This window comes from Streptomyces sp. NPDC033270 (assembly GCF_055576575.1).
Genome location: NZ_JBVIRA010000026.1, coordinates 90,343 through 146,048 on the forward strand (window position 1 = coordinate 90,343; position 55,706 = coordinate 146,048).

The window sequence follows — 55,706 nt, forward strand, 5'->3', positions numbered from 1 at the left end:
TCCGGGGTGAGGGTGGCGACCAGGACGGCGGCGAGGGTGGCCACGACCGCCATCGCCCAGAAGACCGAGCCGAAGCCGTGGTGGTCGGCGAGGTAGCCGCCGGCGAGCGAGTCGACACCGGCGATGCCGCCGTTGACCGCGGTGATCACGCCGAGCAGGGTGCCGTACCGCTTCGGCTCCGGCACCTCCACCCGCAGCATGATCAGGCACAGCGGGACGACCGGACCGCACACGCCCTGGATGACCCGGCCCGCGAACAGCATCGGCACGCTGGTCGCCAGCGCGGCGATCACACAGCCGACGACCATCAGGCCGAGCATGCCGGCCAGCACCCGGCGGCGGCCGATGACATCGCCCAGCCTCGGCAGGAACAGGGAGAACAGGGCCGCCGAGGTGAAGAACGCGGTCTGGGTGAGGCCGATCTCGGCGGAGCTGGCGCCGAGGGTGTCCTCGATGTTCTTCAGCGCGGGGCTGAGCATGCTGGCGTTGAGCTGGAAGGCGAAGCACGCCGCGAGCAGGGCGGTGAGCAGGACGCCGGTGCGGACGCCCGATCCGGTGCCGCCCGCCGGTATGAGCGGGCGCTGGTTGGTGGAGACGCTCATGCCGTCACGTCGCCGATCCGCTCGAGCGCGTCCACGACGAGGTTCCAGAACCGCTCGTGGTCGAGGGCCACCGCGACCTGGGTGGTGCAGTCGGCCGGCGCGGGCGCACGGAAGTCCGCCACGGTCATGCCGAGGGTCAGCGTCCCCTGCAGTTCGATGTCCACCGGAGCCTTGCGCACCGTCATGACGTCCGGGTCGATGACGTACGCCACCGCGCACGGGTCGTGCACCGGCGGGTGGTCGAAGCCCTGGTTCTCCCGGTAGGCCTCACGGAAGAACTCCAGCAGCTCCAGTACGAAGGTGGCCGGCTTGGTGCCGACGGCGGCGATCTTCTGCTCGACCTCGGGAGTGGCCAGCGCCTGGTGCGTGAGGTCCAGGCCGACCATCGTGACCAGCCACTTCTCGTTGAAGACGATATGGGCGGCCTCAGGGTCGATCTTTATGTTGAACTCGGCGACCGCGCTCCAGTTGCCCTCGTGGTAGCCGCCGCCCATCAGCACGACCTCGCGCACCCGCTCCGCGATCCGCGGTTCCTTGCGCACGGCCAGGGCGATGTTGGTCAGGCCCGCGGTCGGCACGAGGGTGATCTCACCGGGCTCGTGGGACATCACCGTGTCGATGATCAGGTCCACCGCGTGCCGGCGGTCCAGCTCGATGGTGGGCTCGGGCAGCTCCGGGCCGTCGAGACCGGTCTCGCCGTGGATGTCCGGTGCGATCTCGATGTCCCGTACGAGCGGGCGCGGGCAACCGGCCGCGAAGGGGACGCCGGTGATCCCGGCGATCCGCGCCACGGACAGGGCGTTGCGGGTCACCTTCTCCAGCGTCTGGTTCCCGACCACGGTCGTCACGGCGACCAGCTCCACGTCGGGGTTTCCATGCGCCAGGAGCATGGCGACCGCGTCGTCATGGCCCGGGTCGCAGTCGAGGATGATCTTTCTGGCCAACGGAAGAGCCCCTTTGCTCTGCGGAACGGTGGTGCGGGGGTGCGGGGGTGCGGGGTGAAGTCTCTGGGAGCGCCGCAGGGGGCTGCTGCCGCTGGAAAACGTTCTCCGAGAATTTGGCTCATTCCGCTGCCTGGTGTCAACGGAATGTGAGCCATCCGACCGGGTTCGCGCGCATTGATCCGCCCTGGTGGCACGGTGTGTGAGCGGTGATAACGTTTGCCGCCCCCTTCCGGTACGGTGGCCGCCCTCATGCCGGTACGGCTCGACCCGAAGGGCACACCACCGTGGCCGAAGTCACCTTGAAGGACGTCGCGCTGGCGTCGGGCTGCTCCATCGCCACGGTGTCCCGCGTGCTGGCCGGCACCCGCCCGGTCGGCGCCGAGACCGCCCGCACCGTCCGCGAGGCGGCCGAGCGGCTGGGCTACCGCCCCAACCACGTGGCCAGGGCCCTGCGCAGCCGCTCCACCGGAACCGTCGGCCTCGTCCTGCCGCAGATCACCAACCCCTTCTTCCCCACCCTCGTCCGGGAGCTGGAGCACGCCCTGCACGCCGAGGGGCGGGCCGTGCTCCTCGCCGACTGCGACGACGACCCGGAGACCGAGGCGGCCCGGATCGCCGCCCTGCTGAGCCGGCGGGTCGACGCCCTGCTGCTGATACCGGTCGACGAGCGGCGCAGCCGGGAGGCGGTGGCCGCCGCGGCCGCCCAGGTCCCGCTGGTGCTGCTGGACCGTGGCTGCGGCCCCGGCGTCGCCGACTCCGTCGCCGTCGACAACGCGGCCGGCATGGCTCTCGTCCTGGAGCATCTGGCCGCCACCGGGCGCCGTCGCCCGTGCTTCATCGGTGCGGCCGGAACCGCGTCGGCGGCCGTCGAGCGCCGTGCGGCGTACGAGGCGGGCGCCGCGGCCCTGGACCCGGAGGCGCCCGGGCGCAGCGCGCTCGGCGACTTCTCGGTGGAGTGGGGCCGGGCCGCCGTCGACCACCTCTGGCCGTCCCGGCCGGACGCCGTGATCTGCGCCAACGACCTCATCGCGGCCGGGGCGTCGCAGCGGCTGCGGCAGCTGGGCGCGGACGTGCCGGGCGAGGTCGCCGTCACCGGCTTCGACGACATCCCGCTCGCCGGCCTCGCCGACCCCGCGCTGACCACCGTCCGCCAGCCGGTCGGCGAACTGGCCGCCGAGGCCGCCCGGTTGCTGGCCCGTCGGCCGGCCGGGGGAGCCCCGGGCCCGCGGCGTACGGTCCGGCTCGCCCCCGAGCTCGTCGTCCGTGCCTCCAGTGCGCCGGGCCCGCAACCTCTTGACCGTACGCGGTCAGCGAGTAAAGTCTAGACCAATCACCCTCACCCTCGCGCCCTTCACCCCCCTCGCGAAAGGGTTGACATGGACAGGAAAAGAAGGCTGGCCCTCGCCATCGGTGCGGGAATCGCCCCGCTGCTCGTCGTCACCATGCCGGCGAGCCCGGCAAGCGCACACGGATATGTCTCCTCACCCCCCAGCAGGCAGGCGCAGTGCGCCGCCGGCACCATCGAATGCGGGCCGATCAAATGGGAGCCGCAGAGCGTCGAAGGCCCCAAGGGGCTGACCAGTTGCAGCGGCGGCAACAGCCAGTTCGCCGATCTCGACGATGACTCCAAGGGCTGGAAGGTCACCCCGATCGGCAGCTCCCAGACCTTTCGCTGGAAGTTGACGGCACGTCACTCCACCAGCACCTGGCAGTACTTCGTCGGCGGGAACAAGGTCGCGGAGTTCAACGACGGCGGTGCCCGGCCGCCCGAGACCGTCACCCACACCGTCAACTTCGGCGGCATCACCGGCAAGCAGAAGATCCTCGCGGTCTGGAACATCGCGGACACCGCGAACGCCTTCTACGCCTGCATCGACGTCACCATCGGCGGCTGAGGGAGCCCCTCCCCTCTCGGGCGCACCCCGTGACGTCCCCACCCCCTCGTCGTCCGAGGCATCCCCCGAGCCGGTCCGTGCGGTGAGCGGCAGTCAACGGGCGACGAGGGCGGCGGGCACACCCGTTACGATCGGCCCATTCATGGCCGATGTGGGTGGCCGCTGCCGGGAGGAAGAGATGGGCCTGTTCCGCCGAGGACCGAAGCGGGATTCCCGCGACCTGGCACGCGACGGGGAGTTCAGCTTCTTCTCCGAGCGTGAAGGCGGCGTCTTCAGATCACAGGTCCGGCAGGCGTTCGCGGAACAAGGCCTCGAAGTCACCGCGTACGCAGGCCTGGTCACCGACTCCGCGGGCCGCCAGTTCGGCCTCGGCAACCTCGCCGCGGTGTGCCATCGCGACCGGCGCGGCGAGCGGAGCTGGCCCGCGCTGATCCGGGATCACGTCGGAAAGGTGCTGCGGACGATGGACGGTCCGCAGCCGCTGGAGATCCTCAGCGAGGAGGAGATCCGGGCCTGCCTCTACCCCCGGGTCGTCGCCCAGGAGACGCTGCCGGCCTCGGACTCCTTCCGCTACGGCCGGGAGCCGGCGCCGGGGCTGCGCGAGGTGCTCGCCCTGGACCTGCCCGAGGCGGTGCAGATGCTGAGCGAGGACTCGCTGACCGACCTCGGGGACGTGGCCGAGCTGCGTATCCGGGCGATGAACAATCTGCGGGCGCTGCCCGTCGAGGGGCATGAGACGGTGCGGCGTGGCGACGGCTCGGCGTTCGAGGTGCTGCTCGGCGACTCCTTCTTCACCGCGAGCCGGGTCCTGGTGCTCGACGAGCTGGTGCAGCGGATCATGGGCACCGGGCTCACCGCGGACGGCGCGCTGGTCGCCATGCCCTTCCGGCACCAGCTGGCGTTCCACCGCATCCACGACGCCCAGGTCATCCCGGCGTTGCAGGCCATGGCGCAGTTCGCGGCGGCCGGTCACGAGGACGCGGCGGGCGCGATCAGCCCCAAGGTGTTCTGGTGGCGCCGGGGCGTGATGACGCCGCTGAGTGAGCCGGACGGCGACGGGCTGCGGATCGTGGTGAGCGGGGACTTCCAGGAGCTGCTGGACCGGCTGGTGCAGGACGAGGCCTGACCGTCGCAGGGGAGGCCCGACCGCCGTACGAGGCCCCCGACCACGGCCGGGCCACGGCCGCCGCGCACACTCCGTACAAGATTTTCTCGCCGAATCCCCACCATGGGGGAACCGATGCCGCCCGCTGCCCGTTTGTCTAAGTGAGGCCCCACGCTCTCCCCCGTGCGTGGGGCCTCACCACTGCCCTGCGGCCGCCGCGTCAGTCCCCGAGCCGGGCCCGCTCCTCGTCGCTGAAGAGCCGCGAGCGGATCAGGAAGCGGACGCCCTCGGGCGCCTCCAGAGAGAAGCCGCTGCCCCGCCCCGGTACGACGTCCACGGTCAGATGCGTGTGCCGCCAGCGCTCGAACTGGTCCGCCGACATCCAGAACCCCACCGGCTCCGGCACCCCCGCCACGCTCAGCCGGGCCAGCAGCACATCCGACGATCCCGTACGGAACTCCCCGGCGGGATAGCACATGGGCGCGCTGCCGTCGCAGCACCCACCGGACTGGTGGAACATCAGCGGGCCGTGCTGATCGCGCAGCAGCCGCAGCAGTTCGCCCGCCGCCGCGCTGAGCGCGATGCGCGAGGCGCCCTCGGCCACCCCGGCCCTGGGAGCGGCCGCCTCCCACCCGTCGCCGCCGCCCATCAGAACCGGCCCGGCGTCGTGCCCAAGCAGCTGACCTGCGGGTTCCTCGTCTCACAGCGGTACATGTGCCTCTCCTGTCCTGACCGGCCGGATCATGACCACCGGGCTGTCGATGCGCCCCGGCCAGTTAACCCCCGGCAAGGTTGCGAGGTGGTTGCACGCCACCCGCACGCCACCCGCACCGGCGCGCCGGGGCCGTGCGGGCGGGTGAGCCGTGTCTCACCCGGGCGGTGCCCCTTGTCTATGCAACGAGTTGCATAGAAGGATCGGGGTATGGCGCTCGACCACGCGATCCTCGTCTCCCTGCTGGAGAAGCCGGGCTCGGGCTATGAGCTGTCCCGGCGGTTCGAGCGGTCCATCGGCTACTTCTGGACCGCCACCCATCAGCAGATCTACCGCGTCCTGAAGCGGATGGAGAGCGACGGGTGGATCGATGTCCGCGAGGTGCCCCAGCAGGGCCGGCCGGACAAGAAGGAGTACTCCGTCGCGGCCCCGGGCCGGGCCGCCCTCTCCCAGTGGCTGCACGAGCCGATCGAGCCCGAGAGCGTCCGGCACGAGCTCGCGGTGAAGATCCGCGGCGCGGCCTTCGACGACCCGGCCGCGCTGATCCGCGAGGTCGAGCGGCACCACCAGGCGCACACCGACCGCCTCGCGCACTATCTCGCGGGGGAGCGGCGCGACTTCACCGGCCCCGAGGCCCCCCGACCGCTCGACGACGGACAGGAGCTCCAGCACGTCGTGCTGCGCGGCGGCATCGCCTACGAGCGGATGACGCTCGTCTGGCTCGACGACGTCCTCGCCACCCTCCGCCGGCTCGGCCCCGAACGCTGAACCGGCGCCCCCGTCCCACCCGACTTCCCAGCCACCGTTTCCCAGCCTCACCTCCCGAGCCGGAAAGGCGAACACCCATGGCCGACCCGCTGCTGTTCAACCCGCGCACCTACGACCCGGCGCACTTCGACCCCGAGACCCGCAGGCTGCTGCGCGCCACCGTCGACTGGTTCGAGGAGCGCGGCAAGCGCAAGCTGATCGAGGACTACCGCTCGCGCGCCTGGCTGGCGGACTTCCTCGCGTTCTCCGCCAAGGAAGGGCTGTTCGCGACGTTCCTCACGCCCGCCTCCGCCGCCGACGGACAGCAGGACAAGCGCTGGGACACCGCCCGGATCGCCGCCCTCAACGAGATCTTCGGCTTCTACGGGCTCGACTACTGGTACGCCTGGCAGGTCACCATCCTCGGCCTCGGCCCGGTCTGGCAGAGCGAGAACGCCGCCGCCCGCAGCCGAGCGGCCGAACTCCTCGACCAGGGCGAGGTGTTCGCCTTCGGCCTGTCGGAGAAGACCCACGGCGCCGACATCTACTCCACCGACATGCTGCTGGAGCCCGACGGCGACGGCGGTTTCCTGGCCACCGGCTCCAAGTACTACATAGGCAACGGCAACGCCGCCGGGCTCGTCTCCGTCTTCGGCCGCCGCACCGACGTCGAGGGCCCGGACGGCTATGTCTTCTTCGCCGCCGACAGCCGCCACCCGGCCTACGACCTGGTGAAGAACGTCGTCGACTCCTCGAAGTACGTCAGCGAGTTCCGCCTGGAGGGCTACCCGGTCCGGCCGGACGACATCCTGCACACCGGCCGCGCGGCCTTCGACGCCGCCCTCAACACCGTCAACGTCGGCAAGTTCAACCTCTGCACCGCCTCGATCGGCATCTGCGAGCACGCGATGTACGAGGCCGTCACCCACGCGCACCAGCGCATTCTCTACGGCCGCCCGGTCACCGCCTTCCCGCACGTGCGCCGCGAGCTGACCGACGCCTATGTCCGCCTCGTCGGGATGAAGCTCTTCAGCGACCGCGCCGTGGACTACTTCCGCTCGGCAGGGCCCGACGACCGCCGCTACCTGCTCTTCAACCCCATGACGAAGATGAAGGTGACCACGGAGGGCGAGAAGGTCATCGACCTGATGTGGGACGTGATCGCCGCCAAGGGCTTCGAGAAGGACACCTACTTCGCCCAGGCCGCCACCGAGATCCGCGGTCTGCCCAAGCTGGAGGGCACGGTCCACGTCAACCTCGCCCTGATCCTGAAGTTCATGGGCAACCACCTGCTCAACCCGGCCGAGTACGCGCCCGTCGGGACCCGCCTGGACGCGGCCGACGACGCGTTCCTCTTCCAGCAGGGGCCGGCCCGGGGGCTGGGCGCCATCCGCTTCCACGACTGGCGCGCCGCCTACGACGCCTACGCCGAGGTGCCCAACGTCGCCCGCTTCCGGGAACAGGCCGACGCCCTGTGCGAGTTCGTCACCACCGCCGCCCCCGACGAGGAGCAGAGCCGCGACCTCGATCTGCTGCTCGCCGTCGGCCAGCTGTTCGCGCTGGTCGTGCACGGCCAGCTGATCCTGGAGCAGGCCCGCCTGACCGGCCTGCCGCAGGACGTGCTCGACGAGCTGTTCGCCGTCCTCGTACGGGACTTCTCCGCGCACGCCGTCGAGCTGCACGGCAAGGACTCCGCCACCGCCGAACAGCAGAGCTGGGCACTGGGCGCGGTCCGCCGCCCGGTCGTCGACGACGCCCGCTCGCAGCGCGTCTGGGAGCGCGTCGAGGCGCTGGCCGGGGCGTACGAGATGGCGCCGTAGCCGCCCACTGAGGTCGCCGCGCGGCGGCGGCACGGAAGGGGGGCCGGATCGGCCGAGCACTTCGGCGACCCGGCCCCCGGAACCGATCGGAACGGACTTCGGTACCCACCCCGAACCGACCGGAACAGCTCCCGGAACCGATCAGAACAGACCCTGTGTCAGCGCGACCGAGTCCGGAACGGCGACCTCCTCCGGCGCGCTCAGGGGCATGATGCCCAGGATCTGCTGGGTGACGTAGTGGGCGGACATCATGGCGCCCTCCTGCCATCCGGGCAGCGGCGAGATCTGGTCACCGGTGACGAAGAACGTGTCGGTGCCCTCGGGCTGCAGCAGTTGCCGGTACGCCTTCTTGTGCGTCGCCTCGTGCGGTTTCCAGGCCGCCCAACCGCCCAGCTGGTAGGGCACCTTGTGCCAGGCGATGGAGACGCCCTGCTCGTCGGGGACGAGCTTGGTGTCCTCGAATTCCGGATGCAGCTGGATGGCGCCCTGGCGGGCCAGCTCCAGACGTTTGTCCGGTGAGTGCTTGCCGAGGGTTTCGGCGGCCTTCCCGAAGTTGTAGGCGCCGGTCAGGGTTCCCTTGTCCGAGAAGTAGTCGTTGGACGGGTACCACAGCTGGGTGATGTTATGACCGGTCCAGCTGATGCCGCCGTAGATCCCCTCGCTGTCGTCGCAGTTGTCGAGGTCTCCTTCCCAGAAGCGGCGGTTCGCCTGCCAGCCGACCTTGCAGGTCTTCTCGAACTCCACAAGCTTGATCGCCTTCATGAAGGGATCCGAGAAGCGGGTCAGCTTGATCTTGCGGAGCACCGGGATCGGGATGTTGCTGACGCAGTAGCGGGCGCTGTCGTGGAACTCGCCCTCGCCCTTGCGGTAGGTGAGCTCGACCCCGAGCCCGCGCGGCTCGATCTCGATCTCCCGGACCTCGGCGCCGAGCACGATCTTCGCGCCGGCCCGTTTGGCCTCCCGCGCCAGCGCCTTGACGATGTGGTCCATGCCGCCGACCGGCTGGAACATCGTGGCCTGCCACAGATAGTCGACGGGCTGGTAGAAACGGGCCTTCCAGAAGCCCGAGTGCACCAGGTCCTCGAACGACAGCGGAGGCGCCGGTTTGGGCCACTCCTCGATGCCGGGCTCGTCCAGGTAGCCGGAGCGGGTGGAGCCGCGGTACTTGCCGTTCGTGTCGAGCGCGCCGAACACCCGCAGCAGGTCCCGCAGTTCGCCGGTGAAGGCGTCGGTGCTCACCAGCGTCTCGGCGAGCTTCGCCGCGAGGTGGCCGCGGGTGTCGTTGGCCACCCGCCGGTTGGGCCAGGTCACCTCGGCACCCGGCGGGCGGACGCGGTTCGCCGTGGTCTCCATGACGTACGGCTCCAGCTCCACACCGAAGTCCCGGCAGTACTTGAGCACCCGGCGGTGGTGGTACGGGATGCGGCCGGGCCCGAGGTTGAGGTACAGGCCCTCGTCGAACGCGCAGGTGTGCGTGTGGGTGACGTTGTCCTTCTCGTCGAGCTCATAGAGCTCGTCGCCGCGTCGCGCGGTGCGGTTGCGCCCGCCGACGCGGTTCTGCGCTTCCAGGACGGTGACCTGATAGCCGAGCATGCTCAGCTCGTAGGCGGCGGTCAGCCCCGCGACACCGGCGCCCAGGATCAGCACCTTCTCGCCCTCGCCGGGGCAACCGGCGGGCCGTACGGTCCCCGTCCAGCCGGTGGCCTCCGGTCCGGACAGACCGCTCATGGCGTGCCGGAGCGCCCTCGCGGAGTCGTCGACGGCGGTGCCCGCCGCGCCCCGTCGCTGTGTGTTCGGGTCGGTCATGCCGCGCTCCCTTCCGACGGTGCGCCGCCGGACGGCGGACAGTTCTCGACGATCTTGTACCTGAGCGCCTCGGGATAGTCCCGGCGCGCGAACTGCACCCGTACGACGACCGGGCCCTGGTTGATGGCGTCGGTGGGCTCGGCGATCTGCCGCAGCAGGGTTTCGAGCTGGTCGTGCGTACGGACGGCGAAGCCGTGCATGGGGTGCTTGGTCGAGCCGAAGACGTCCGCGAGCTTCTCGTACTGCCACGGGTGCAGCTCGTTGTAGAAGTCGGCGCCGTCGGACGACGGGGTCGGTGTCTCCTCCTTGTAGAAGCAGGGGTGGACGAGCATCTGCTCGATGCCGTAGAAGCCCTCGTTGTCCAGGACGAACACCACCGGCCGCAGCCCGTGCCGCACGTGGGTGGACATCTCCTGGCAGGTCTCCTGGAACGAGCCGTCGCCGACGAAGACCAGCGGCCGCTTCCCCGCTTGCTGCCGGCCGAGCGCCACCCCGGTGGCCGCACCGACCGAGTAGCCGATGGACAGCCAGCTGTTCTGCGCCACGTACGAGGCGCGCTCCGCCATCCGCAGATTCATCGAGCCGATCAGCGCGAACGCGGCGTCCGACACGACGGTGAACGGATTGCCGAGCTCGCCCGGAGGCTCGCTGGTCTGCGACTCCAGGAAGGCGTTGATATGCCGGAAGAAGCTGTCGTACGTCACGCTCTCCGGGTACACCCCGCCGATCTGGGAGTCCAGGAAGGCGGCGGTGCTCGCGGGGACGTCGAGACCGTCCTTGCGCGCGAGGGCGAAGGGGTCGGTCTCGAACGCGCCGGTGCCGAAGTCGAGGACCAGGCGCCGGCGCAGCGCGGGGATGAACTCGGCGAGCTGCACATCGGGGAAGTACGAGGCGCCGACATGCACCCCCTCATGGGCGGCGACCGCCCAGTCGTCCCCGATCGACCGCTTGCCGCCGAGGTTCTTCGAGGTCGCCCAGGTGCCCAGCCCGATGCGACAGCCCGCGTTGTGGAACATCTCGGCCACGTCCGGATTGCTGGCCTTGCCGTTGTAGACGCCGGAGAAACCCGGGGTGTACTCCGAGACCACGGACTTGGCGCCGACGGTGGTGCAGAACGGGATGCGGGTCTCGTGTACCAGCTCCTCGAACTCGTCGGACAACCGGAAGCGGTCGATCTCCTCGCCTGCCCACAGGATCGGGGGCTTGTCGTGGCGCCGGATCAGGTCCACGCATGCCGTGACCGCCCGGTCGAGCATCTGCGCGTTCTGCGCGGTGACCGGCCGCCGCTGCCGCGTCAGACGGCCGCGCGGCGCGGCACACCGCGCCTCCCAGACGTCGTCCATGACCTCCAGGTAGACCGGTCTGCGGTGCGTGAGGCAGGCGGTGATCGCGCCGTCGATCTGGGTGGGGGCCAGGCCCGGGTGGGAGATGGCCTGGGCGTCCACCGTCACCTGGCGGTAGACGTCCAGGTTGCTGTCCGGGCGCTGGGACATGTGCGAGGTGAGCAGGCCGATCGCCCGGTGGTTGAGCCACTGCTCGTAGGTGGGCGCGGCGTTGATCGCGATCAGCGGCACATACTCGGCGAAGCCGCCGCCGATCGCGTTGAGCAGGTTGAACGCGCCCACGCTGTAGGTGACCGCCACCGCGCCGATGCCCTGCTCGCCGAGCGAGATCTCGGCATCGGCGACCTTCACCCGCGCATAGGCGTCCGCGGCCTGTCCCGCGCCGCCCTCGGTGGGGGTGCCCACCCAGCGCACCTTGGTCTTGGCGTGCAGGGTCGACAGGAACGGGCCCAGGTGGTTGCCCGGGACACCGAACAGATGGGTGATGCCGAGCTGTTCCAGCCTGATGGCCAGGTACTCGGCCACCGTGCAGGTCTGGGACGTGGTCATGGCGTCAGCACCTCCTCGCGCGACCGGTCCGCAGCCGCGGCGGACCGGCGCTCGCGCGGCGCCGCGGCCACCCCGGCGACGACCTCCTCGGCCGCGTTGACCTCGTTGACGGCGATGGCGGCGCGCACCGCCGACTCCACCGCACCCTCGATCCAGGCGTGCTTGAGCGACACATGCTCACCGGCGAAGTGCACCGGCCCCTCGGCCCGTACCGCGTCGAGGTGGAAGCTGGTCATCTGGTGCGGGGTGTAGACGGCGGCCTCACCACAGGCGTACGGGTCGCGCAGCCAGCTCTGGGTCTGGCCGGCGCCGGTGTAGAAGACCTCGATACGGCGACCGTGCACGGACTGGAGATTCCGCAGGGCGTAGCCGTAGCGCTCGTGGTCCTCGAAGGAGTCCCAGCGGGCGGCGTCGTCCGACCAGGAGTAGCCGGCCAGCACCACGCCTCCGGGACTCCCGGGGACGGGGTGGGAGGGGTAGTACATGAAGCGGTTGGGGTTGTCGGTGGTGGAACCGCCGCCGTAGGCGTTGGTGGCCGGCCGTACGCCGCCGCGCAGCGAGGAGTTCTGGTGGTACTCCACCTGCTTGGCGCTGATCCGCTTCTCGTCGACGCTCGGATGCGCGCCGAGCAGCCCGGTGGGCAGATCGCGCAGGCTCCTCGGCACCGCCACCGCGGCCTCGGCGTCGTCCTCGCCCCACCGCTGGTAGTACTCGTACAGACCGGGCGCGATGGCGTCCAGCTCCCGCTTCCAGTCCGCCTCGGTGAACTCCCACCAGCGGCGCGAGAACTCCAGCAGCACCTTGGTGGCCTGGTCGTAGTGCGTCTCGACGATGGCGCGGCGCTTCTTGTACGAGAAGGGCGGCGAGACGGTGGTGAACCGCAGGCTGGAGAAGGGGACGGTGACGATCGCCAGGTCGCCGGTCCAGGTCTGCACCTCTCCGTACGGGTCGCCCTCGGGCACGGTCTGGATGGCGACGGCGGGGCCGCCCGGCCCGGTGAGCCCGCCCTGATGGCCGTTGCGGCCCGCGTCGTAGTACTCCAGCCGGACCATCCGCTGGCCCATCACGATCTCGTCCCGCAGATCCTTGGCGAGCGCCTCGGGAAGCTTCCGGCTGCCGCCCTCGATCTCCCAGTACGTGGCGGTGGGGTCGATGTCGCTGCGGCCCAGGAAGCTGTGGAAGAACGCCAGGTGCAGCCGCGACGTCATGTTCTCGATCGTCCCGATCGCCTCGATGGCCTCGTCGCTGAACCCGGCGTACTCGCGCAGGAAGCGGCCCATCGAATAGCCGTCGAAGTCGCGGATGACCGAGGCCCAGCCGTCCAGCCACTCCTTGAAGGGCTTGTTGACCCGTGTGCCGTCGCCCTGCCGTACGGAGTAGTAGTCGCGCACCGGCTCCAGGGCCTGGTTGACCATGTCGGCGACGGTCAGCCGCGATTCGCAGCCGTTGAGGTGGAAGCCCTCGTTGATCTGGGACGGGTCCTTGGCGTACTGGGCGCGGCGGGCCTGGGAGCGGTTGGTGCGGATCCAGGTGTGGTGGCGCTTGTCCGGCTCCCGGAACTCGGGACTGGGCGCGCCGTTCGTCCAGAGCTTGCCGTCCTTGAACGACTTGTAGACCACCGGCGGCACGGGCGCGGCCTGATTGCCCGTCGAGGGATCGATGTCGACGTTGAAGAACAGCCGCCGCTTCAGCCCCAGCCGGTCGACCAGCGCCAGGGTCAGCGGGTGGAAGCTGGGCAGCCGCATCGCCCCGGCCTCCGCGTACTGCGCGGGGTCGGTGAAGGGCGCCGGCCGGCCCTTCTTGGTGTGGAAGGTCTTGATCCGGCCGCCGACCCGGTTGGCGTTCGCCTCCAGGATCGTCACCTCGTGCCCGGCGCGGGTCAGCAGGTCGCCGGCGACCAGGCCGGCGATGCCGGCGCCGACGATCAGGATCCGTCTGGGTGCGACGGGGCGTTCGAGCCCCTTGTCGATGAGGACGTCGAGGTAGCGCAGTTTGAGGTCCTCGTTGGCCGGATCGGGGCCGACCAGCAGGAGTTCTCGGGCCAGCTGCTGGTAGGTCTTGTCGTTGGCGCGATCGACGCCGGTGCGCTCGTCGCGGAGGTCCTGGCGGTTCTTGGACATGGCGGCTCAGGCTTTCTCGTGCAGGGACTGGTTCGCGGCGAGCCGCCGCAAAGTGGAGAGGGAGGGCGTGAAGGCGTATACGGCACCGGTGGTCTGTACGAAGCGGTCCATCGACACGGTGCCTTCCTGGCCGTCGGCCAGCACGATGTGGGCGTCCGGGCTGCCGGAAGCGCCCTGCTTGAGGGTGCCGGTCACCTTGTCGATGCCGTTGGGCGCGCCCTCCGTGCCGGGGACAAAACCGGGATTGTTCGACCAGGCACGCTGGACGAACTCGAATTGCCGCTCCAGCGAGGTGCCGTAGCACACGAACATCAGACCGCGGTCCGTCGTGTCATGGCCTCCCGTGTACGCGGGACCGTAGGGAATGCCGCGGCGCATGATGCGGTGTCGCTGGGTGGTCTCGAAGTGACGGGGATGGGTTCTGCGGATATGCGCGGCGCACGGGGTGTGTTTCCCCGCCCCGTCGTTCTCGTAGGTGAAATCGTTGCCGCCCGGACCGACCCCGGTCACCGGGTTTTGGCCCTGTGCGAGGGGCGTACCGTCCTTCTTGCGGCCGACCAGGCACGCGCCCAGCAGATCCGGCGAAACGGCGTGCGGTTGGAATTTACCCGCCTCGCGCACCACGGCCTCGTTCCAGCCGGCGACGTCCTGCCGCAGCCGGCGCACCACCTGAAGGGAACCGTTGTCCATCCACGAAGGCGCCTCGGGCGGGCTTCCGCTCTCGCTCTTGTGCCCGAAGACGAACTCCCCGGGCTCGACCAAGGTGGCTCCCGGGCGGTTCTCCCGGAAACCGGGATGGTCCCGGTCCTCGCGATGGAATTCCTTGACGCCCGGCTGGGAGATGCCGTCCTTGTACCCGAAGTGCTCGTGCCCGCGCAGATCGCCGGTCAGGGTGCGGCCGTCGTCCTGATGGACCAGCGTCACACCGTGCGCCGAGTCCGCGGCGGCGATGTTGGCGAGCTTGTCGTCGAGCGCGGCCTCGGTGTCCGCGGCCACGATCAGTACGGCATGCACATCTGAGCCGTCCGCACCGAAATGCCAGTTCTCGGGGGCGCTCGTACCGTGGTCGCCCAGGTCCGCCGCCCGTGCGGCCGCGCCCTTCACGAAGGAACCGAAGGGCGCCAGGTCCTGCTTCACCCTTTCCGGTTCGCGCACGACCCGCAGCAGGCCGGGGAACGTTAACGACACCCCGACCCAGGTGGCGGTGAGGGACGGGTCCTGGCCCCATGCCCGGCGGGAGAGGGAGAACTCCTCGTTGAAATCCTCGACCGCGGCGGTCACCGCGACCGTGTTCAACATGACGGACAGCCAGCCGCGGCCGCCCGCGCCGTCGTCGTCCGGGAAGCGCATATAACGAAAAGCCGTGTAGTCCTTGTTGAACGCGGCCAGGATATTGCCCTGGATTTCCCTGGACCGGCGCAACGGTGGTTCCGGGAGCTGCTCGATATCAGGCGGGGCCGTGGGGCGCGCTGAAATAGTGGTCACTGCTCTCCTCTGGAAAATTGGGTGCCCAGGGCGCGCGGGAGGGGATTCGCGCGCACACGCATCCGGCTCCCGGCACCCTTGACGGCGAAAGGGATGCGGAAGAAGCACAAGGGCACACCAAAGCCAGCCGGTGCACGGCTTGTGGCGCCAGCCCAGCACCGAATCGACCACCCCGCAGAAGCACCGACGCCAACCGGAGCACAGGACCACCCGTCCCGGTGACCGGCCGCGACCGGAGGTGCGACGGGCGCGGTGGTGCGACGGGGAGGCCCCGGACCGCACTCGGCACCGCCCCGGACCACACTCGGCACCGCCCCGGACCACACTCGGCGGCGGCAGGTCCAGCGGTCCATCCCGGCATTCATCGAGACATGTCCGGAGTGCGAGCGCCGCCGGCAGCGAATCTCCACGGAAGCATCACAACCTCTACGTGCGGTCTTCTGTGGGCGCCGTTAGCGTTACTGGCCGCTCGATCCCGCGTGCGAACGTGAAAACAGATCGCCGGCGTTCCTGGCGACGCAGCACAGAAAGCTCGCAGATGGACTACTGCTCGTCGTGCCGTCGAATCCTCAATGGGGCTCTCGTATGCCCGGGATGCGGTGATTACGCCCCCGACATAGCCCCGACCACCCACCGCGACGGCTCGGTCGCCGCCGGCGCAACGACGTGGGAAGCCTGGGAGGCATGGCAGGCCGAGGTGGCCGCGGTTCCCGGGTCCGGTGCCGGTGGGCTCGACTCCGGTGCCGCGCCGGTCGTGCGTGACGTGTCCGAGGAGGCCGCGCGGGCGGATGCCCCGGATGCCGGCCCGGAGAGCGGCCCCGCGCCCGCCGCCACCGGTCAGGGCCGGGCGGCCCGGCGCCGGCAGCTCGCACGCTGGAAGAAGCACAAGCGCCGCGCCGTGGCGGCGACGGCGTTCGCCCTCGCCGGCGGCGCCCTGACCGTGGCTCTGCTGCCGGACAAGTCGTCCAACGGCCAGACGCACGCGTCCGCGGTGCCCGACCCGGAGAGCGCCGCCAAGTCCCACCCCTTGGCCACCGACGGGTCGGAGCAGCCGGACGACCGGGCCTCGCGGCACCCCGGCGCGCGTCCGCCCCTCACCTCCAGCCGGCACCAGGACACCACCGCCGCCACGCCCGCGCCCGCCGCGACGCACCGGAAGCCGGACGGCGGATTCGCCCCCCAGCCCTCCACGCCTACGAGTGCGGCGCCGCACAGCGCGCCCGCGCCGTCCGCGAGCACACCCGCCGACAACTCGGGCAACGCGGCCAACGGCGGCAACAGCGGTGCCGCCGCGCCGGCGGCCAAGCCCGCATCCGGCGAGCAATCCGACGCCGGCTCCCCGTCCACGAACGAGGAGCCGGCGACCACACCGACGGCCGAGCCGACCTCGCCGTCGGCCGACCCGTCGTCGCCGTCACATGTGTGCCTGCTCGGCGTCGTGTGCGTCGGCTGACGCCCACTGCGCCGCCCGCGCGCGCCGCTGTCCGCTCGCGCTGAGCGCTGCCGAAGCACACCGCCCCGGCCCCGGCGCCGCCCGGCTCCCCGGGCCGCCGGGGCGGGTCATCGCGCGCAGTACACCTCGCGCTCCGGACGCTGCCCCGTCGAGAGGAACGCGGTGACCTTGCGGTCGCCGCAGGCGTTGCCGTTGCCGAGGTAGACACCGTGGCCGCCGTGGTCGACGGTGATCAGACGGGCCCGGTCGCCGAGGGCTCGCCGCATCTTCAGGGCGCCGAAGTACGGGGTGGAGGGGTCCCGGAGGTTCTGGATCATCAGGATGTTGGACGGGCCCTCGGCGGTGATCCGGGTGGGCCGCTCCGCGGGTGCGTCCTTCCAGAAGGCGCAGGGCGAGACGTTGGCCGGCATCCCGGCCGTGAGCGGATGCCGGACGCGGTCGACGGCCACCGCGCGCCGGTACCCGGATATCGAGCCCGGCCAGCGCACGTCGTTGCAGATGACCGCGACCGTGACCGCGGCGTCCTGGTCCCGCAGGGGCTGGGCGAGGGCGACGGGCAGGACCGGCTTCTCGGCCGGGTTCCGGGCCGCCTGGACGAGCCGGGCCAGCGGGGCGAAGGAGGCGTCGTCGTACAGGGCGCTCTGGAGCGCCTGCCGCAGTCGGTTGCCGGTCAGCGGCACACCCGCCGTCGTCGACTCCTTCGGCGCACGGTCCAACTCCGCCGCCAGCGCGAGGAACAACGGCCGTATGTCCTCGGCCCGTCGGGCCAGCCGCAGACCTTCGACCTCCCGGGCCGGAGCCGATGCCCAGGCCGCGAAGTCGGGGAAGCGGTCGTCGGCGCCCGCCGCCATGTTCGCCAGCCAGCCCCGCTCGACCCGCGAGGGATCGGGGTCGCCGCTGCTGCCCAGTACCCAACGGTCGGTGCGGTGGGGGTACTTCTGCGCGTAGACGGCGCCCACGTAGGTCCCGTACGAGGCGGTCCAGGCCGACAGCTTCTCCTCGCCCAGCGCCCGGCGGAAGCGGTCGATGTCACGCACCTCGTTCGCGGTGGAGAAACTGCGCAGCACGGCGCCCCCGTGACGCCCACACGCGGCGGCGATCCGCCGCGACCGCGCGACGTTCTCCTGGATCCCGCCGTCCCGCCGCGGCCAGGACCGCAGGTGCACCAGCTGCCGGTCGTCCGCGTCGAGCCTGCAGCTCGCGGTCGTGCTGGCGCCCACCCCGCGCGGATCGAGGCTGACGATGTCGTACCGGCCCGCCGTCTCCTTCCGCAGCGCGTCCCCCTTCTGCCGCAGCCACCGCACCCCGGAGCTGCCCGGTCCTCCGGGGATCATCAGCAGCGTCCCGCGCCTCGCCGCCGGCCGATCACTGCGCAGGCGGGACACGGCCACGGTCAGCCGCGGCCCCTTGGGGTCGCGGTAGTCGAGCGGCACCGGCAACTCGGCGCACTCCTGCCCCGCGGGCCCGCCGGGCTGGGCACAGGACCGCCAGACGAGGCCGGGCGCGGCGCCGGCAGCGTCGGCTCGCGCCTTCGGGGGAGCGGCAGCGGTCAGCGTCATCGCGGCGGCCGTGGCGAAGAGGGTGAGGAGCAGCGGCAGTGGACGAAGGAAGCGAAAGGCGCGTCCGCGGGGACAAGTCGTCATGAGCCAAGGGTTGTTGATCGGCCCTTGCCTTGCCCATGCGGCAGGCCCGACGGCAGTGGTGGGGTTAGCCCCCGCACTCGCTGCCCTGCGGGTCGGCGAGGGCCGTTTCCACGACACGTCGGGCCGGCCGACGTCTCCTACGGCGGCCGCGCGAACGGCAGCTCCGGCCGCGGAGCCAGGGCCTGTCCGATGGGTCATGGCCGGGTCCCATGGGTCATGGCCGGGTCCCATCGGACACCCCCTAGCCGTGCAGCCAGATCCGCAGCGGACCGACCGGCTCGAAGCCATGACGCACGGCGGCCGCCAGGTCGTCGCCGTGCTCATAGCCGACCGCCGGCAGGGCGGGGAACAGCCGGTGCACCGCGTCCAGTACGCCGGGCCAAGCCGCGTCGGGGCCGCCGTCCCGCGCGAAGAGGTTGGAGACTCCGACCACCTCGTCGCTGCGGCTCGCCACCGCTCCGGCTACCACCCGGCCACGGGCGGACCGCCCGGCGAGCACGAACGTGGCCGGGTCGTCGAGCAGTTCGGGCCGGAAGAGGTCTGCGTAGCCGCGCCCGTCGTCCCAGGCGAGCGCCCAGGCGCGCAGCGTGTTCGGGGTGCCCGCCACGTCCCAGGCGAGATCCGACGGGACGGCGGGCGGACCGGCCGGGCGATGGATCCACTGTGCCTCGAACAGCACCTGGAAGGCGGCCTCCGCCAGGTCGAGGTCGGCGAAGCTGTCCTTGACGGAGGCGCCGGGCACGGCGGTGTCGATACGGGCCACCAGCGCCGCCGGGTCGGCGCCCGGCACCAGCGTCACCGCGTCGGGGTAGTACAGCGGCGTGCGGGCCGGGGCGGCCCAAGCCTGTGCCTCGAACGCACCGACCACACCGTGAGATCGGCTCATCGCTGCGCACCACTCGGCGTTATTGCGGGCGGCGGCACGGACCAGGAGCTGTTGCGGCGTCGTCACGAGTGCGGATTATGGCCCGTCCCGGCTCGACTGTCGAACGGCTTTCCGGGCGCCGCGCCGTCAGTAGTACTGGACCAGGCAGAATTCGTGCTCTTCGGGATCGGCCATCACGACGACCACGCCCTCGTCGTAATCGTGCCGTTCGCCGGTGAACCGGCCGCCGAGAGCGATGACTTGGGCGATGCCCTGATCGATGTCGTCGACCGCGACGTCGAGGTGCAGCCGTACTTTGCCGTGCTTCGGCTCGGGCACAGGCTGAAAGACGAGGCGGGGCTGCGTGTCACCTGGCTGACCGAGGTAGACCCAGCCGGCCCGGGACGGCCCCTGAGGGCGGTCCAGCAGTGCGCTCCAGAATCCCGCCACTCGTTCCACATCGACGCAGTCGATCGTCACTCCGACCCAGCGGTTCACCATGCCGTCAACACTCCTGACTCCTGTGTGGTCGCGGGGATGCCGGCCTCAAAAACCGCCCCGCCGGGTCACCATGGTGACCCGGCGCGGGCAGCTGGAGGCGTTCGCCCCTACCTCTACCTCAGGAACCTGGCGACGGTTGCCCCGAAGCGTTCGGCGTCGTCGAGCCACGGATGGTGTCCGGCCCCGGGCTGGACGATGAGTTCGGCATGCGGGAACAGCCCGGCGAACTCGGCCACCGTGGCAGGCGGGGCGCCCGGATCGACCTCCCCGGCCAGCAGGAGGACCGGCGAGTCGAGACGGGCGAGCGCGGTGCGGGTGGCGTCCGGGTCGAAGGCGCCTTCGGCGCCGAAGGCGGCTACCACCTCGGTGTTCATCCGTTCGTCCGCCGCAGCCTGATGGGCCTGCGCCGCCTCGTCCCAACGGCCGTGGGAGAACGGGGCGATGGCCTGCCACCTGTCGTCGGTGGCGCGGCCCGCCACGATCGCCTCCAGGGCCGCGAAGGCCGCCGGGAACCACGGTTCGTCCCGGCGCAGCCGCGCGGTTTCGAGCCGGAGCGCGCCGCTGATCGGAATGCCGACGGCCCGGACGCTCGGGGTGATCAGCGCGAGCCTCTCGACGCGTTCCGGATGGCGGCTCGCATACAGAACGGCCAGATTCGCGCCGGCGCAGTGCGCGAGCAGGTCCATCCGGTCCAGCCCGAGGTGCTCGCGCAGGGCCTCCACGTCCGCGACGAGCCGGTCGCAGCGGTAGGAGGCGGCATCGTCCGGGATCGCCGACCGGCCGGTGCCCCGGAGGTCCAGCCGGATCAACCGACGGTGTGCGGCGAGGCCACCGAGGTCGCCGAGGTATGCGGAGTCCGTCGGTCCTCCGGGCAGGCAGACCAGGGGACGGCCGTTGCCGTGGAGGTGGTAGGCGAGTTCGGTTCCGTCGTACGCGGAGAAGGCGGGCACGCCGGTGATGTCGTCGAGGGGAAAGAGACGTGGCGAGACGCCGTTCGAGGTCGTCTTCGAGGTGAAACGCATAGGTGTGGGCCTTTCGGGATGCCTGCGGGCGCTCCCGGGGCCACCTACGTCAGATGAACCGCACAGCCATGTGGGAGGAGAGCACCCAGCCTGATACAGCGTTAACGGGTCTCACCTCCTCGGTCGATCATGTGAACGACGACGGTATCAGGTCATTGCCCCGCACTCCGTCACCGGTGCACCCTGAAAGTCCTGTGAAGACAGACATGTTGCCCGTTCCCGAGGCCGAGATCTACTACGAAGTGCGCGGATCGGGCCCGCCGCTGCTGCTCGTCAACGGTGGTGACGCGGACGCGGCCATGTTCGCGCCGCTGGCCGGCCTCCTAGCGGACGACTACACCGTCGTCACCTTCGACCTGCGCGGCAACTCCCGCAGCCGCCTCACCGGCCCGCCCCGGGCACGGCGGATCGAGGAGCACGGCCATGACGCCCACCTCCTGCTCGGCGCGGTCGCCGGTGAGGAGCCGGCGTATGTCTTCGGCACCCGCTCAAGACGCTGCTGCACCGTACGACGCGGGCCCTGGCGGAGCGGGTCGGCACCGGGGTCGTGGGGTTCCCCGGCGGACATGTGGGCTTCCTGTCACACCCGGCGGACTTCGCCGCGGCGCTGCGCGAGGCCTTCGGAGCCATCGGGACCATCGGGACCATCGGAGCCATTGAAGCCATCGGGGGAATGAGCGCAGGCTCCGCGCGCACACCCCACCACGCCCGCCACACCCCACCACGCCCGGCCACACCTCACCACGCCCCGCCACATCGCATCGCACCGCATCGCTCCAACTAGTGGCGCCGGCCCTCGCCGTGTGGCCGAGAACAGATGGATCGCGGCCCCCTCACCGAACACCCGATCCCTATGCTGGCGGCATGATCGATGTACCGCTTTCAGCGTTGGAAGTCGCCATGGTCCAAACCGGGACCCGAGCCGAGAAGACCCTGCGCGACACCACCGCCTTCGCGCAGGGAATGGAGCGGCTGGGCTACCACCGGGTCTGGTACGCCGAGCACCACCACTCGCCCGCCATCGGCGCTTTTCCGCCAGTCGTGCTGACCGCGCACTCCGCCGCCTCGACCTCGGCCATCCGCCTCGGCTCGGGCGGCGTACTGGCACCCAACCACGCCCCCCTCGCGCTGGCCGAGCAGTTCGGAACGCTGGCCGCCCTGCACCAGGGCCGCATCGACCTGGGTATCGGCCGTGGCCCGGGCACCTTCGACGAGACCACCGCACGGGCCCTGCGCCGCGGAGCCGGACCGACCACGGACGCGGAGTACCACGACGACGTGGCCGCGATCCTGTCCTTCCTGGTCGACGAAGTCGCACTGGACCCGCTGCCCGAGCCCTGGCTGCTGGCCTCCAGCACCGCGGGCGCCGCTCTCGCGGCGAGCCTCGGCCTGCCGATCGCCCTCGCACACCACATCCGTCCGGACAACACCCCAGCGGCGCTGGAGCGTTACCGTGCCGACTTCATCCCGTCCCGTTGGTGCGAGCGACCTCGGGTCCTGCTGTGTGTCGAGACGGTGTGCGCCGAGACGGAGGAAGAGGCCGCATGGCGGGGCGGACCGATGAACGTGGTCAAGGCCGGCCTCCTCAAGGGCCTCAGCGAGACGCCCTTCCCCACGCCCGAGGACGCGGCCGCCCACCCCTTCACGCCGGAGGAGCTGCGGGCACTGGCCGCCTTCCGCGCACAGCAGGCCGTCGGGACACCCGAGACCGTCGTGACCCGGCTCGCGGAGCTGGCCGGTGCGACCGGAGCGGACGAACTGATGCTGACCACCCCCGTCTACGACCTCGACGACCGCATCCGCTCCTACGAACTCATCAAGAAGCACACCGACGTCACGCCGGCGCCGTAGGAACGCTGTTCGCCGCCGCTACTTGGGAGCCAGCGCGAAGCGGAGCCCGGTGTGGTCGATGGTGCGGGGCAGCGGGGCCGGTGGGACGAGGGGGCGCCGGGGGAGCAGCAGCAGAGCCCTGTGGTCGCGCAGGAGGGCGGCGAGGAACGTCGCGGCGGTAAAGAGGACGAGGTCCTGCCCCGGGCACTGCGCAGGGCCGCGGCTGAAGGGAGCCAGCGCCCAGTTGTCCTGGTTGCGGCCGTCGAGCCAGGCGTCGGGCTCGAACTGGTCGGCGTACGGCAGGTGCCGGGTGTCACGGTGGAAGAAGGAGCTGTAGAAGACGACACCGGTGTCGGCCGGGGTGGTGGTGCCGTTGTGCCACGTGGTCTCCGCGGTGGTGTCGCGGAGGATGGCCAGCGAGGTGGGCCACAGCCGCAGCGACTCCAGGACGCAGGCACGCAGCAGGGGCAGTGCGTCGGCGGTGGCCGGCCGGTCGGGTTCGATGCCGTCGATCTCGGTGTGCACGCGGTCGGCGTGTTCGGGGTGGCCGGCAAGGAGGGCGAGGGCGCTGAACGTGGCGATGGCGGCGGCATCGTAGGCGAAGAGCCAGTGCGGGATCTGCCCTGCGGGTTCGGCCCCTTCGGTGCACGGGGCGGCGGCGACCAGGGCGGCCAGGCTGTCGGGCTCGGCACGGTCCACATACCCGCGCACGCCGGCGAGGAACGCCTCGCGGGTCCGCTCCTTCGGCCTGCGCAGACTGAGCCAGTTGGCGTCGGCGCGCAGTGCGTCCAGCAGTTCGGTGATGCGGTGGTCGTCGCGGGCGGCGTCCCCGAGCACGACACGGCGGATGACGCGCCAGAAGGCCGCGGAGAAGTCGTCCCAGTCCAGGGGCCGGCCCGAACCGCGGTGGAGGTCGAGCAGGGCCTGGGCCTCTGCACGGACACGGGGGGTGAGGGCCGGGAAGAGCCGGTGCGCGGGGGCGCCCCAGTCGAGGACGGCCTCGTTGAACGCACGGCGCTCGGGGCGGACTTCGCCGGCGGAGATCAGCACTCCGTCGGGTTCGAAGTGACGCAGACCGCGGGCCTTCTCCCGGGCGGCGGGGGTGAGGGTGGCGGGGGTGGCGGTGAACATGTGGCGGGCGTCTTCAGGGGAGAGCAGCAGCAGTACCCGCCGCCCGGGGACGGCGACCGAGACCGGGCCCGCGCCGTGCCGTCGGCGCAGGCGCGCCAGGGTGCGATGGGCGCTGCGGTTGGTGTCGAATCTGGCGGCGAGGCGGACCATGCGGGGGCGGCGCAGGATCGCCCCCTGGGCCAGGGTGGGGATCAGGACGGTGACGCCCAGCAGAACCGTCTCCAGGGCCGACGCTCGTGCGGGTGACCGCTGTTGCATATCGCTGTCCCTCTCATGCTCGCGGTACGGGCAGTGCGGGAGGTCCGGGAGTGCCGGACCGCTGGGCGGGCAGGTCGTCGGCCCCGGCCGTGGGGCAGTTCGTGGCCGACCCCTGGTCGCTGGTCATACCGAGGCGCAGATGGAGCAGGGTGGTGAGCCCGTCGATGGTGCGGTTGCTGCGCAGCAGCTCCATCGGGGGGATGTCGATGTCGAACTGGTGGCGCAGGGACGTCAGGAGTTCGGCGGCCATGAGGGAGTCGAGCCCGTACGCGTCCAGCCTGCGGTGCGGATCGAGGGCGTCCGGGTCCATCTGCATGACCCTGGCCAGCAGCTCGGTGATGGTGTCCTGGAGCGCGGCGCGGGCCTCTTCGGGAGGGAGCGTGGCCAGCGTGGCGAGGATCTCCTCGCGGGATCTGCTGCCCTGCTCGCTGTACGAGGGCAGCAGCAGGCTGTGGCGCGGGGCGTTGAGGCCGGGGAGGAGACCGCGAGCACGGCCCCAGTTGTAGCGGCACACTCCGGCCACCGGGGTGTTGCGGGTGAGCAGATCGTCGACGGCGGCGAACGCGTCGCGGAGCCGGAGGGGCTCCAGGCCGACGGCGGAGAGCTGGGCGCTCAGGTCGTTGCGGATGACGTATCCGGTCTCGCCGAGCGCTCCCCAGGCGATGGCCTGGGCCGGAAGTCCGGCCGCGCGCCGCTGCCGTACCAGGGCCTCGACGAAGAGGTTGCCCGCGACGTAGGGGGCCTGGTGCAGATTGCCGATGTACGCGGCGTCCGAGGAGACCAGGAGGAACAGGTCCAGCCGCCGGTCGCGGGTGAGCCGGTCCAGCACCAGTGCGCCGCCCGCCTTGGGCGCCAGTACGGCGGCGAAGCGTTCTTCGGACAGCTCGCTCAGGGGCGCGTCGTCGAGGTGCATGGCGCAGTGCACCACGCCGCGCAGCGGATGCCCGCCGGCGTCGATGTGGTCGAGCAGGGCACGCATGCTCGCCAGGTCCGTGCAGTCGGTCGTCCGCGCGGCCACGTGGACGCCGCGGCGGGTCAGCGCGTCGAGCAGCGCGGGGGCCTCGGGAGCGGCCGCCCCGCGCCGGCTGACCAGGACGAGGTGGCGGGCCCCGCGGTCGGCCAGCCAGTGCGCGGTGGCGGCCCCGAAGCCGCTGAGCCCGCCGGTGACGAGGTAGGTACCCTGCGGATCCAGGGCGGGCCGGGCGGGGCCGGCTTCGACGGTCACGGGTTCGTCGAGGGGATCGAAGGCGACCACGACCTTGCCGATATGGCGGGAGTGCTGCATCAGCTCGAACGCCTCGCGCACCCGGGCCGCCGGGTACACGGTGTGCGGCAGCGGCCGGTAGGTGCCGTCGCGCACTCGCTCGCCGACCTCTTCGACCAACCGGAGTGCCTCGTCGGGCTGGTGCATCAGGGCGAGCAGGTCGACGCCGAAGAAGGCGAGGTTGTTGCGGAACGGGGCGAGGGAGAGCGGCTTGTTCTCGTGGATGTCGCGCTTGCCGAGTTCGATGAACCGGCCGCCGGGACGCAGCAGTTCGAGGCTGCGGGCGATGGCCTCGCCGGCGAGGGAGTTGATGACGACCTCCACGCCTCGTCCACCGGTGAGGCGTCGGACCGCTTCCGCGAAGTCGAGGCTGCGGGAGTCCAGCGCGTGCTCGGCGCCGAGGACGCGCAGGAGATCGCGTTTGGTCTCGTTGCCCGCGGTGGCGATGACGCGGGCACCGCGCATGCGGGCGAATTGGAGTGCGGCCAGCCCGACCCCGCCGGCCCCGCCGTGGATGAGGACCGTCTCCCCCTCCCGGAGCCGGGCCAGGTGCTCCAGGCTGTAGTGCACGGTGGAGAAGGCCACCGGAAGGGTCGCCGCGGCCTCGAAGCTCATGCCGTCGGGGATGAGCTGCAGCCCCTGGGCGGGAGTGGTCACGTGGGAGGCGAGCGCCGCGGGTGCGAGGCCGAAGACCCGGTCGCCGACGGCTGTCGTGCCGACGCCGGGCCCCACGGCGGTGACCACGCCGGCGCACTCCATGCCGAGTGCCGTGAACGGGGTCCCGTCGCCGCACTCGGATGGCAGTAGTCCGGTCACGGACATGATGTCCCGGTAGTTCAGCGCGGCCGCCCGTACGGCCACCGTCACCTCCCCGGCGCCTGGTTCCCGGTGCTCGGCCGCCTTCCAGCCGAGGGTGTAGGAGAGCCCGGGGCTGCGGACGTCCAGGGCGTACGGGGTCGACGTGGGCGCGGTCACGTCGGGCAGCGGCATCTCGCGGGGGACGAAACGCCCTCCGCGGGCGAGGAGGATCTCGTCCTCGTCGCAGGGCGCGAGCAGTTCGCGGGTCAGCCGGCGGGCGTCGTCGGTCGAGTCGCCGGACCGGTCGAGACTGATACGCCGAACGCTCAGATCCGGACACTCGTTGGCCAGTGTGCGGGCGACACCCCAGGCCGCGGCGTCGACGGGTGACTGGGCGCGTTCGGGAGCGGGGAGGGCGCCGCTGGGCCGGGTCACCAGCCACAGCGAGTTGCGGCCGCGCGGGGCACGGGCTTCCTGGGCCTGTGCCACGTCATGCAGCAGAGTCGCCCGTCGGGCGGTGTGCTCGCTGAGTTCCCCTACGCCGGAGGGTGCGCGATCGGCCAGGATCAGGACCAGGTGGCGCTCCTCGGCCGTCTCACCGGTGCCGCGGTTCCACACCGCCCGTACGTCCTCGTCGGCCCGGACGAGCCGGACCGCATGCCGTCCACCGGAGGTGAGGAGTGCGGCCGCGGCGTCGGCGAGCGGCTCCTCCGCGGGCGTTTCGGTGACGAGGACGAACGCTGCGCTCTCCGGACGGGCGGGAGGTGCGGGCGCCGGCTCACGGGGCCTTCGGGGAGCGGTGGCCAGCATGACGGAGGCGGAGTTGAGCTCCGACTCGCAGTCGCCCCCGGTCTGGGCGATCTCGGTGAAGCCGCACCGCTCCAGCAGCGGCGGCCACTCCTGCCGGGGCAGCAGGGCGGAGCGCGGGCGCAGCTCACGGTCGGTGTGGTGGTGCCAGAGGCCGTCCACGGCCCCGTACCAGGGTGCCAGCTCCTCAGGGCTGTGGTTCTCGATGCTCAGGAGACGGCCACCGGGGGCCAGGAGAGCGGCGATCCAGCGCAGGGTGGCGGTGAGATCCTTGCAGGTGTGCAGGGCGTTGGAGGCCACCACGAGGTCGAAGTCGCCCTCGGCCAGGCCCTGCTCCGCCGGATCCATGTCGAGATCGAATGTGCGGTACCGCACGAAGTCATCACGCGCGAAGCGCTGTTGGGCGCGCGGGAGGAAGAACGCGGACACGTCCGTGTACAGGTACGTGGTGCGGTCGGGCGGCAGGACGGGCAGCAAGGCGCCGGCCAGGCCGCCGGTGCCGGCGCCGACCTCGAGGACGCGCAGCGGGCGGTCCGCCGGCCAGCGTCGCGCCAGGTCGCCGGCCAGCGCCTGCGCGATGCGGTGGTGGAAGCGGCAGTAGGGCGCGGTGTCGAAGAACAGCTCCAGGGCGTGTCCCGCCCCCTCACTGGTCAATGTCTCCATCGGGTCGCGTTCCCCACGGAGCAGCGGCATGATCCGCAGCCCGTTGCGTACCACCAGCGCCGCCTCGTTGACGGAGGCGGGGAACTCCGACAGTCCTGCGCCGAGCAGGTCCAAGGACTGCCGTTCCGTGGAGGTGAGCACCCAGCGGCCGGGCGCCGCGCGAGTGACGAAACCGAGCCGCTCCAGGACGGGCAGCTCCATCTCCAGCAGCGGAATGTGCTTCGCCAGCATTCCCGCCGCGGTCAGCTCCGCCGGTGTGAAGGAGCCGGAAGGATCGGGCAGGAGGCGCTCCAGGGCGGCCGCGAGACATGCCGCGAAGTACGTCTGGGTCCCTTCCATCGTCTCGGCGAACCTCAACGATTGCCAGGACCGGCGCAGTTCCGCGATCCGCTCCTCGCAGGCGGCGACGATCAGCCGGGAGTCGGGAAGCGGGTCCGGCGCGGCCGGGACGCCGGGATGTGGTGCGGCGCGGAGCACGGTGTGATGCCGGGTCACGGGTGCGTGCACGGGGTTGGCGAGGCGGCGGAGGCGGCAGCCCTTCAGCTCGACGGTGACCGTGCCGTCCTGGTCGGTGACGGTGATGTCCCAGCACGCCTCGGCCGGGTCGCAGGACCGCTCGCGTACGTGGACAAGCCCCTCGGCAGCGGGCGTACGCCAGACGTGAACGGCTTCGAAGGCCGAGGGCAGGTAGGCGTCGCCGTGGGCTGCGAGCCCCTCCAGCAGCGGTGAACCGGCCTGCAGGGCGCCGTCGAGCACCGCGGGGTGTGCGGTGAACTGCCGCTGCGGGCCGGTGTGTCGGTAGGCGGCCAGCACTTCGCCCGCCCCCACGTGCAGCTCGGTCAGGACCTGGAACGCCGGTCCGTAGGCCAGCCCCCGCTCCGCGAGCACCGCGTACTGGTCGGCGGCGGCCATGCGGCGCGTGCAGCGGGCCAGGATGCCGGCCGGATCCAGGGGCCCGGGGGCGCTGCCGATGCGCTGCCGGACCCGTGCGCGCACATGCGGCCGCGGATCGACGGCGTCCTCGTCGGTGCTGGTGATGGTCGCCACTTTGTCGTCCGGGTTCAGCGCGAGCTGGGTGTGGACGCTGGAGGCGTCGGCCCAGGGGAGGGTCAGCGGGCTGCTGATGTCCATCCGGTCCACCGACACCGCCGTCCCCAGCGCCCGCTCGCCCGCCGCCAGGAGCATCTCCAGATAGGCGGCGGCGGGTACGACGACGGACCCCGCCAGCTGGTGATCGGCCATCCATGGCACCAGTGCCGGTTCGACGGCGCCGTGCCACACTGGGTGCGGGCCGGGCATCCGCTCACCCAGCAGGGGGTGCTCCACCTGGCCGTTGCCGCTGCTGCGCACCCATTCGTGCGGAGTGCCGTTCCAGTGGCGCTCGCGCTGCCAGGGGTAGGCGGGAAGGTCCACCACCCGGCCCGGACGCGGGAAGTACGCCGTCCAGTCGATGCCGGCGCCGGCGGCCATGGTCGCCTCGACCGCCGTGCGCAGCGCCTGGCCGCCGTCCGTCGCGCGGCGCAGCGTGGGCACGACTGCCGAGGTCCCCGCGCGTCTGCGACCGCCGGCCCGGCGCAGGTAGGGCCGTAGGACCGGGTGCGGGCCCAGCTCCAGCAGGATGTCCGCGGCGTGGTCCAAGACGGCCTCGACCGTGGGGCCAAACCGCACCGGCTCGCGCACGTTCCGCCACCAGTAGGCGGCGTCCAGCTCGGTTCCGTCGATCGGCCGTCCCGTCACCGTGGAGAACATCGGCACGTGGGTCGGGGAGGGCGCCAGGCCCGCGAGGGCCCGCAGCAGCGGCTCGCGGAGAGGGTCCATGGCCGCGCTGTGGAAGGCGTAGTCCAGTTCCAGCATCGTGCAGACGGTGCCCCGGGCGCTCATCTCGGCTGCCAGGTACCGAAGTGGTGTCTCGGGACCCGAGATCGTGACGTCCCGGTCGGAGTTGACGGCCGCGACCACCAACTCCGGTTGACCGGACAGAATCTCAGCGGCCTTTTCCTGCGGCAGGGCGAGGGCCGCCATCCGGCCGCTCCCGGCGGTCGGCGCCTGGGCGCGGGACCGCTCCGCGATGACCCGCGCCGCCTGCCGAAGGCTCAGCGCCCCGGCCACGTGGGCGGCGGCCACCTCGCCCACACTGTGTCCGAGCACGGCCGACGGGGTGACGCCGCGCTCACGCAGCACGGCCGCCAGGGCGACCTGCACGGCGAACAGCAGCGGCTGGGCGACCTCGGTCGCCACCAACTCGGCCTCCGTGACCGTGCCCAGCTTCTTCGCCACCGACCAGCCCAGATGCGGCAGCAGCGCCGCGTCCACCACCGCGAGTGCGGTGGAGAAGGGCCCGTCACCGTCCAGGAGGCCGGTGCCCATGCCCGCCCACTGCGACCCGTTGCCGGAGAAGACGAACGCCACCCGGCCGTGCTCCGTCGCCTCGCCGACCGCCCCGCCGCTCTCCCCACGTGCCTCCTCGCTCTCCTCTCCCGGTCCTCCCTCTCCCGGGAAGAGCGCCGCCAGCCGGTCGGCCGCCTCCCTCGGCCCGTCCGCGATCACCACGGCCCGGTGCCGGTGCGCGCCCCGCCGCATGGTCGCGGTGTAGGCGAGGTCGTAGAACCGATCCGGCTCGGTCCGCGCGAGCCGTTCGGCCATACGGGCCACCGCCGCGCGGAGCGCCTGCGGGGTACGCGCCGACACCAGTACCGGAAACGCCGTGTCCGTGGCGGGTGCCGCCGCTCCCGCCGCATCCGGTACGACCGGCTCGGCGCCGACGATGACATGGGCGTTGGCGCCGCCGAAGCCGAAGGAGCTGACGCCCACGACGGGGCGCGAGGCGTCCGGCAGGGGAAGGGCCTTGGCCACCGGCGCCAGGTTCAGTCCGGCGAAATCGATGTCGGGGTTGGCCGGCTGGGAGTGCAGCGAAGCCGGAGCGGTGCGGTGACGCAACACCAGGAGCGCCTTGAGCAGCCCGGCGATGCCGGAGGCGGGCTCCAGGTGGCCCAGGTTCGTCTTCACCGACCCGATCGGCAACGCCCTCGCCCGCCGGGTCGCCAGCGCACGGCCGATGGCACGGCACTCGGCCGGGTCCCCGACCAGGGTGCCGGTGCCGTGCGCCTCCAGGTACACCAGCTCGTCGGGGAGCACGCCCGCCTGCTCGTACACCTCGCGCAACAGGTTCTCCTGCGCCCCGGGGTTGGGCAGCGAGACTCCTGCCGTACGGCCGTCACTGTTCGAGCCGCTGCCGAGGATCACCCCGAGCACCCGGTCACCCTCGGCCCGCGCGTCCGCCAGCCTCTTGAGAACGACCAGTCCGCCGCCCTCGGCCCGTACGAAGCCATCCGCCTCGGCGGAGAAGGCCGCGCATCTGCCCCGCTGCGAGAGCATGGACGCCTGCGAGAAACCCACGTAGTGATACGGGCTGAGCAGCACGTTCGCACCCGCGGCGAGCGCGCTGCGACTGGTGCCGTCCCACAGTGTGCGGCATGCGCGGTCCAGTGCCACCAGCGAGGACGAGCAGGCCGTGTCGATCGCCATACTGGGGCCGCGCAGGTCCAGGTAGTGCGAGAGACGGTTCGCCGCCAGCGAGGACGAGGCTCCTGCCATGGTGTAGGCGTTCACCGAGCGCGGCCTCGCGAACTGCAGCGCACCGTAGGAGGCGTCGCAGATCCCGACGTAGACCGCCGTGTCCGAACCGGCCAGCACGCGCGGGGCGATCGCGGCGTCGTCCAGCGCCTCCGCCGCCAGCTCCAGCAGCAGCCGGTGCTGGGGGTCCATCTGGGCCGCCTCTCTCGGTGTGATGCCGAAGTACTCGGCATCGAAAGAGGCGATGTCGGAGAGGAAACCGCCCGCGGCGGTATAGCTCTTGCCCGTGCGCGGCATGCTCGTATCGATGAAGCGGGTGGCGTCGAACCGTTCGGCGGGCGCTTCACCGACCAGGTCCCGGCCCGCCTCCAGCGCCTGCCACAACCCGTCCAGGTCGCCGATGTCACCGGGCAATCGGCAGGCGGCTCCCACGATGGCGATCGGCTGGTACCGGCCAGGGGGGTTGCTGACGCTCATACGCCCTCCTCACGTGGTGCCGGGGTCGACGGAGCGGGCATGCCGGCAATGCTCCAAGAAGTCCAGGCGCGGCACGAGGGCGCAGAACTCCGCACCGGCCGCGCCGGCCCCGGCTTCGTGAAGCCGCGTCAACGCACTGAACAGGCCTTTCCGTTGGGTCGGCGCGGTGGCTGGACGGCGAGAGCCGGCAGCAAGTTCACCGTTGTGGGGGACCACTGTTTATGCAATTATCTGCCGTTTTGGCGGGCCCCTGATGCTGCCCGGCGGTCAGGCCGGCAGGTGGTGCGCATGGGAGAGGCGGCGTGCCGTGGCCAGGAGGGCGTGGATCTGGGGGCCGGACTGGTCGATGTCGGTCACCGGGGTCTTGAACGGCAGCCGGACGTCGTGGTGGGTGTCGGGGTATTCGAGGCGCAGGGTCACGCCGTAGCGGTCCATCGCCACCGGGAGGGCGCGCAGCATGCCGCTGCCTGGGCGAGGGCGGACGAGGCGCAGCAGCAGGGGGACGAGTTCGCCGTGGTCGTCCATGAGGTGGGTCAGCATGCGCGCTTCGCTGGTCGCGATCGGGTCGAGTGCGGTCACCTCCAGGGAGTGGAGGTCGACGTAGGTGCGCCCCTGGGCGTCTTCGAGGACCGCCTGGCCGAACTCCATGCAGGTGCTCTCGGCGGCCCGCGCGCTGTACGGGGCGGCCAGCAGCCCGGTCACCGTGACACGGGCGCGCACCCGGTCGCGTACGGGAGTGGGAGCGATGTCGGTGAGCTCCAACCGGACCGGGATGCGCGTCGCCGTCTGGGCGTCGGGGTCCTCGCACGGCGCGTGCAGATGGAAGTGGCCCATCGCGCCCGCGCCGTCGAGACGGCGCACTTCGGTGTGCAGCCCGTCGCTCACCACGGTCATCGAATGGGCGGCGGCCAGGACCGACCGGACGCGCTCGGCGGCGGTCGGTGCGGCGGCGCGGGTGGGGAAGAGGCGCATCCGGGTGCTCCAGACGAGGGTAGGGAGTCGTAACCACTGACGGCTACTTAGGTAAGCCTAATCTAACCTGGCCTAACCCTGAATCTCCCGTTCCCCCCGGCAGAGCCGTGATCACGGTGCGCCCCCGGGCGCGCTGCCTGACGCCAGGAACCGACCTGATTTCGCGGCCAGTTGGCGCCGCAGATACTCCGCCGCGTCGTCGGGTCGCATCCGCGCGAGGGCGACCAGACCGGTAATGACCACGTCCGCGACCTCGGCGTGCACGTCCTGCCAGGTGTGGCTGTCGCCCTTGCGGGGATTGGTGCCGCGCACACCGATGACGGCCTGCGAGGCCTCGCCCGTCTCCTCGGCGATCTTCAGCACCTGCAGCGTCCACTGCTGCGCGTGATCCAGCCCGCGCTCGTCGTCATGCGCGGTGAAGCGACGGGCCAGGTGCCCAATGGTGTCCCAGACGTATCCGTCCAGGGTGGCGTGCCCTTCCGAGGGCGGCGGTGCCGGCTTCGGCAACGTGGCCGTCCGCTGTTTTTGGCCGCCGGCGGCGCTGCCGTCGATCGGGTAGCTGTGCACCGGTGACAGGCCGGGCAGAACACCCGGCCACACCGCTTCCAGCGCCTGGGCGGACGGCACGAAGACCGGCCCGAGGGCGGCGAGGGAGTGCGGGTCGTGCCACTCCCAACGCTGGAACCGGTGCGGTTCGGGCAGGGCGGGCGTGCCCGACCACGCGGTGACACGGACCACCGCGGACAGGCGCCTGACGTCCTCCCGGTCGTCGTGGAGGATCGTCAGTAGGCGCGCGTCACCCGGCTCGGCCGTCAGCCCGGTCTCCTCCGCCAGCTCCCGCACGGCCGTTGCGGTGACGTGCTCTCCCGGCTCCACGCGCCCACCGGGAAGCTCCCACATCCCACTGGTGGACCGGCCCAGCAGCACCCGCCCCGAGTTGTCGGTGACCACCACGCACGCGCCGAGGACCGCCTGCGGCCTGGGGCGCCCCTTCTCCACCGCGCTGAAGGACGCCTTCGGGGCGCCCGCCGTGTGATCAGTCATGACCATCCCATCTCGGTGTAGTGACGGCCTTCCCGGATCGCCTCGATGGCCGCACGGGTGTAGGGCACGATCGGCTCCGGAAGCGCCTCCGGACGCCACCAACTCCAGTCCAGGCATCTGTCGGGCTCGCGGATCGACGGCACGCCCGCCCAGCGCCGGGCGCGGAAGATCATCTGCATGCGCGGCCGGGTCCCGGGCGTATCGACGAGGTGGACCGCGTGCGCATACTCGACGTCGCCCGGGTAGATCGCCAGGCCCGCTTCTTCCCGGGCTTCGCGGACGAGGCAGGCGACGGCGGATTCTTGCTCGCAGTGACCGGCCAGGAAGTGCCATGTGGAGCCCGCGTAGGCGGAGTCGGGGTGGCGCAGCCCGAGCAGCACCTCGCCTTTGCTGTTCTCCAGGTAGAGGTGGACGCCGATGACATGGGGCACGGCTCGTCCACCCGGGGCCGGAGCGAGCCCGGGTGGGTGGGGAGGCCGGTGGGTGGCGGGATGTCTCTCGGCGTGGCGGCGGATCAGACTGCGGGTCGACGGGGCCATCCGCAGGCGCGGCATGACCTCTGGCCGAAACCAGTGCAGCATGACGCCCTCGGTCAGCGGCAGCGTCGCCGGGTCGCCGGCCCACCGGCCTGTGAAGATCTGGATCGGTACGACGGTGCCGTCGCTGCTGTGGGCTTCCTCCATGGCGAAGGGGGCAAGGCCGATGTCGAGGCCGGCCTCTTCCCGCAGTTCTCGGCGCACCGTCTCTGCCAGTGACCGGTCGCCTGGTTCACGGCAGCCGCCGAGCAGGGACCAGCACCCCGGCTCCCAGATCCCGGGACGCTCGTCCCGCAGGTGCAGCAGGTATGCGCCGGCCCCGTCGTGGATCAGTGCCGACGCGTTCGCCCGCCCATGCTCCGGCGGCGAGGCGGAGTCGACTGGTGAGTTGTCCTCTTTCACGGGTGCGCCGTCCTGGAGTCGGTGGTGGGGAGGCACGGTCCGCAGGCTCGATATTCGAACGCGGCGGGTCCTTCCATGCGGACGGTCAAGGGGTTCAGGGTTCCTCCCGGGGGAGCGAGGAGTACAGGTGCTCTAAGAACGGCCCGGATCGCGACCCGTAACGGGTGCGTCGGAGGCAGATCGTGAACGCCTGTTCTGATCGCCGTGGAGGGTGCTGCGCTTGGCGCTTGGGGCCGGGTTTCGAACAGCTCCGATTGCCCCGAGCCGCGGCTACGGCGTGAGCGCCACCGTTCGCGGCAGCAGCCGGGCGAAGGGCCACTGCGGCCGGTGGCAGAAGTGCTCGCCGCGCGCCTCGACCTCCCGGGCGGCCGAGGCGCTGATGCGCCGCGCCTCGTCATGGGCGCCCGCGGTGTGCAGGGCGTCGGCGGGTCAGTTCCGTGCGCCGGCCATCAGCGTACGGAACCAGTCGAGCGTGGCGTCGAGCGTCGCCTCCAGCGGCGTCGGACGGAGGCCGAAGGACCGCTCGAACGCCGAGGAGTCCACGATCTGCGGCTCGGTGTGCTGGTAGAACATCTCCGCGTACTCGCCCATGAAGGTCGCATCGAACGGTCCGAAGGGGCGCGGCTCGGTGAGCACCACCCGCCGCAGCGGGCGGTCCACCCGCTCCTCGATCATCGAGTGGATCTCGCGGGTGGTACGGGCGGGCGCGGTGGGCAGATGCCACACCCGGCCGTCGCCTTCCGGGTCTTCGCCGAGGGCGGCCAGTCCCGTCGCCACATCCTGGATGGCCGTGTAGCTGTGCGGGAGGTCGACGTCGCCGAGCGCGAGGACCTCGCCGCCGGTCAGTGCGGGCGGGAACACCGCGCCGCCGAGCGTCGAGTTGAGCACGCCGGGTCCGACGAAGTCGGCCGACCGGCCGAGGACGACACGGGCCCGCCCCGCACGGTGAGCGGCGAGATAGGCCTCGTCCAGCTGTGCGCGCATCACCCCCTTGCGGCTCGTCGCCCGCCAGGGAGTGTCCTCCGTCATCACCTCACCGTGCGTCGGGCCGTACGGATACAGCGTGTCCAGGACGACCAGCCGTGCCCCGGTGGCCTCGACGGCGTTCAGTACCGCCTGCTGGACCCGGGGCATGACCTCGGTCTGCTGGTGATAGGCGACGTTCACGCAGTGGTACACGACATCGGCGCCCTCTACGGCGGCCAGCGCCCCGTCGCGCGTGCTCACATCGGCGGCGCGGCGCCGCACGCCGCCGGGGGCGCCGTCCGGCGCCGAGCGGCTGACCAGCCGTACGTCCTTGCCCTGGCGGGCGAGCTCGGCGGCGAGCGTGGTGCCGGCCGGGCCGGCGCCCAGAACGGCATGGAGACGGCGTGCTGCGACAGACATGGCGATTCCTTCTCTCCGGGATGGCGGTGGATCGGATGGATCGGATCAGCGGCGGGCGAGGGCGGTGGAGCGGAAGCCCTGCGCCTTTCGCTTCACCACCTCACTTCTGTTAGAGACCATAACTCTTGCGAACGTCCATCGCAATTGAAGTGATGGTTACGATGAGCGAGGGCCGCTCACACATGTCGTCCCGCTGCCCCGCAACGCAGGAGGAGACATGGCCGCCGAGGTACGAAGCCCCCGGGCGCGCTACCGCGAGCAGAACCGTGCGGAGATCAAGGCGGCCGCGCTGCAGCAGCTCGCCGAGGGCGGCGTCCAGGCCGTCGCGCTCACCCGGATCGCCAAGGACATGGGACTGTCCGGGCCGGCCCTCTACCGCTACTTCGCGGGCCGGGACGATCTACTGGGCGAGCTGATCCGGGACGCCTACGACGACGTGGCGCGGGCCATCGCGCAGGCCGTCGGCGACTCCGCAGGGGACGCGCGGTCCACCCTGCACGCCCTCGCCGGCGCCTACCGGAGCTGGGCCGTCGCGCAGCCGCACCGCTATCTCCTGATCCAGGGGACGCCGCTCCCCGGTTACGCGGCTCCGTCCGACACGCTGCAGCGCGCCCGGGCCGTCCTGGGGCCGTTTCTGAAGGTGTTCGCCGCGGGTGTGCCCGCCGAGGCGCTACGGCCGGTCGTCGCCGAGACGGACGCGTGGGTGCGCAAGGACGACGGCGTCGCGGACTGGGTGGCGCAGCACACCGGGCTGCCGCCGCACGACAAGGCGGCGGGCACCGCCCTCGCCGGTACGGTGCTGGCCTGGTCGCAGCTGCACGGCACGGTCGGCCTGGAGGTATCCGGCCACTACGCCGGGATGGGGCACCACGCGTCGACCTTGCTCACCGCGCAGATCGACACCCTGGCCGACTCCTTCGGGCTCTAGGCGTATTGATCACGAGCGTTGCCTCGGGCAGGCTCGTGTGCATGGTTTCGGTGGTGCAGAACGTGGCGATCGACTGTGCGGATGCCTATGAGCTGGCCCGATTCTGGAGCGAGGTGCTCGGTTGCCCGCTGCACCCGGAGGACAAACCGGGTGCCCCGGAGACCGAGGTGATGCTGCCGGAGGGTCCGCTGCTGTACTTCAACCAGGTGCCGGAACCGAAGACGGTCAAGAACAGGATCCACCTGTGCCTGCGCCCGAAGACCTCGCGCGAGGAGGAGGTCGACAGGCTGCTCGGCCTCGGTGCCACCCTGGTCACCGACCGCCGGGAGAGCGACGGCGCGGGCTGGGCCGTCCTCGCCGACCCTGAGGGCAACGAATTCTGTGTGCTCCGCAGCGAGGCCGACCGGGCTGCGATGTCGCCTTGAGGCATTGGCTCAAAGGCCGTGCCCCGCAGCGCAGTCACAGCCACTTGTCGATGGCGGACGGCCCGGTCGTAAGGCCGGGAGGGAGCCAGGCCGGGAGACCATGCCTCACAGAGACGCAAGGACGCGGCGGCGCAGCCCGGTGGTGCCGGGTGCCTCGCGGGCCTCCCGCTGCCGGGGGTGCGGGACGTCCAGGACCTCGCCGGACGTGAGCAGGGCGATCCGGTCGCCGAGGTAGAGGGCCTCGTCCACGTCATGGGTGACGAAGACGACGGTCGCGCCGGTGCCGCGCAGGATCTCCACGAGCAGGTCCTGCATCCCGGCGCGGGTGTGCGGGTCGAGCGCGCCGAACGGCTCGTCCATGAGGACCGCACGGGGCCGCCCGGCCAGCGCGCGGGCCAGCTGGACGCGCTGCCGCTGCCCGCCGGAGAGCTGGTGCGGCAGCTTGCCGGCGTGCCCGGCGAGGCCGACCCGCCGCAGCCAGTCGTCGGCGACCCGCCGCCGCTCGGCCCTGGCCACCCGGCGGATGGCCAGCGGCAGTTCGACGTTGGCGCGGACGCTCCGCCACGGCATCAGGGCGTCCTCCTGGAAGACCAGCGCCCGGTCGGCGGCGGGCCCGGCGATTGACGCCCCGTCCTGGGTGACCCGGCCGCCCAGCGGGGGCAGCAGCCCGGCGAGGGTGCGCAGCAGCGTGGACTTGCCGCAGCCGGACGGGCCGAGCACGGCCACGACTTCGCCCGGCGCGATCCGCAGCCGCACGGTGCCCGGCAGGGCCTGATCCGCCCGATGGCCGAGCAGTACGTCGTCCAGGGCGAGTTCGGCGCCCTGCCGGACGGGAGCGGTGCTCGTGGGACTCGCGGGACTCATGGGACGGGCTCCTTGTCGAGGGCCGGAGCGGGGGACGGGGCGGCCGGGGGAGCGGCGCGCAGGGCGCGGCGTGCCGCACGGGACGGGGCGCGCTCGGCCGGGCGCGGCAGCCAGGAGGTGGCGCGGCGGCCGAGGAACTCCACCGCGGTGGAGGTCAGCCAGCCCAGGGCGCCGATGGTGGCCATGCCGACGAAGACGCCCGGATAGTCGACGACCGTGTAGTCCTGCCAGGTGCGGTAGCCGACTCCGTACTCGCCGGAGATCATCTCTGCGGAGATCACACAGATCCACGCGACGCCGATGCCCACCGAGAGCCCGCCGAAAATGCCCGGCAGCGCGCCGGGCAGCACCACCGAGAACAGCACCCGCAGCCGGCCGCCGCCCATGGTGAGCACGGCCTCCTCCCATACGGGCGTGAGCGCGCGCACCGCGTGCCGGGTCGACACCAGGACCGGGAAGAACGCCGCGGTGAAGGTGATGAACACGATGCCCTGCTCGTTGGTGGGCAGCAGCAGGATCGCGACCGGGACCAGGGCGATCGCCGGGACCGGCCGCGCCACTTCCACCAGCGGGCCGAGCAGGTCGGCGGCCCACCGCGACCGGGCGATCGCCGTGCCCGCCGCCACCCCGAGGGCCGCGGCCAGCAGGAAGCCGAGCACGATGCGGCGCAGGCTGTGGCCGAGGTCCTGCCAGTACGTGCCGGTGGCGAGCCGGTCGCCGAAGGCGGATGCCACCTCGCCGACCGTGGGGAACTGGCCGAACCGCAGCCAGAGTTCGACGTCCAGGGAGGTCAGCAGCTGCCAGAGGCCGAGGGCCGCGGCGAGCGAGGCGGCCCGGACCACCCAGCGGCCCACGCTCATGACGCCCGCCCCACGGCGTCCGCGTAGCTGACGACCCGGGCCCCGGCGTGCCGCTCGATGTACGTCTTCGCATGGGCCGGGGTGACAAAGGCGCGCAGGTCGGAGCCGTCCGCGACCCACACCGCCCGGTCGGCGAACCAAAGGGTGCCGGTCAGCGCGTCCGGCACGTACGCGGCCCGCACCTGGGCGCCCTTCGTGGCCTTCAGCAGCTGCTTCGGGCTGTCGAAGGTACGGGTGGTGGACCGGCCCTTCAGCCACAGCTCGGCCTTGGCGGCGCCCGCCTTGGGCCAGGAGGCGGCGCGCGCGGCCCGCCGCAGCGGTGCCGGGTCGACGAAGGAGTCCACGTCGACGTCGCCCACCAGCCTGGCCGCCTTCAGGATCGGGACGTCCTTCTTCAGCGCGCTGATCAACTCCGGGCGCAGCGCCGGGTCGAAGGTGGCGATGCCGTGGGCGCCGTTGTAGAGGTAGACCACCTCGGCGGGGAGCCCGGTCTCCTTGGCCACCGACTCGGCGGCGGCCACCGGGCGGGTGCGCAGATAGTCGGTGGCCCGTCGCTGTGCCTGGAGGAAGTCGTCCAGGACCCCGGTGCGTTCCTTGGCGAACTTCTCCCGGACGGTGACGCCGTGGAAGGTCGGCAGATTCAGGTCGGCCCCGTCGTACAGGGCCTTCGCCTTGCCCTGGTAGGCCAACTGGCCCGGCCAGGCCACGAACTGGGACAGTGCGTCGACGCTGCCCCCGGCCAGGGCGGACGCGCCCACGCTGGGCTGCTGGTTCAGCTTTTCGATGCCCCGCTCCGGGTCGATCCCGGCCTGCTTCAGGGCTCGGACCAGGGTGCCGTCGGCGGCCGAGCCGACGCTGGTGGAGACCTTCTTGCCGCGCAGGTCGGCCAGCGAACGCAGCGGCGAACCGGGCGCGGTGACCACGGTGTTGAGGCCGCCGCGCAGGTTGTAGCCGGTGACCGAGACGAGCCGCGTCGGCTGCCCCAACTGCCGGCCGCGGGCCGCGTTGATCAGCAGCGGGAAGTCCCCCATCGACCCGATGTCGATCTTCCCGGCGGTCATCTGGGAGGTGATCGGGGCGCCCGTCGCGTAGTCCTGCCACTTCACCTTGTAGCTGATGCCGTCCCTCTTGCCGCGGGCCGCGAGCTCGTCCTCGAAGTAGCCGAGGGAGCGCAGCAGCGTTCCGGCGGTGACGGTGTTGAGGGTCTTCGACTGGTATCCGACGGTCACGGTGACGGTCTTGGAGTCCTGGGCCCCGGCCGCGCCACCGCACGCCGTGGCCAGCGGCAGCAGGGCGAGCGGCAGGAGCCGGGCGAGCGGCAGAAGCCGGGGGGTCGGGACAACAGGCATGACTGTCTCCAGAGAGGGCGGTAGCGGGAAGTCGCGGGAGGAAACGGGGAGGTGGGGCAGGCGGAGCGGGTCAGACGGAGCGGTGCAGCACGCCGCTCATGGTGATGCGGTCGCCGCGGAAGCGGATGAACTCCAGGTCCACGGGCCGCCCGTCGGGCAGATGCGTCAGCCGCTCCAGCATCAGTACGGCACTCCCGCGCGGAGCCTGCAGCACCGCGGCGGAGTGCGCGTCGGCGTTCACCGCTTCGAGAGTGATCTCGGCATGCCCCAGTGGGCCGCCGGTCAGCGTCTCCAGGAGCCGGAACACGTCCGTGGACTCCAGGTCGCAGCCGAGCAGTTCACCACCCACGTCCATGGGCAGATAGGACAGGTCCAGGGAGAGCGGCAGTCCGTTGAGGCGGCGCAGCCGCTCGATACAGAGCACGTCGGTGTGGTCGGGCAGGCCGAGCCGGTGCGCCACCGGGCCGGGGGCGCTGACCGGTCCGACGGTGCGGACCTCGTTGGTGACCCGGCCGTGCTCGTGCAGGGTCTCGGCCAGGCCCTGCAGCCGGTCGAGGCCGTGTGCGTACTTCTCGCAGACCACGACGGTGCCGACGCCGGCCTTCCGCTCCACGAGCTGCTCGCCGCGCAGCAGGTCGAGGGCCAGCCGGACGGTGTTGCGGCTGGCCCCGTAGTCGGCGGCGATGACGTGCTCCAGGGGGAGGACGCCGCGCGGGAAACCGCCCGCCAGGATCTGATGGCGCAGCAGGTCGGCGAGTTGCCGGGCCCGGTCGGCACGCAGCCGCCGACGGCGCGCGGCGGCGACCGGAAGCGAGGCGGGGATGCGTTCTGCTGGCATGGCAGGAAACGTACCGGCGCGGCGGCTCCGATGGTGTTGCGGAAGTATTGCGCCACCTCGCGGCCTCGACCGCACCGCTCTGACCTGCGACATCGACAGCCAACGGCGAAGATCCGCCACCCCGGTGCCCACAACGTGGACAGCCCTTTGCGCACCGCGCCACCTACGCAGGACCGCCCGGACGTACAGAAACCGGCTGCACGCGCTCGGAGCGAGGGTCCCGACCTCTCTCAGGTCGGGACCCTCGCTCTTGCGCCGGGCGCCGGCTCACGCCGGCACCGTCGCTCCTACCAGGCGACCGGCAGGCGCTCGGGGATGCGCTTCATGAAGCGGGTGCGCCAGACGAGCTGGTCGACGGGGACGGCCAGGTGCAGGCCGGGCATACGGGTGGTGAGGGCCTCGATCGCGATCTCGATGTGCTTCTTCCCGAGCGGTACGGCGGGGCAGTAGTGCCCGCCGTAGCCGAACGAGAGGTGAGCGGCCGCGTTGGGCCGGTCGATGTCGATGGTGTGCGGGTCGGGAAACACGCTCGCGTCGGTGTTGGCGGCCTCGACCAGGACGAGGACCAGCTCGCCCTTCTTGATCTCTGTGTCGCCGAGCCGCAGGTCGTCCATGGCCAGGCGGGGCAGTCCGTCGGCGATGGACAGGTTCACGCGCAGCAGCTCGTCCACGGCGGCCGGTATCTTGCCGGGCTCCGCGCACAGCTGCTTCCACGCCTCGGGGTTCTGCAGGAGCGTGAACACGGCCATGGTCAGGGCGCCCATGGTGGAGATGACTCCGGCGCCGAACATGGTGACGCCGACGGTGGCGAGCATCTCGTCGGTGAGGTGCGCATAGTCGGGGTCACCGCGCAGGGCGGCGAGTTCGGCCATGAGCCCGTCGGTGGCGGGGTCGTTGAGCCGCCCGGTCATATAGGCGATGTCCCGGTCCCAGTTCAGGCGCGCCCCGGTGATGGGGCAGGCCGAGTTCATGAACGCGATGTCGAGACTGGACGCCAGCAGCGGTGCGTCGTCACGGGGGATGCCGAGGATGTGGCAGTGGAGGTGCTCGGCGTAGGGGTTGGCGAACTGTCCGCGCAGGTCGACCGGCGGGCCGTAGTCGAGGATGCCGTCGACCAGGTGGGCGGCGTGGTCGGTCATCCACTCCGGCAGGCCACCGGCCCTGGGATTGATCGCCTTGAGTACGGCCTTGCGGAGACCGGCGCCGGTGATGTTGCCCATGTTGTTGACCACCTCGGGCGGGATGGTCAGCGCGTACTGCCGGGGGACGCCGGGGGCGGAGGTGTCCTTGAGGCTGAAGCGGGGGTCTTCGAGCACCTGTCTGCACAGCTCGTAGGAGGAGACGAGCCATGCCTCGTCCCCGGCGATGGTGCGTACCCGGGTGACCGGGGTGGCGCGGAGCCGCTCGATCTCCGGGGGGAGGCGGTCGCCGCGGGGGGAGAACGGGAAGTCGATCAGGGTCGGGGCGGTCGTCACTGCTGGTCTCCTTCGGTGAGAGTGCCGGCGGGGGTGATCACGGCGTGGCCCTGGTTGCGTGTGGCGCGCAGGCCGTGCCCGCGGGAGTACAGGAGATCGGCCATCGGCAATGCCTGGTGGTAGCAGTTGAGCGACGAGGGGACGCCCATGATCGCGGGGGTGTCGATGAACAGCGGCGCTTCGGCGCAGATGTAGTCGAGGCAGACCTGACGCTGACGGTCGGTGGGCCGCTGTCCGTCGAGGACCTTGGTGGTGAGGAACTGGACCACGAGCTGATCGCAGACCTCGCGGAACGCCGGGTCGGTGGACAGCCGATCGTCGAGGCCCTTGCGTATGACCCGATAGGCGGGGATATCCAGCAGTGCGGACATGGGGCGGCCGCGGAGCCTGCTGCCGTCCGGGTCGAGCGCGGCAACGGCGGCGGTCACCTTGGCCCGTACACCGCGCAGGTTCTTCACGGCCTTGCGCTGGGCGTCGACAGCCGGATATCCGAGTGCTTCGTACATGTCGGCGACATGCAGATCCGTATAGATGAGATCGACCTGACGAAAGTTCTCCACTCCCCAGGTGGCGAGGCTGAGGATGCGCTGATGGGTGAAGTAGGAGTTCCCCGGAGAGATGCCGATGACAGCGTGATCACCTTCGTCGGTGATGACCTGGCAGTGCGGGGTGTACGGACGGACGTGAAAAATCTCGGTCGCTGTCGTCAAGAGACGATGTCCCTACGTGCCGCTAGTCCCTGGGAACCCCGTGTTCCCGGTGTGGCGGCGACAGCGGAAACCTACCTGACTGTCGGTTCCGGATGGTGTCGAACCAGGAAGTAACTCCCAGATCAGGCCACCTGGTTGCATTCATATCGCGTTCACAAGCGGGCCCGGTGATCGCGAACGAGCCCGTCGCGAAGCCGCTCAGGCCGAATTCCCGGGGGCCGGGGAAGGCGCGCCGTCCCCCGCCTGCCCGCGCCGGACACTTTGTCCCCCGACCGTCGAACCCGGCCGTCGAACCAGGCAGCCGACCTCCGACGGCACGCGTTCGGCCTTCGCCGTCAGCCCACTCGCTCCTCCACCAACTGCTCCTCGATCAGGTCCACGGCCCGACGGGTGCCGCCCTCGGTGCGCACCTCGGCCCACAGCCATGCCGAGCGGGCGGCGACCTGTGGATCGCCGATGAGTTCCATCAGGGCCGTACGCAGCGCCGCCGCCGTGACGTCCGCGGTGTCGATCCGACGGGCGACACCCAGTTCGACGAGCCGGTCGGCGTAGAGGCACTGATCGGCCCCGCGTGGTACCGCGATCATCGGCACACCGGCGTACAGGCCCTCACCGCAGCTGCCCATGCCGGTGTGCGTCACCCATGCGTCCACCTGCTCGAGGAGCGTCGACGGCGGCACGCACGGCAGCACTTCGAAGTTGGGGGGAATCCGTTCCTCCAGCCGGCCCGGGTCGCTGCCGTTGTCGATCCGCAACACCACATGCCAGCCCGGAAGGTCGGCGAAGGCCGCCACACACTGCTGGTAGATCTCGCGCTGCCCGAGGTGCGCCGAGCCGCCGAGCGACACCAGCAGCACCTTCTTCGCACCGGCCGGCCGCATCCAGCCGCCCGGCTTCTCGCCGGTGCCGCAGCACGGGCCGACGAACGTCACCGCCTTGGTGTCGACCCGGTCCGCATGCGGCTGCATGGCGCGCGGGATCAAGGCCAGCGTCCGCCGCGTCAGGCCGGTGAACTCCGCCACGTTCGTGGTCGCCGCACCGCACCGGGCCAGCCAGGCGGCGAACCGCGCTCGGTGGGCGGAGCCTCCGGGCAGCCCGGCGAACGCCGCATCCATCTCCTCCTGGGCACCCTCCCAGGCCACATGCGTCGGTGACAGCTGGACGAGGCCGCGGCCCTGCGCCTCGGCCAGCACGCGGCCCGCGTACGCGCCGACGTCGTAGAGGTAGAGGTCGGCGGGGGTGTCGTCGTACGCGGCGTGCAGCTGCGGCAGTACGGCCATCGCCTCGTCGAGGAAGAGGGCGGCGGCGGCGATGGGGTCCTGCGGCCACTCGCCGTCGGCGACCGGAAGAGTGGAGGTCAAGCGGACCAGCTCGGCACCGGTGGGGGCGATCAGCTCGGCGACGTGGTCGGCGTTGGCGTACGTCACGCGATGGCCGCGGGCCACCAGCTCACGGATGATCTCCAGGCTGGGCAGCACATGGCCGACCAGAGGCGTGCCGATCATAGCGATATGAGAGGAAGGGGGCATATCGGGAAACTTCCTTGGATAGGGGTCTACGCCAGGCAAACGCCAAGAGGTGCGACTGGGCAACGCGGCAGTGCGCAATAAGGCAACGCGGCGCGCAGTGCCCGGGCCACCGGACGGCATGTCCCCCAGGTTTCCGAGGAGTCTTCACATATGAGTCGATCGACAGACGAAGGGAATCGGTGCAGGCGCGGTGGAGAAGCCTGGTGTTCCGCGCACGAACGACGCGCGGAACACCAGGCTCTCCCGACTCAGTTCCTGCTGATGGCCGAGGCCCTGGTCACCGGCCGCTCCGGGCCGGCACCCGGCCGCAGTCGCCGCCGGCGCACTTGCTCAGCCATTCGGCGAAGTCGGCGTCGTACTTGGTGCCGATGGTGTCGCGGAGCAGGCTGTGGGCCGCGTCGTACTCGCCTGCGCGATAGTGGCCGAGCAGGGTCGCCACGTCGTCGGGGTGCGACTGGAGCATGTAGCGGACGCCCAGATAGCCCCACTGGTAGATGCGGGTGGTGTCGGCGTTGTCGTAAGTGGTCCCGAAGAGCTGGCTGAGCTTGTAGGTGTTCTTGCCCGCCTCCTCGATCGCCCTGTCGTAGGTGACGCCGCGGTACGAGTAGGAGACGTACTCGGCGAATCCCTCGACCCACATCACGGTCGGGGTGGTCTGCCCGGCCGCGAAGTCGCCGTACATGTCGAAGCGGCCGTCGAGGTAGTGGGTGTACTCGTGGTTGAGGTTCCAGATCTGGAAGGCGCCGTCCTGGGCCGGCTGCTCGTAGGCGATGAAGCGCGGCTGATTGCCCTCGGCGGCCGGATCGCCTTCCAGGTACATGCCGCCGTTGTTGGTGTCGATGCCGAAGACGACACCGGCGTAGGTCTTGTAGTCGGTGCTGGAGTTGAAGGCGACGATCTCGATACTGGTGTTCTTGTCGTCCTTGACCGGGCCGTTGTCCTTCACGATGCCGTGGAAGACCGGGTCCTGCTTGAGGATGCTGTCGCAGGTGGCCGAGAGCTCGGACGCGGTCAGCTCCTGCGCGAGGATCTTCGCGCTCGGACCGCAGGTGTGCTTGACCGTCAGCACGGCGTCGCGCACGCGGTTCTGCAGGTCACAGGTGTCGTACTCGGCGCAGTTCGCCTTGTCGAACTCGTCGGTCATCTCGGCGAGACCGACCCAGAGCGGGGCGGTGCGCCCGGTGATCTCGCTGCGGCCGAGCAGCTCCTTGACCAACGGCTTGACGGTGTCCTTGAGGTCGGCGTCCTGCAGAAAGCGGCCGAGTTCGCGTCCGGCGTTGCTGGCCAGGTAGGCCTTGTCGGTGCCGAGCAGATCGTCGTGGGCGACGGCGAAGTCACGCAGTCCGGTGAGGACGCTGGGGTCGGCCTTCACGGCGTCCACGAACTCCGGCAGCTGATGGCCGCGGAACAGCACGGTGTAGGTGTTGTTGACCGCCGCGAGCATCCAGTAGAACTCGTCGTAGGACGCGTTGTAGTCCTTCTGCAGGCGCTTGACGACGTTGAGGTAGCGGGCGTTCTCCGCGGAGCTGTCGATCAGGGTGACCGTCTCCGCCAGGGTTTCGCCGTTGGCCTCGGAGACGTCGAAGGCGTGGGACGAGCCGAAGAAGCCGTCCAGGGCGGCCTGAATGGCGCTCTTCAGCGTCGGGCCGTATTCGCCGACGTTCTCCGGCTGGTTGTACTGGATGTAGTAGCCGGCACGCAGGTACAGCACCACCTGGGCTGCGGAAGTGCTGTTGTCCCCGGGGTAGTTGGCCGCGACGTCCTTGAGGGCGTTCGCCACCGTGACCATCTGTTCCTCGCGGAAGAGGGCCTTGGAGTCCTCACCGGTCACGCTGAACAGCGTGTTGATGCAGGCGGTCTCCGACTGCTTGATCTGCTCGACCAGGGCGGCGCCGGTCTTCGAGGTGAAGTCGCTGACGTTGCAGTCCGCCGCGGCCTTCGCCGCAGAGCGGGCCTTCTTGCGCTCCGCGGCGTTCTGGGCAGCGGGGAGCGGAGGGCGTTGCGCGAAGTGTGCGGTGTCCGTGGCCGATCGCGCGGGGGCGGCGGCGTGTCCGGGCGCGAGATCGGTGGCGAGCACGGTGGCGGAGGCGGGCTGCGGGGCGACAGCCGACCTCGGTGCGGGCTTGGGCGCCTTGACGCCGGCCGGTGCCGCCCCGCCGTTGGGGGCAAGCATGGTGAGCCCCAGGCCGGCGGCGGCCACGGTGGGTATCAGCAGGCGGACGAGCTTGTTGAGGGTGGGGGGTCTACGCATGGCGATGGCCTCCAGGCCAGTCGGCAGCCGTGCGAGGGGCACGGCGGTGGGGGGTACGGACCGTGATGGCACGGGAAGTTGCGCACTCTCGCGGAGCTGTCATGCCCGCCGAAAGTGTGACGGTACAATTTCACAGTTCACATGGCAGTGAAAGAGGGCTGCGCGTAACGGATGAAACTGATGGTCCGTCAGTAATGCGCTCCGCCAGCCGACTTGAGGTCTCCGGACGGAGGCACGCGGCAGCCGAGCAGCGGCGGCCCGCCCACGCCGTCCCTGTTCAGACCAAGGACCAGGACCGGCTGGAGCTGGAGGTCATGCGCGACCACGCGGCGCGACACGCCGCGCAGTGGCTATCTGCCCTCCGAAACGAAAGGCAGAGGTCGATGGAACGGCGCGTGGACGGACGCTCGGGTGCACGGTGAGCGGCGACGCTCACCATGGGCAACCGGTCATTGTGGTCGTTCCGTCAAAGGAGCTTCCCTGGCGCCGCCCGGAAATGGGCGACCTCGCCGTCGCGCAGCGCGAGGTGGGAGCCGGTGAACCGGGAGCGCATGCGGCGGTCATGGGTGACGATCACCAGGGCGCCTTGGTAGTGCGCCAGGGCCTGTTCCAGTTCCTCGACGAGGGCAGGGGACAGGTGGTTGGTCGGCTCGTCGAGCAGCAGCAGATCCGTCGGCTCGCTGACGAGCCGGGCCAGTTCGATGCGGCGCCGCTGTCCGTACGACAGGCTCCCCACCCGTAGCCGCAGCTCTGCCGGGCCGAACAGGCCGAGTGAGAGCAGCGCCTGCGTGTGTTCGTCCACCGAGCCCACGCGTCCCTGGGCGAATGCCTGCAGCACGGACAGCTCCGGGGCCCAGGGTGTCCCCTCCTGTCGCAGGTGCCCGACGCGGCCGGGTACGCGTACCGAGCCGCCATCCGGCCGGAGCTCCCCTGCCAGCACCCGCAGCAGTGTGCTCTTGCCCGCCCCGTTGGGGCCGGTCACCAGCAGCCGTTGGGTGGCGCCCAGGTGCAGTGCCGGCAGGTGCAGCCGATCCCCGACCCGCAGGTCGCAGACTTCCGCCGCCGTCCGGCGCGGTTGCTCCCGCCCCACTGGTGGTACCTGACGCACTTCGCCCGGGGTCTCCTCGGGCCCCGCCGAGGTGGCGATGCGGGCGGTGAAGACGAGCGGGGCGGGGGGCGGTGCGACGGGGTCGTCGGTCAGCCGTTCAAGACGTGCCTTGGCGTTGCGGATACGGCTCATTGCGCCGTGCCCGCGGCTGCGCGACCGGAAGGCGCCATGGCCGAAGACGGCGAAGGGCAGCTTGCGCGGCATGTCGTACAACCGCGAGGCGTTGGATTCCACCAGCCTCCGGTTGCGGACCAGTTCGGTGCGCCACTCCTCGTACTCCCGCAGCCGGCGCCGGCGCTCGGCTTCCTTGGCCGCCAGGTAGCCGTCGTAGCCGTCGCCGTACCGCGAGACCGTACCGGAGCCGACTTCCAGGACGGTGGTGGTGAGCCCTTCGAGGAACACCCGGTCATGGGTGACCGCGACCACGGTGCCGCGGTGCGCGCGCAGGTGCGCCTCCAGCCAGCTCACGGCCTGGTCGTCCAGGTCGTTGGTCGGCTCGTCCAGCAGGAGCAGCTCCGGCCGCGAGGCGAGCGTGGCGGCCAGCGCCAGACGGGACCGTTCGCCGCCGGAGAGGGTGCCCAGCCGCCTGTCGCGCGCCAGGCCAGGCAGTCCCAGGCCGTGCAGGGCGCTGTCCACCCGGGCCTCGGCCGCGTATCCGCCGCGTGCCTCGTAGCGCTCGACCAGCTCCGCGTATGCCTCCAAGGCGGTGTCGAGTTCGGCTCCCGCGGCCCGGCGGCCCAGGTCGGCCTCGGCCCGGCGCATCCGCGCTTCGAGGTCACGCAGGTCGGCCAGGGCGAGCTCGACGGCGTCCTGGACGGTGGCTCGGGGCGGCAGCTCCAGCGTCTGCGCGAGGTAGCCGGTGCCGCGGGCTGTGTGTACGGTCAACTCACCGTTGTCGGCGTCGAGTTGACCGGCCATGAGCTTCAGAAGAGTGGATTTCCCCGACCCGTTGTCGCCGACGACACCGACCCTCTCGCCCGGTTTGACGGAGAAGGAGACCGCGTCGAGGACGAGACGGTCCGCGTAGCGCTTGGTGACGTCGCGGAACGCCAACTGCGCGGTCCGCGCAGTAGCAGCAGTAGTAGCGGCGGCGGTAGCGCTGGTGGAGGCGGACGACGATGCGGAGGAAGAGGTGTGCATGGAGATGCTCCCTGCTCCCGGCGGCTGGGCCGACCGGGTCGGATGAGGGCGATGGCATGTCCGCGTGCCGGCGGGCCCGTACGGCGCAGCCCGGCAAACGGAGTCGGGTGCCGACGGGTGCGGCTAAGGCACGCGCGGGAAGGGTGGCGGTGACGGCGGAGCTCAGCTCGACGCGGGCACTCGCTTGGCGATCACAGGAACAGGGAACCCATGCGCAGCACCTTACGCGCCGGGAGCCATCATGGCAAGACGAATCGTCTCGTCTCTCGCGGGAGAGTCATCCACGGGCAGTCCGCACTTCGCCCTGGCGATGCGTGCCGGAAGATCGCGGTGCGCCTGGACGTTGCCTCCGGGTATGAAGATCGGTGAAGCATCCAGATCCAGCGGCGTGAGTGCGAGATCGTTGCGGCACTACGAGGACGAGGGCTTGATCGTCCCTGGTCGGTGCAGCAATGGGTTCCGCGACTACTGCCAGTCCACCCTCAACCGTGTGCTCGTCATCCGCTCGCTCCTGGAGTCCGGGCTACCGGTGCGGTTGATCCGGGAAGTTCTGCCCCGCCTCACTGACGGACCTGATGCCGGCGCGGATGCGGTGGGCGCGGAGTTCCTGCGCGAGGTGCAGAGCTATCGCGATCGGCTCGCCGCGCGAATCGCCGTCCTCAGCGATCAGCAGGCGGCACTCGACGCCTATCTGCGAGAGGCCCGCCATCCTGGCCTGTGACCGCCACTTGACCTTGACGTAAGTGTCAGACTCCTACGTTCGGTGCATGGAGATCAACAAGCAGCGGCACACCGCTGGGCGGAGCGTACGAGCACTGGTCCAGCGGTCGCACCGGGGACCGAAGGACCTGACCCTCACGAGCGATCATCGCAGCCCCACCCCGGGGCCGGGTGAGTACCTGGTCCGCGTCGGCGCCGCCGGGGTCAACTTCGCGGACGTGATGCAGACTCAGGGCGCCTACGGAGGAGGCCCGCAGGCGCCCTATGTGGCGGGCTTCGAAGCGGCCGGCGAGATCGTGGGCATCGGCGCGCAGGTGGAGCGCCCGCTCCCAGTCGGCACCCACGTCGTCGGCACTGGCCCAGGCGCCTTCGCGCAGTACATGACGATGCCGGCCGCGGCGGCACTTCCCGTCCCTTCGGGCTGGAGCGATGCCCAAGCCCTCGGCCTGGTGCTGAACTGGGCAACCGCATTGGCGGCACTGAAGCCGTTGGGCGAGGTCAAGACCGGTGACACGGTGCTCATCCATGCCGCGGCCGGCGGCGTGGGGCAGGCCGCTGTCCGCCTCGCCCGCCACTACGGTGCGCGGGTGATCGCCACGGCGTCACCGGACAAGCACGACACCGTCAAGGCGCTCGGCGCCGACGAGGTCCTCGACAGCCGACGCCCCGATCTGGCCGCGGAGATCACCCGCCTGACCGGCGGCGTCGACCTGGTCCTGGAATCGGTGGGGCGGGCCACGTTCGAGGCCGGCCTGTCGGTGACCAAACCCTTCACCGGACGCATCGTCGTGTTCGGCGCCGCGTCCGGCGACGCCGGCCTCAGCACCCATGACCTGGTCTTCACCCACCAGGTCCAACTCAAGGGCCTGCACATCGGCGCACTGGCGGCCGCGGCCCCGTCCCTCTACCGGTCGTTGCTCGTCGAGATCGAGGAACTCATCGCCCAAGGCGTGTATCTGCCCGGCACCCCCGAGGTCCACCCCCTGGCCGAGGGGCCGACCGTACTGCAGCAACTCGAAGCGGGCCGGACCCGCGGCAAGCACGCCCTCGATCCCTGGCGGTAGGAACGCCTGTGGCTCGTCGCAACGACCCGGATGGTCCTCAGTGGTGCCGTGACCGGGAACGGGAAGGTTCGCCGGGGTAACTGGAGGTCGTCGCCGGCCAGTCGGTCGGGAGGGTGTAGTGCCAGCCTTCCTGCCGCCCGAAGGGCGCATCGACGAGGTCTCCGATGGCGGCGCCGGTCAGGGGGCAGTCAAGAGCCCACTTGTTGGCCGAGTGGGCGGTGATCAGGACGCGCTGCCAGGACCCTAGTGCTGTGACCGGGAAGGTTCGCCGGGGTGCTGGCTGAGCCGGTTGGATGTGAGGCCACATATCTGGCGATGGAGGCGCGGCGGCAGAGCCCGTCCGAGTGCGTAGGCTGACCGATCAGGAGGGGCAGCAGCTGCAGCGGATCGTGAGACGGGGCAGTACCAGTACGGTGCGCTACCGGCGGGCGATGATGCTCCTGGCCTCAGCTGGCGGGAACCGTGTGCCGGTGATCGCCCAATTCGTCCAGGCGGACGAGGACACCGTTCGCGACGTGATCCACCGATTCAACGAGATCGGGCTCGGCTGCCTGGCCCCTCGGTGGGCGGGAGGCCGTCCCCGCCTGCTCAGCGATGACGACGAGGACTTCGTCATCGAGACGGCCACCACCCGCCCCACCAAGTTCGGCAAGCCTTTCACACGCTGGTCGATCAGGAAACTCGCCGACCACCTGCGGCGCAACGTCGCCCGCCCGATACGGATCGGCCGCGAGGCCCTGCGCTGTCTGCTGGCCCGCCGAAAGATCACCTTTCAGCGCACGAAGACGTGGAAGGATTCCACCGACCCCGACCGCGACGCCAAACTCGACCGGATCGAGCACGTCTTGGCCCATTTCCCCGACCGGGTCTTCACCTTCGACGAGTTCGGACCGCTGGGTATCCGACCGACCGGCGGGTCCTGCTGGGCCGAGCAGGGAAGGCCCAACCGTCATCCGGCGATCTACCATCGCACCCACGGAGTCACCTACTTCCATGGCTGCTACTCGGTCGGCAACGACACCCTGTGGGGCGTCAACCGCCGCCACAAGGGCGCGGCCCCGTCCTTGGCTGCGCTGAAAACGATCCGGACCGCGCGACCGGACGGCGCCCCGATCTACGTGATCCTGGACAACCTCTCCGCTCACAAGGGCAGCAAGATCCGCCAATGGGCTCGGAAGAACAAGGTCGAGCTGTGCTTCACCCCGACCAACGCCTCCTGGGCCAACCCGATCGAGGCGCACTTCGGCCCTCTGCGGCAGTTCTCCCTGGCCAACTCCAACCATCCGAACCACACCGTCCAGACCCGTGCACTGCACGCCTACTTGCGCTGGCGCAACGCCAACACCCGCCATCCCGATGTGTTGGCCGCCCAGCACAAGGAGCGTGCCCGCATCCGCAGCGAGAAAGGCATCCGCTGGGGCGGACGCCCCCTCTTCAACGCCGCATGACAGGACGGGCCGCGAGCAGGCTCAACCGACAGGGACTCTCTCCTTGAGAAAGCCGATCAGCAGATCGGTAACGGCCGATGGCCGCTCCAGGCTGGGAAGGTGACCTGCCCATGGCAGTTCAACGTGATCGGCGTTCGCGAGCAGATGCGGCAGTCGGGCAGCGATCTGTCGGAAGTCCGCCAGATCATGCGCGCCCGACAGGACAAGGCAGGGTGCTTGAATTGCCGCCAGATCAACCACGGCCTCGACTGGCTCGAACTCCTCAGCGGCGGCCAGCTGTAGCTCGAAGGCGTGCCGCTGCATCTGGCGTACCGCCTCGCGGGCGGTCTCGTCGGCGTCCGGGCCGAGCCAGGTTTCGACCATCAGTTCCGTCGCGCCGACGATGTCCCCCGCCTCGATCAGCGCTTCCTCGCGCTCCCCGAGCGCACTCAGCTCCGCAGAAGGTTCATGACCGGGCAGGGCGGGACAGATCAACCCGATGGCGCTCACGCGATCCGGCCAGCGCGCGGCGATCTCCAAGGCGACCTGCCCGCCGTACGAGGATCCCACCAGTGCAGCCTGCGCGATGCCCAGACTGTCCAGGAGGGCCAGCACATCCTCGGCGTCGCTGTGAGGCCGGACCGGCGCTGGAGTCTCACCGAAGCCCCGAAGATCACAGCGCACCAGCCGGTAACCGGCGTCGATCAAGGCTGGCCACTGGACATCCCACATCCGCCGGTCACACACCCCGGAATGCAACAGCACCAGCACAGGACCGTCTCCGGCCACATCATGAGAGAGCGTCATCCGGCAGACCCTACGCAGTGGCTGCTCGAAACGCCTCCCGGTTACCACCGCCACTGCCCCGCCCATCAGCCCGGCGAACCATGCCGGTCACAGCACTAGCTCTCGATGTCGAGCGCCGTTCCGTACAGCCGGTCCACCTTCAACCGGATGACCACCCGGCGTTCGGTGACCAACTGCTCCAGGAACGCTTCTTCGTCCTCCGGTTTTGCGGCTTTCGGGATCATCCCGAGCAGTTCCCGTCCGACCGCGTCGCCAGGAACGGTCGTTGTCTCGGACACCTCGGCCTCGCCCTCGGCGACGGCGAACGACCATGCGTCGCCGCCCTGCACATGCAGTGCCGCACGCGGGTCGCGCCGCAGCTGCTTGACCTTGACGCGGTCGGCCGTCGTCGAGAGCCGCACGACGCGGGCCTCGGCGTCCCAGCTGTAGAGCATGGTGGTCAGGTGGGGGTGGCCGCTGCGCTTGACAGTGGCGAGGGTGCCGAACTGCTGCTTGTCGAGCAGGGCGGAGAGGGCTTCGTCGGACAGTGGGCGCGGTGCCGGGCCTTGAGTCATGGTCTGATCAACGTCCGGCACCGCCCGGCAATTCCATGGACGCCGCAAGCCCAGCCGGCTGCTTTTCACGGCCGCGTGCGGCGGTTTGTTGACGTGGCGTGAGTAGTCGACTCGGCAAAGCTCCGGGGGCCACTGTCAGTGGCGTTCGGTACGGTTCCGGGCATGCCTGCACTCCGTGAAAGCTACGACTCGACCCGTCACCCCGATCTCCTGGCGTGGCTGACCGACCGACGGACCGGCTTCGAACACTGGGCCCACGAAGCCGGAGGCAGCACCCTGTTCGACTTCTCCAACGCCTCCCTGGACGCGCTGGAAGACCTGGTGAGGCAGGCGTACACCAAGACGGAGGAGATCACTCAGCAGCGCCGCACCCCCTTCGTCCAAGGCGCCGTGTGGTACATCGGCGAAGTCCTGTGCCGCCGCAAGGGGTGGATATGGAAGTTCGAGCCGGACTTCGACACAGGCGAAGTACCCCCGTTCTACGGCGAGACAGAAGCGCCGGGACTCCTGGACACCCCCTGCGTGGGCGCGCCCGAGGCCGGTCCCGGCGACCACTGGTACCCGCTGAATACGCTTCGTCGCCTGCTCGCCCAGGACGACGAGATGGGCAATCCGATTGACGAACGGCTCGTCGGGATGGTCGAAGGCTGGTACGACGACGACGACGAAGACGACGAGGACGAGGACCAGGCGGACGAGGACCTGGAGGACGACGAGGGCTGATGCCGAGGCCGTACGCCGGGGTCCGGTTCAGTCGTCCTCGGCGATCAGCCGCACGGCGTTCAGCGCCGCCGAAAGGGCGCGGGTGTCGCCGTCCTCGGAGGCCGCCGCCACGTCCAGTGCGGTGTCCGCGAACTTGATCGCATGTTCGTTGCCGTTGGCGACCGCCCGCTCGAAGACCTCTTCGGGGGTGATCGTGGCGGCGTCGGGTGCCGGAAGCGGGGTGTCGGCGGCGTAGAGGGCGGTGATCGCCGATGTCGCCGCCCAGACCGTGGCGAAGGAGCCGGCCCACAGCTCCCGGGGGAGCGCGGGGAGTGTCCGCAGCACCGCGTTCGGCGCGGTGGCGGCGTGCACCAGCATGATGCCGTTGCCATGGCCGTGGTCGGCGTAGTTGAGGGTGGCGGCCCGTACGAGCGCGGCCAGGCACTCGCGTACGGCCTCGGGGTCGTCGGGGACGTGCAGTGACTCGGTGGTGTGTAACCACCCGGGGGTCTGCGGAAGTCGGGCGTATCCCTGTACGGGTGTCAGCCCCCGTTCGGCGACGCGGGGGAGGGCGGCCAGCGCCTCTGCCGGAGTGGCACTGCCGGCCGGACGCACGGCGGTGGGCAGGAGCAGATGGCGGGCGGCCCAGTAGCCGAGCGCATGGGCCAACTCGGCGATGTGCACGCCGTCCTCGCCCTCCGTCAGCAGACTGCGTACGGCGTGGCCCACGCGGATGACGGGGTGGGTGGCGGCGCCCGCGATGCCAGGCAGCAGCCGTGGCCACCACTCGGCGAGGATCTCGCGCCAGGGCCGCTCGGTGACCTGACCGTTGAAGTACGCGGTCCAGTCCGTGACCCGGCCCGTATCACCCAGCGCCTCCGGCCAGTTGGCGTCGGTGATGGGGGCGCGGGCACTGGGTACGTCCTCCAGTTTGTGCTCGTAGGTGTCGAGCCAGCGGTGGACGGTACGGGCCTGTCCGTTGCGGACCATGGCCTCGACGGCCATCGGGCCGTGATTGCTCAGAAACCCCTTGAACTCGGGACCGGAGGCGTGCAGCCGCTGCAGGGCTTCGCCGAGTGTTCCGCTCGTCGTATCCATGGCCCGAGGCTAAGGGCTGTCCCGTAAATGATCTTTGGCGTGCTGGATGGCCTGCTCGTTTCTCCGTTACCCGGCGAGGGTGAGGTTGTGGAGGCGGGCGATAC

The 55,706-nt window shown here is 70.9% G+C and carries 43 protein-coding genes (1 of these 43 running past the window's edge); 14 read left to right on the forward strand and 29 right to left on the reverse strand.

The window, feature by feature from the left end; translation table 11 throughout:
* A protein-coding gene (gene uriT, locus ACZ5XZ_RS30475) for a uridine transporter UriT (RefSeq protein ID WP_468983720.1) crosses the window boundary here: on the reverse strand, positions 1 to 602 show its 5' portion. 880 nt of this gene lie to the left of the window's left edge; the window shows 602 of its 1,482 coding nt (coding positions 1-602); it begins with the start codon at positions 600 to 602; its stop codon lies beyond the left edge, outside the window.
* On the reverse strand, positions 599 to 1,546 hold the full coding sequence (uriH, locus tag ACZ5XZ_RS30480) for a uridine-preferring nucleoside hydrolase UriH (protein WP_468983723.1): 948 nt from the start codon (positions 1,544 to 1,546) through the stop codon (positions 599 to 601). The genes uriT and uriH overlap by 4 nt, the downstream gene beginning before the upstream one ends.
* 284 nt (positions 1,547 to 1,830) lie before the next feature.
* Between uriH and ACZ5XZ_RS30485 the strand changes: the two genes are divergently transcribed.
* The 3 genes from ACZ5XZ_RS30485 to ACZ5XZ_RS30495 all read left to right on the forward strand — a co-directional run bounded on the left by ACZ5XZ_RS30485 (position 1,831) and on the right by ACZ5XZ_RS30495 (position 4,567).
* Positions 1,831 to 2,871, forward strand: a complete 1,041-nt coding sequence (locus ACZ5XZ_RS30485) for a LacI family DNA-binding transcriptional regulator (protein WP_468983726.1) — start codon at positions 1,831 to 1,833, stop codon at positions 2,869 to 2,871.
* Positions 2,872 to 2,922: 51 nt separating this feature from the next.
* The gene (locus tag ACZ5XZ_RS30490; RefSeq protein WP_468983729.1) at positions 2,923 to 3,441 is read left to right on the forward strand and encodes a lytic polysaccharide monooxygenase auxiliary activity family 9 protein; all 519 of its coding nucleotides are present in this window, start codon (positions 2,923 to 2,925) and stop codon (positions 3,439 to 3,441) included.
* A gap of 178 nt (positions 3,442 to 3,619) precedes the next feature.
* Positions 3,620 to 4,567 carry a DUF1444 domain-containing protein gene (locus ACZ5XZ_RS30495; RefSeq protein WP_468983828.1) on the forward strand — a complete coding sequence of 316 codons (948 nt, stop codon included), beginning with the start codon at positions 3,620 to 3,622 and terminating at the stop codon, positions 4,565 to 4,567.
* A 199-nt stretch (positions 4,568 to 4,766) separates the two neighbouring features.
* Here ACZ5XZ_RS30495 and ACZ5XZ_RS30500 read toward each other — a convergent pair whose 3' ends face one another.
* Positions 4,767 to 5,195: a DUF779 domain-containing protein gene (locus ACZ5XZ_RS30500; protein WP_468983731.1), complete on the reverse strand. Its 429-nt coding sequence runs from the start codon at positions 5,193 to 5,195 to the stop codon at positions 4,767 to 4,769.
* Positions 5,196 to 5,468: 273 nt separating this feature from the next.
* Between ACZ5XZ_RS30500 and ACZ5XZ_RS30505 the strand changes: the two genes are divergently transcribed.
* Positions 5,469 to 6,026, forward strand: coding sequence for a PadR family transcriptional regulator (locus tag ACZ5XZ_RS30505; protein WP_468983734.1), 558 nt, complete (start codon positions 5,469 to 5,471; stop codon positions 6,024 to 6,026).
* 77 nt (positions 6,027 to 6,103) lie between these two features.
* The gene (locus ACZ5XZ_RS30510; protein ID WP_468983736.1) at positions 6,104 to 7,825 is read left to right on the forward strand and encodes an acyl-CoA dehydrogenase family protein; all 1,722 of its coding nucleotides are present in this window, start codon (positions 6,104 to 6,106) and stop codon (positions 7,823 to 7,825) included.
* A gap of 141 nt (positions 7,826 to 7,966) precedes the next feature.
* Here the strand turns inward: ACZ5XZ_RS30510 and ACZ5XZ_RS30515 are convergent, their stop codons facing one another.
* Genes ACZ5XZ_RS30515 through ACZ5XZ_RS30530 form a run of 4 tightly spaced genes read right to left on the reverse strand, consistent with a single transcriptional unit; the run spans position 7,967 to position 15,299 of the window.
* Positions 7,967 to 9,631, reverse strand: coding sequence for a flavin monoamine oxidase family protein (locus tag ACZ5XZ_RS30515; RefSeq protein WP_468983738.1), 1,665 nt, complete (start codon positions 9,629 to 9,631; stop codon positions 7,967 to 7,969).
* The gene (locus tag ACZ5XZ_RS30520; RefSeq protein WP_468983740.1) at positions 9,628 to 11,523 is read right to left on the reverse strand and encodes an alpha-keto acid decarboxylase family protein; all 1,896 of its coding nucleotides are present in this window, start codon (positions 11,521 to 11,523) and stop codon (positions 9,628 to 9,630) included. Before ACZ5XZ_RS30520 ends, ACZ5XZ_RS30515 begins: the two co-directional genes overlap by 4 nt.
* Positions 11,520 to 13,643 carry a flavin monoamine oxidase family protein gene (locus tag ACZ5XZ_RS30525; protein WP_468983743.1) on the reverse strand — a complete coding sequence of 708 codons (2,124 nt, stop codon included), beginning with the start codon at positions 13,641 to 13,643 and terminating at the stop codon, positions 11,520 to 11,522. Before ACZ5XZ_RS30525 ends, ACZ5XZ_RS30520 begins: the two co-directional genes overlap by 4 nt.
* A 6-nt stretch (positions 13,644 to 13,649) precedes the next feature.
* Entirely contained in the window at positions 13,650 to 15,299 is a 1,650-nt protein-coding gene (locus ACZ5XZ_RS30530) for a Dyp-type peroxidase (RefSeq protein ID WP_468983745.1), read from the reverse strand.
* A gap of 367 nt (positions 15,300 to 15,666) precedes the next feature.
* Between ACZ5XZ_RS30530 and ACZ5XZ_RS30535 the strand changes: the two genes are divergently transcribed.
* The gene (locus tag ACZ5XZ_RS30535; protein ID WP_468983746.1) at positions 15,667 to 16,581 is read left to right on the forward strand and encodes an SCO2400 family protein; all 915 of its coding nucleotides are present in this window, start codon (positions 15,667 to 15,669) and stop codon (positions 16,579 to 16,581) included.
* A gap of 107 nt (positions 16,582 to 16,688) precedes the next feature.
* Here the strand turns inward: ACZ5XZ_RS30535 and ACZ5XZ_RS30540 are convergent, their stop codons facing one another.
* From ACZ5XZ_RS30540 to ACZ5XZ_RS30555, 4 genes are all read right to left on the reverse strand, one after another.
* Positions 16,689 to 18,224: an alpha/beta hydrolase gene (locus ACZ5XZ_RS30540; protein ID WP_468983748.1), complete on the reverse strand. Its 1,536-nt coding sequence runs from the start codon at positions 18,222 to 18,224 to the stop codon at positions 16,689 to 16,691.
* A 241-nt stretch (positions 18,225 to 18,465) separates the two neighbouring features.
* Complete coding sequence (locus tag ACZ5XZ_RS30545) at positions 18,466 to 19,110, reverse strand: hypothetical protein (protein ID WP_468983831.1); 645 nt, start codon at positions 19,108 to 19,110, stop codon at positions 18,466 to 18,468.
* A 126-nt stretch (positions 19,111 to 19,236) separates the two neighbouring features.
* A complete protein-coding gene (locus ACZ5XZ_RS30550) occupies positions 19,237 to 19,590 on the reverse strand; it encodes a VOC family protein (RefSeq protein WP_468983749.1) in 354 nt (117 codons plus the stop codon).
* 113 nt (positions 19,591 to 19,703) lie between these two features.
* Positions 19,704 to 20,540: an alpha/beta fold hydrolase gene (locus tag ACZ5XZ_RS30555; protein WP_468983834.1), complete on the reverse strand. Its 837-nt coding sequence runs from the start codon at positions 20,538 to 20,540 to the stop codon at positions 19,704 to 19,706.
* A gap of 278 nt (positions 20,541 to 20,818) precedes the next feature.
* Here ACZ5XZ_RS30555 and ACZ5XZ_RS30560 point away from each other — a divergent pair, with 278 nt between their 5' ends.
* Together ACZ5XZ_RS30560 and ACZ5XZ_RS30565 are read left to right on the forward strand one after the other, a co-directional pair.
* Positions 20,819 to 21,289: an alpha/beta fold hydrolase gene (locus ACZ5XZ_RS30560; protein ID WP_468983751.1), complete on the forward strand. Its 471-nt coding sequence runs from the start codon at positions 20,819 to 20,821 to the stop codon at positions 21,287 to 21,289.
* 187 nt (positions 21,290 to 21,476) lie between these two features.
* Positions 21,477 to 22,463 (forward strand): MsnO8 family LLM class oxidoreductase, encoded by a 987-nt coding sequence (locus ACZ5XZ_RS30565; protein ID WP_468983752.1) that lies wholly within the window; start codon positions 21,477 to 21,479, stop codon positions 22,461 to 22,463.
* A gap of 18 nt (positions 22,464 to 22,481) precedes the next feature.
* Here the strand turns inward: ACZ5XZ_RS30565 and ACZ5XZ_RS30570 are convergent, their stop codons facing one another.
* The 6 genes from ACZ5XZ_RS30570 to ACZ5XZ_RS30595 form a co-directional block, all read right to left on the reverse strand.
* Positions 22,482 to 23,831: a cytochrome P450 gene (locus tag ACZ5XZ_RS30570; protein WP_468983754.1), complete on the reverse strand. Its 1,350-nt coding sequence runs from the start codon at positions 23,829 to 23,831 to the stop codon at positions 22,482 to 22,484.
* Between the two features lie 13 nt (positions 23,832 to 23,844).
* Positions 23,845 to 31,413 carry an SDR family NAD(P)-dependent oxidoreductase gene (locus ACZ5XZ_RS30575; RefSeq protein ID WP_468983756.1) on the reverse strand — a complete coding sequence of 2,523 codons (7,569 nt, stop codon included), beginning with the start codon at positions 31,411 to 31,413 and terminating at the stop codon, positions 23,845 to 23,847.
* A 267-nt stretch (positions 31,414 to 31,680) separates the two neighbouring features.
* Positions 31,681 to 32,385 (reverse strand): DUF2470 domain-containing protein, encoded by a 705-nt coding sequence (locus tag ACZ5XZ_RS30580; RefSeq protein WP_468983757.1) that lies wholly within the window; start codon positions 32,383 to 32,385, stop codon positions 31,681 to 31,683.
* Positions 32,386 to 32,496: 111 nt separating this feature from the next.
* Positions 32,497 to 33,429 (reverse strand): NUDIX domain-containing protein, encoded by a 933-nt coding sequence (locus ACZ5XZ_RS30585; protein ID WP_468983759.1) that lies wholly within the window; start codon positions 33,427 to 33,429, stop codon positions 32,497 to 32,499.
* A complete protein-coding gene (locus ACZ5XZ_RS30590) occupies positions 33,426 to 34,367 on the reverse strand; it encodes an NUDIX hydrolase (protein ID WP_468983761.1) in 942 nt (313 codons plus the stop codon). The genes ACZ5XZ_RS30585 and ACZ5XZ_RS30590 overlap by 4 nt, the downstream gene beginning before the upstream one ends.
* 429 nt (positions 34,368 to 34,796) lie before the next feature.
* On the reverse strand, positions 34,797 to 35,753 hold the full coding sequence (locus ACZ5XZ_RS30595) for an NAD-dependent epimerase/dehydratase family protein (RefSeq protein WP_468983765.1): 957 nt from the start codon (positions 35,751 to 35,753) through the stop codon (positions 34,797 to 34,799).
* Positions 35,754 to 35,970: 217 nt separating this feature from the next.
* Between ACZ5XZ_RS30595 and ACZ5XZ_RS30600 the strand changes: the two genes are divergently transcribed.
* Positions 35,971 to 36,681: a TetR/AcrR family transcriptional regulator gene (locus ACZ5XZ_RS30600; RefSeq protein ID WP_468983766.1), complete on the forward strand. Its 711-nt coding sequence runs from the start codon at positions 35,971 to 35,973 to the stop codon at positions 36,679 to 36,681.
* Between the two features lie 41 nt (positions 36,682 to 36,722).
* On the forward strand, positions 36,723 to 37,106 hold the full coding sequence (locus tag ACZ5XZ_RS30605) for a VOC family protein (RefSeq protein ID WP_468983767.1): 384 nt from the start codon (positions 36,723 to 36,725) through the stop codon (positions 37,104 to 37,106).
* A 105-nt stretch (positions 37,107 to 37,211) separates the two neighbouring features.
* Here the strand turns inward: ACZ5XZ_RS30605 and ACZ5XZ_RS30610 are convergent, their stop codons facing one another.
* From ACZ5XZ_RS30610 to ACZ5XZ_RS30650, 9 genes are all read right to left on the reverse strand, one after another.
* On the reverse strand, positions 37,212 to 37,970 hold the full coding sequence (locus tag ACZ5XZ_RS30610; RefSeq protein ID WP_468983769.1) for an ABC transporter ATP-binding protein: 759 nt from the start codon (positions 37,968 to 37,970) through the stop codon (positions 37,212 to 37,214).
* The gene (locus ACZ5XZ_RS30615) at positions 37,967 to 38,830 is read right to left on the reverse strand and encodes an ABC transporter permease (protein ID WP_468983771.1); all 864 of its coding nucleotides are present in this window, start codon (positions 38,828 to 38,830) and stop codon (positions 37,967 to 37,969) included. The genes ACZ5XZ_RS30610 and ACZ5XZ_RS30615 overlap by 4 nt, the downstream gene beginning before the upstream one ends.
* Positions 38,827 to 40,179: an ABC transporter substrate-binding protein gene (locus ACZ5XZ_RS30620; RefSeq protein WP_468983774.1), complete on the reverse strand. Its 1,353-nt coding sequence runs from the start codon at positions 40,177 to 40,179 to the stop codon at positions 38,827 to 38,829. The genes ACZ5XZ_RS30615 and ACZ5XZ_RS30620 overlap by 4 nt, the downstream gene beginning before the upstream one ends.
* A gap of 70 nt (positions 40,180 to 40,249) precedes the next feature.
* Positions 40,250 to 41,017, reverse strand: coding sequence for a GntR family transcriptional regulator (locus ACZ5XZ_RS30625; protein ID WP_468983778.1), 768 nt, complete (start codon positions 41,015 to 41,017; stop codon positions 40,250 to 40,252).
* Positions 41,018 to 41,304: 287 nt separating this feature from the next.
* On the reverse strand, positions 41,305 to 42,492 hold the full coding sequence (locus tag ACZ5XZ_RS30630) for a cytochrome P450 (RefSeq protein ID WP_468983779.1): 1,188 nt from the start codon (positions 42,490 to 42,492) through the stop codon (positions 41,305 to 41,307).
* The gene (locus ACZ5XZ_RS30635) at positions 42,489 to 43,202 is read right to left on the reverse strand and encodes a cyclodityrosine synthase (protein ID WP_468983782.1); all 714 of its coding nucleotides are present in this window, start codon (positions 43,200 to 43,202) and stop codon (positions 42,489 to 42,491) included. Before ACZ5XZ_RS30635 ends, ACZ5XZ_RS30630 begins: the two co-directional genes overlap by 4 nt.
* Before the next feature lie 335 nt (positions 43,203 to 43,537).
* Entirely contained in the window at positions 43,538 to 44,707 is a 1,170-nt protein-coding gene (locus tag ACZ5XZ_RS30640; RefSeq protein ID WP_468983784.1) for a macrolide family glycosyltransferase, read from the reverse strand.
* A gap of 301 nt (positions 44,708 to 45,008) precedes the next feature.
* Positions 45,009 to 46,982: a collagenase gene (locus tag ACZ5XZ_RS30645; RefSeq protein ID WP_468983787.1), complete on the reverse strand. Its 1,974-nt coding sequence runs from the start codon at positions 46,980 to 46,982 to the stop codon at positions 45,009 to 45,011.
* 466 nt (positions 46,983 to 47,448) lie between these two features.
* Positions 47,449 to 49,230, reverse strand: coding sequence for a TlrC/CarA/OleB/SrmB family ABC-F type ribosomal protection protein (locus ACZ5XZ_RS30650; RefSeq protein WP_468983790.1), 1,782 nt, complete (start codon positions 49,228 to 49,230; stop codon positions 47,449 to 47,451).
* A 355-nt stretch (positions 49,231 to 49,585) separates the two neighbouring features.
* Here ACZ5XZ_RS30650 and ACZ5XZ_RS30655 point away from each other — a divergent pair, with 355 nt between their 5' ends.
* The 3 genes from ACZ5XZ_RS30655 (at position 49,586) to ACZ5XZ_RS30665 (ending at position 52,462) form a co-directional block, all read left to right on the forward strand.
* The gene (locus ACZ5XZ_RS30655; RefSeq protein ID WP_468983793.1) at positions 49,586 to 49,951 is read left to right on the forward strand and encodes a MerR family transcriptional regulator; all 366 of its coding nucleotides are present in this window, start codon (positions 49,586 to 49,588) and stop codon (positions 49,949 to 49,951) included.
* Between the two features lie 46 nt (positions 49,952 to 49,997).
* Positions 49,998 to 51,014: an NADPH:quinone oxidoreductase family protein gene (locus ACZ5XZ_RS30660; RefSeq protein WP_468983796.1), complete on the forward strand. Its 1,017-nt coding sequence runs from the start codon at positions 49,998 to 50,000 to the stop codon at positions 51,012 to 51,014.
* A 305-nt stretch (positions 51,015 to 51,319) separates the two neighbouring features.
* Positions 51,320 to 52,462, forward strand: a complete 1,143-nt coding sequence (locus tag ACZ5XZ_RS30665) for an IS630 family transposase (protein ID WP_468983836.1) — start codon at positions 51,320 to 51,322, stop codon at positions 52,460 to 52,462.
* A gap of 21 nt (positions 52,463 to 52,483) precedes the next feature.
* Here the strand turns inward: ACZ5XZ_RS30665 and ACZ5XZ_RS30670 are convergent, their stop codons facing one another.
* Both ACZ5XZ_RS30670 and ACZ5XZ_RS30675 read right to left on the reverse strand, forming a co-directional pair.
* On the reverse strand, positions 52,484 to 53,248 hold the full coding sequence (locus ACZ5XZ_RS30670) for an alpha/beta fold hydrolase (protein WP_468983799.1): 765 nt from the start codon (positions 53,246 to 53,248) through the stop codon (positions 52,484 to 52,486).
* A 95-nt stretch (positions 53,249 to 53,343) separates the two neighbouring features.
* On the reverse strand, positions 53,344 to 53,802 hold the full coding sequence (locus ACZ5XZ_RS30675; protein ID WP_468983802.1) for a PPOX class F420-dependent oxidoreductase: 459 nt from the start codon (positions 53,800 to 53,802) through the stop codon (positions 53,344 to 53,346).
* A 162-nt stretch (positions 53,803 to 53,964) separates the two neighbouring features.
* Here ACZ5XZ_RS30675 and ACZ5XZ_RS30680 point away from each other — a divergent pair, with 162 nt between their 5' ends.
* Complete coding sequence (locus tag ACZ5XZ_RS30680; RefSeq protein WP_468983805.1) at positions 53,965 to 54,525, forward strand: hypothetical protein; 561 nt, start codon at positions 53,965 to 53,967, stop codon at positions 54,523 to 54,525.
* 27 nt (positions 54,526 to 54,552) lie between these two features.
* Here the strand turns inward: ACZ5XZ_RS30680 and ACZ5XZ_RS30685 are convergent, their stop codons facing one another.
* On the reverse strand, positions 54,553 to 55,602 hold the full coding sequence (locus ACZ5XZ_RS30685; RefSeq protein ID WP_468983808.1) for a questin oxidase family protein: 1,050 nt from the start codon (positions 55,600 to 55,602) through the stop codon (positions 54,553 to 54,555).
* Between the last annotated feature and the right edge of the window lie 104 nt (positions 55,603 to 55,706).

Coding starts and splice junctions, on each gene's coding strand:
- ACZ5XZ_RS30495 (WP_468983828.1), top strand. CDS start 3,620: ATGGGCCTGTTCCGCCGAGGACCGAAGCGGGATTCCCGCGACCTGGCA.
- ACZ5XZ_RS30520 (WP_468983740.1), bottom strand. CDS start 11,523: ATGACCACGTCCCAGACCTGCACGGTGGCCGAGTACCTGGCCATCAGG.
- ACZ5XZ_RS30595 (WP_468983765.1), bottom strand. CDS start 35,753: ATGTCTGTCGCAGCACGCCGTCTCCATGCCGTTCTGGGCGCCGGCCCG.
- ACZ5XZ_RS30545 (WP_468983831.1), bottom strand. CDS start 19,110: ATGAGCCGATCTCACGGTGTGGTCGGTGCGTTCGAGGCACAGGCTTGG.
- ACZ5XZ_RS30560 (WP_468983751.1), top strand. CDS start 20,819: ATGTTGCCCGTTCCCGAGGCCGAGATCTACTACGAAGTGCGCGGATCG.
- ACZ5XZ_RS30680 (WP_468983805.1), top strand. CDS start 53,965: ATGCCTGCACTCCGTGAAAGCTACGACTCGACCCGTCACCCCGATCTC.
- ACZ5XZ_RS30620 (WP_468983774.1), bottom strand. CDS start 40,179: ATGCCTGTTGTCCCGACCCCCCGGCTTCTGCCGCTCGCCCGGCTCCTG.
- ACZ5XZ_RS30685 (WP_468983808.1), bottom strand. CDS start 55,602: ATGGATACGACGAGCGGAACACTCGGCGAAGCCCTGCAGCGGCTGCAC.
- ACZ5XZ_RS30645 (WP_468983787.1), bottom strand. CDS start 46,982: ATGCGTAGACCCCCCACCCTCAACAAGCTCGTCCGCCTGCTGATACCC.
- ACZ5XZ_RS30625 (WP_468983778.1), bottom strand. CDS start 41,017: ATGCCAGCAGAACGCATCCCCGCCTCGCTTCCGGTCGCCGCCGCGCGC.
- ACZ5XZ_RS30525 (WP_468983743.1), bottom strand. CDS start 13,643: ATGTCCAAGAACCGCCAGGACCTCCGCGACGAGCGCACCGGCGTCGAT.
- ACZ5XZ_RS30565 (WP_468983752.1), top strand. CDS start 21,477: ATGATCGATGTACCGCTTTCAGCGTTGGAAGTCGCCATGGTCCAAACC.
- ACZ5XZ_RS30675 (WP_468983802.1), bottom strand. CDS start 53,802: ATGACTCAAGGCCCGGCACCGCGCCCACTGTCCGACGAAGCCCTCTCC.
- ACZ5XZ_RS30605 (WP_468983767.1), top strand. CDS start 36,723: ATGGTTTCGGTGGTGCAGAACGTGGCGATCGACTGTGCGGATGCCTAT.
- ACZ5XZ_RS30575 (WP_468983756.1), bottom strand. CDS start 31,413: ATGAGCGTCAGCAACCCCCCTGGCCGGTACCAGCCGATCGCCATCGTG.
- ACZ5XZ_RS30505 (WP_468983734.1), top strand. CDS start 5,469: ATGGCGCTCGACCACGCGATCCTCGTCTCCCTGCTGGAGAAGCCGGGC.
- ACZ5XZ_RS30615 (WP_468983771.1), bottom strand. CDS start 38,830: ATGAGCGTGGGCCGCTGGGTGGTCCGGGCCGCCTCGCTCGCCGCGGCC.
- ACZ5XZ_RS30580 (WP_468983757.1), bottom strand. CDS start 32,385: ATGCGCCTCTTCCCCACCCGCGCCGCCGCACCGACCGCCGCCGAGCGC.
- ACZ5XZ_RS30490 (WP_468983729.1), top strand. CDS start 2,923: ATGGACAGGAAAAGAAGGCTGGCCCTCGCCATCGGTGCGGGAATCGCC.
- ACZ5XZ_RS30540 (WP_468983748.1), bottom strand. CDS start 18,224: ATGACGACTTGTCCCCGCGGACGCGCCTTTCGCTTCCTTCGTCCACTG.
- ACZ5XZ_RS30670 (WP_468983799.1), bottom strand. CDS start 53,248: ATGACGCTCTCTCATGATGTGGCCGGAGACGGTCCTGTGCTGGTGCTG.
- ACZ5XZ_RS30510 (WP_468983736.1), top strand. CDS start 6,104: ATGGCCGACCCGCTGCTGTTCAACCCGCGCACCTACGACCCGGCGCAC.
- ACZ5XZ_RS30515 (WP_468983738.1), bottom strand. CDS start 9,631: ATGACCGACCCGAACACACAGCGACGGGGCGCGGCGGGCACCGCCGTC.
- ACZ5XZ_RS30610 (WP_468983769.1), bottom strand. CDS start 37,970: ATGAGTCCCGCGAGTCCCACGAGCACCGCTCCCGTCCGGCAGGGCGCC.
- ACZ5XZ_RS30570 (WP_468983754.1), bottom strand. CDS start 23,831: ATGCAACAGCGGTCACCCGCACGAGCGTCGGCCCTGGAGACGGTTCTG.
- ACZ5XZ_RS30655 (WP_468983793.1), top strand. CDS start 49,586: ATGAAGATCGGTGAAGCATCCAGATCCAGCGGCGTGAGTGCGAGATCG.
- ACZ5XZ_RS30640 (WP_468983784.1), bottom strand. CDS start 44,707: ATGATCGGCACGCCTCTGGTCGGCCATGTGCTGCCCAGCCTGGAGATC.
- ACZ5XZ_RS30535 (WP_468983746.1), top strand. CDS start 15,667: ATGGACTACTGCTCGTCGTGCCGTCGAATCCTCAATGGGGCTCTCGTA.
- ACZ5XZ_RS30500 (WP_468983731.1), bottom strand. CDS start 5,195: ATGGGCGGCGGCGACGGGTGGGAGGCGGCCGCTCCCAGGGCCGGGGTG.
- ACZ5XZ_RS30585 (WP_468983759.1), bottom strand. CDS start 33,429: ATGACTGATCACACGGCGGGCGCCCCGAAGGCGTCCTTCAGCGCGGTG.
- ACZ5XZ_RS30600 (WP_468983766.1), top strand. CDS start 35,971: ATGGCCGCCGAGGTACGAAGCCCCCGGGCGCGCTACCGCGAGCAGAAC.
- ACZ5XZ_RS30550 (WP_468983749.1), bottom strand. CDS start 19,590: ATGGTGAACCGCTGGGTCGGAGTGACGATCGACTGCGTCGATGTGGAA.
- ACZ5XZ_RS30660 (WP_468983796.1), top strand. CDS start 49,998: ATGGAGATCAACAAGCAGCGGCACACCGCTGGGCGGAGCGTACGAGCA.
- ACZ5XZ_RS30650 (WP_468983790.1), bottom strand. CDS start 49,230: ATGCACACCTCTTCCTCCGCATCGTCGTCCGCCTCCACCAGCGCTACC.